Annotated in this window: 57 protein-coding genes and 1 pseudogene (2 of these 58 cut by a window edge); 25 read left to right on the top strand and 33 right to left on the bottom strand. The window is 61.1% G+C overall.

The annotated features are described in order from the left end of the window. Window positions 1–226 carry the 3' end of an ABC transporter substrate-binding protein gene (locus CCGE531_RS02500; protein WP_120662767.1) on the top strand. The gene continues 800 nt to the left of window position 1, outside the view, so only the last 226 of its 1,026 coding nucleotides appear in the window; the start codon falls outside the window, past its left edge; it ends in the stop codon at window positions 224–226. Window positions 227–249: 23 nt separating this feature from the next. After that, window positions 250–780: a tRNA (N6-threonylcarbamoyladenosine(37)-N6)-methyltransferase TrmO gene (gene tsaA, locus CCGE531_RS02505; RefSeq protein WP_120662768.1), complete on the top strand. Its 531-nt coding sequence runs from the start codon at window positions 250–252 to the stop codon at window positions 778–780. Window positions 781–786: 6 nt separating this feature from the next. On the opposite strand, the gene CCGE531_RS02510 is transcribed toward tsaA, so the two are convergent. The 5 genes from CCGE531_RS02510 to betC form a co-directional block, all read right to left on the bottom strand. Beyond that, the gene (locus CCGE531_RS02510) at window positions 787–2,247 is read right to left on the bottom strand and encodes an oligosaccharide flippase family protein (protein ID WP_120662769.1); all 1,461 of its coding nucleotides are present in this window, start codon (window positions 2,245–2,247) and stop codon (window positions 787–789) included. Between the two features lie 91 nt (window positions 2,248–2,338). Beyond that, window positions 2,339–3,292, bottom strand: coding sequence for a CheR family methyltransferase (locus tag CCGE531_RS02515; protein WP_245458960.1), 954 nt, complete (start codon window positions 3,290–3,292; stop codon window positions 2,339–2,341). 229 nt (window positions 3,293–3,521) lie between these two features. Next, window positions 3,522–3,905, bottom strand: coding sequence for a hypothetical protein (locus CCGE531_RS02520; RefSeq protein ID WP_120662770.1), 384 nt, complete (start codon window positions 3,903–3,905; stop codon window positions 3,522–3,524). Between the two features lie 221 nt (window positions 3,906–4,126). Then, window positions 4,127–4,336, bottom strand: a complete 210-nt coding sequence (locus CCGE531_RS02525; RefSeq protein WP_120662771.1) for a molybdopterin-binding protein — start codon at window positions 4,334–4,336, stop codon at window positions 4,127–4,129. A gap of 63 nt (window positions 4,337–4,399) precedes the next feature. Continuing rightward, a complete protein-coding gene (gene betC / locus CCGE531_RS02530; protein WP_120662772.1) occupies window positions 4,400–5,914 on the bottom strand; it encodes a choline-sulfatase in 1,515 nt (504 codons plus the stop codon). 162 nt (window positions 5,915–6,076) lie between these two features. On the opposite strand from betC, the gene CCGE531_RS02535 reads away from it, so the two are divergent. Continuing rightward, a complete protein-coding gene (locus CCGE531_RS02535) occupies window positions 6,077–6,979 on the top strand; it encodes a LysR family transcriptional regulator (RefSeq protein ID WP_120662773.1) in 903 nt (300 codons plus the stop codon). 7 nt (window positions 6,980–6,986) lie between these two features. Here the strand turns inward: CCGE531_RS02535 and otsA are convergent, their stop codons facing one another. Both otsA and otsB read right to left on the bottom strand, forming a co-directional pair. Further along, the gene (gene otsA / locus CCGE531_RS02540; protein WP_120662774.1) at window positions 6,987–8,363 is read right to left on the bottom strand and encodes an alpha,alpha-trehalose-phosphate synthase (UDP-forming); all 1,377 of its coding nucleotides are present in this window, start codon (window positions 8,361–8,363) and stop codon (window positions 6,987–6,989) included. 110 nt (window positions 8,364–8,473) lie between these two features. After that, window positions 8,474–9,268 carry a trehalose-phosphatase gene (gene otsB, locus CCGE531_RS02545; protein ID WP_120662775.1) on the bottom strand — a complete coding sequence of 265 codons (795 nt, stop codon included), beginning with the start codon at window positions 9,266–9,268 and terminating at the stop codon, window positions 8,474–8,476. A gap of 550 nt (window positions 9,269–9,818) precedes the next feature. On the opposite strand from otsB, the gene CCGE531_RS02550 reads away from it, so the two are divergent. After that, the gene (locus CCGE531_RS02550; RefSeq protein ID WP_120662776.1) at window positions 9,819–10,634 is read left to right on the top strand and encodes a class II glutamine amidotransferase; all 816 of its coding nucleotides are present in this window, start codon (window positions 9,819–9,821) and stop codon (window positions 10,632–10,634) included. Here the strand turns inward: CCGE531_RS02550 and coaBC are convergent. Beyond that, window positions 10,621–11,832 carry a bifunctional phosphopantothenoylcysteine decarboxylase/phosphopantothenate--cysteine ligase CoaBC gene (gene coaBC / locus CCGE531_RS02555; RefSeq protein WP_120662777.1) on the bottom strand — a complete coding sequence of 404 codons (1,212 nt, stop codon included), beginning with the start codon at window positions 11,830–11,832 and terminating at the stop codon, window positions 10,621–10,623. The two genes, CCGE531_RS02550 and coaBC, sit on opposite strands and share 14 nt — an antisense overlap. 213 nt (window positions 11,833–12,045) lie before the next feature. Between coaBC and CCGE531_RS02560 the strand changes: the two genes are divergently transcribed. Further along, window positions 12,046–12,492: a nuclear transport factor 2 family protein gene (locus CCGE531_RS02560; RefSeq protein WP_205586488.1), complete on the top strand. Its 447-nt coding sequence runs from the start codon at window positions 12,046–12,048 to the stop codon at window positions 12,490–12,492. 134 nt (window positions 12,493–12,626) lie between these two features. On the opposite strand, the gene CCGE531_RS02565 is transcribed toward CCGE531_RS02560, so the two are convergent. Continuing rightward, entirely contained in the window at window positions 12,627–13,391 is a 765-nt protein-coding gene (locus CCGE531_RS02565; protein ID WP_120662779.1) for an SDR family oxidoreductase, read from the bottom strand. Window positions 13,392–13,510: 119 nt separating this feature from the next. Between CCGE531_RS02565 and CCGE531_RS02570 the strand changes: the two genes are divergently transcribed. Next, the gene (locus CCGE531_RS02570; protein ID WP_120662780.1) at window positions 13,511–14,467 is read left to right on the top strand and encodes a LysR family transcriptional regulator; all 957 of its coding nucleotides are present in this window, start codon (window positions 13,511–13,513) and stop codon (window positions 14,465–14,467) included. An 8-nt stretch (window positions 14,468–14,475) separates the two neighbouring features. Here CCGE531_RS02570 and CCGE531_RS02575 read toward each other — a convergent pair whose 3' ends face one another. Further along, on the bottom strand, window positions 14,476–15,351 hold the full coding sequence (locus CCGE531_RS02575) for a LysR family transcriptional regulator (RefSeq protein ID WP_120662781.1): 876 nt from the start codon (window positions 15,349–15,351) through the stop codon (window positions 14,476–14,478). Window positions 15,352–15,448: 97 nt separating this feature from the next. Here CCGE531_RS02575 and CCGE531_RS02580 point away from each other — a divergent pair, with 97 nt between their 5' ends. From CCGE531_RS02580 to CCGE531_RS02600, 5 genes are all read left to right on the top strand, one after another. Beyond that, complete coding sequence (locus tag CCGE531_RS02580; protein WP_120662782.1) at window positions 15,449–16,732, top strand: MFS transporter; 1,284 nt, start codon at window positions 15,449–15,451, stop codon at window positions 16,730–16,732. A gap of 14 nt (window positions 16,733–16,746) precedes the next feature. Then, window positions 16,747–17,133: a VOC family protein gene (locus CCGE531_RS02585; RefSeq protein ID WP_120662783.1), complete on the top strand. Its 387-nt coding sequence runs from the start codon at window positions 16,747–16,749 to the stop codon at window positions 17,131–17,133. Window positions 17,134–17,259: 126 nt separating this feature from the next. After that, a complete protein-coding gene (locus tag CCGE531_RS02590; RefSeq protein WP_120662784.1) occupies window positions 17,260–17,601 on the top strand; it encodes a metalloregulator ArsR/SmtB family transcription factor in 342 nt (113 codons plus the stop codon). After that, window positions 17,585–18,067, top strand: a complete 483-nt coding sequence (locus tag CCGE531_RS02595; protein ID WP_120662785.1) for an SRPBCC domain-containing protein — start codon at window positions 17,585–17,587, stop codon at window positions 18,065–18,067. The genes CCGE531_RS02590 and CCGE531_RS02595 overlap by 17 nt, the downstream gene beginning before the upstream one ends. Before the next feature lie 5 nt (window positions 18,068–18,072). Next, window positions 18,073–18,477, top strand: a complete 405-nt coding sequence (locus CCGE531_RS02600) for a GFA family protein (RefSeq protein WP_120662786.1) — start codon at window positions 18,073–18,075, stop codon at window positions 18,475–18,477. Window positions 18,478–18,486: 9 nt separating this feature from the next. Here the strand turns inward: CCGE531_RS02600 and CCGE531_RS02605 are convergent, their stop codons facing one another. The 9 genes and pseudogenes from CCGE531_RS02605 to ubiE all read right to left on the bottom strand — a co-directional run bounded on the left by CCGE531_RS02605 (window position 18,487) and on the right by ubiE (window position 29,488). Next, window positions 18,487–19,155 carry a hypothetical protein gene (locus CCGE531_RS02605; protein WP_120662787.1) on the bottom strand — a complete coding sequence of 223 codons (669 nt, stop codon included), beginning with the start codon at window positions 19,153–19,155 and terminating at the stop codon, window positions 18,487–18,489. A 71-nt stretch (window positions 19,156–19,226) separates the two neighbouring features. Then, window positions 19,227–20,888, bottom strand: a complete 1,662-nt coding sequence (locus CCGE531_RS02610) for a urocanate hydratase (RefSeq protein ID WP_120662788.1) — start codon at window positions 20,886–20,888, stop codon at window positions 19,227–19,229. Between the two features lie 230 nt (window positions 20,889–21,118). Beyond that, a complete protein-coding gene (locus tag CCGE531_RS02615; RefSeq protein WP_120662789.1) occupies window positions 21,119–21,448 on the bottom strand; it encodes a TfoX/Sxy family protein in 330 nt (109 codons plus the stop codon). Between the two features lie 18 nt (window positions 21,449–21,466). Beyond that, window positions 21,467–22,567 carry a DUF917 domain-containing protein gene (locus CCGE531_RS02620; protein WP_120662790.1) on the bottom strand — a complete coding sequence of 367 codons (1,101 nt, stop codon included), beginning with the start codon at window positions 22,565–22,567 and terminating at the stop codon, window positions 21,467–21,469. Then, window positions 22,551–23,845, bottom strand: a pseudogene (locus CCGE531_RS02625) (Zn-dependent hydrolase); the annotation flags it as partial. The pseudogene CCGE531_RS02625 and the gene CCGE531_RS02620, both read right to left, overlap by 17 nt. Then, window positions 23,845–25,227 carry an amidohydrolase family protein gene (locus CCGE531_RS02630; protein ID WP_120662792.1) on the bottom strand — a complete coding sequence of 461 codons (1,383 nt, stop codon included), beginning with the start codon at window positions 25,225–25,227 and terminating at the stop codon, window positions 23,845–23,847. The gene CCGE531_RS02630 and the pseudogene CCGE531_RS02625, both read right to left, overlap by 1 nt. A 27-nt stretch (window positions 25,228–25,254) precedes the next feature. Further along, a complete protein-coding gene (locus CCGE531_RS02635; RefSeq protein ID WP_120662793.1) occupies window positions 25,255–26,838 on the bottom strand; it encodes an aromatic amino acid lyase in 1,584 nt (527 codons plus the stop codon). A 236-nt stretch (window positions 26,839–27,074) separates the two neighbouring features. Continuing rightward, on the bottom strand, window positions 27,075–28,649 hold the full coding sequence (gene ubiB / locus CCGE531_RS02640) for a 2-polyprenylphenol 6-hydroxylase (protein ID WP_120662794.1): 1,575 nt from the start codon (window positions 28,647–28,649) through the stop codon (window positions 27,075–27,077). Window positions 28,650–28,711: 62 nt separating this feature from the next. After that, complete coding sequence (gene ubiE, locus CCGE531_RS02645) at window positions 28,712–29,488, bottom strand: bifunctional demethylmenaquinone methyltransferase/2-methoxy-6-polyprenyl-1,4-benzoquinol methylase UbiE (protein ID WP_120662795.1); 777 nt, start codon at window positions 29,486–29,488, stop codon at window positions 28,712–28,714. 246 nt (window positions 29,489–29,734) lie between these two features. Between ubiE and mutM the strand changes: the two genes are divergently transcribed. The 4 genes from mutM to dnaA all read left to right on the top strand — a co-directional run bounded on the left by mutM (window position 29,735) and on the right by dnaA (window position 34,458). Continuing rightward, window positions 29,735–30,625 carry a bifunctional DNA-formamidopyrimidine glycosylase/DNA-(apurinic or apyrimidinic site) lyase gene (mutM, locus tag CCGE531_RS02650; protein WP_120662796.1) on the top strand — a complete coding sequence of 297 codons (891 nt, stop codon included), beginning with the start codon at window positions 29,735–29,737 and terminating at the stop codon, window positions 30,623–30,625. 51 nt (window positions 30,626–30,676) lie between these two features. After that, window positions 30,677–31,450, top strand: a complete 774-nt coding sequence (locus CCGE531_RS02655) for an enoyl-CoA hydratase (protein WP_120662797.1) — start codon at window positions 30,677–30,679, stop codon at window positions 31,448–31,450. Window positions 31,451–31,757: 307 nt separating this feature from the next. Beyond that, a complete protein-coding gene (gene rpsT / locus CCGE531_RS02660; RefSeq protein ID WP_120662798.1) occupies window positions 31,758–32,033 on the top strand; it encodes a 30S ribosomal protein S20 in 276 nt (91 codons plus the stop codon). Window positions 32,034–32,907: 874 nt separating this feature from the next. Then, window positions 32,908–34,458: a chromosomal replication initiator protein DnaA gene (gene dnaA / locus CCGE531_RS02665; protein WP_120662799.1), complete on the top strand. Its 1,551-nt coding sequence runs from the start codon at window positions 32,908–32,910 to the stop codon at window positions 34,456–34,458. A 162-nt stretch (window positions 34,459–34,620) separates the two neighbouring features. Here the strand turns inward: dnaA and hemW are convergent, their stop codons facing one another. The 4 genes from hemW to rph all read right to left on the bottom strand — a co-directional run bounded on the left by hemW (window position 34,621) and on the right by rph (window position 37,836). Further along, window positions 34,621–35,796 (bottom strand): radical SAM family heme chaperone HemW, encoded by a 1,176-nt coding sequence (hemW, locus tag CCGE531_RS02670; protein WP_120662800.1) that lies wholly within the window; start codon window positions 35,794–35,796, stop codon window positions 34,621–34,623. A 36-nt stretch (window positions 35,797–35,832) separates the two neighbouring features. Beyond that, window positions 35,833–36,477, bottom strand: coding sequence for an RdgB/HAM1 family non-canonical purine NTP pyrophosphatase (rdgB, locus tag CCGE531_RS02675; RefSeq protein WP_120666413.1), 645 nt, complete (start codon window positions 36,475–36,477; stop codon window positions 35,833–35,835). 11 nt (window positions 36,478–36,488) lie between these two features. Beyond that, a complete protein-coding gene (locus CCGE531_RS02680; protein WP_120662801.1) occupies window positions 36,489–36,905 on the bottom strand; it encodes a VOC family protein in 417 nt (138 codons plus the stop codon). Window positions 36,906–37,119: 214 nt separating this feature from the next. Beyond that, window positions 37,120–37,836 carry a ribonuclease PH gene (gene rph / locus CCGE531_RS02685; protein WP_120662802.1) on the bottom strand — a complete coding sequence of 239 codons (717 nt, stop codon included), beginning with the start codon at window positions 37,834–37,836 and terminating at the stop codon, window positions 37,120–37,122. Window positions 37,837–38,007: 171 nt separating this feature from the next. Between rph and hrcA the strand changes: the two genes are divergently transcribed. Continuing rightward, window positions 38,008–39,096: a heat-inducible transcriptional repressor HrcA gene (gene hrcA / locus CCGE531_RS02690; RefSeq protein WP_120662803.1), complete on the top strand. Its 1,089-nt coding sequence runs from the start codon at window positions 38,008–38,010 to the stop codon at window positions 39,094–39,096. 24 nt (window positions 39,097–39,120) lie between these two features. On the opposite strand, the gene CCGE531_RS02695 is transcribed toward hrcA, so the two are convergent. Beyond that, a complete protein-coding gene (locus CCGE531_RS02695) occupies window positions 39,121–39,555 on the bottom strand; it encodes a GFA family protein (protein WP_120662804.1) in 435 nt (144 codons plus the stop codon). A gap of 214 nt (window positions 39,556–39,769) precedes the next feature. Between CCGE531_RS02695 and grpE the strand changes: the two genes are divergently transcribed. Next, window positions 39,770–40,411, top strand: a complete 642-nt coding sequence (gene grpE, locus CCGE531_RS02700; RefSeq protein WP_120662805.1) for a nucleotide exchange factor GrpE — start codon at window positions 39,770–39,772, stop codon at window positions 40,409–40,411. Window positions 40,412–40,505: 94 nt separating this feature from the next. Here grpE and ptsN read toward each other — a convergent pair whose 3' ends face one another. From ptsN to lptC, 6 genes are all read right to left on the bottom strand, one after another. After that, complete coding sequence (gene ptsN, locus CCGE531_RS02705) at window positions 40,506–40,970, bottom strand: PTS IIA-like nitrogen regulatory protein PtsN (RefSeq protein ID WP_120662806.1); 465 nt, start codon at window positions 40,968–40,970, stop codon at window positions 40,506–40,508. 88 nt (window positions 40,971–41,058) lie between these two features. After that, window positions 41,059–41,634 (bottom strand): ribosome-associated translation inhibitor RaiA, encoded by a 576-nt coding sequence (gene raiA / locus CCGE531_RS02710; RefSeq protein ID WP_120662807.1) that lies wholly within the window; start codon window positions 41,632–41,634, stop codon window positions 41,059–41,061. 250 nt (window positions 41,635–41,884) lie between these two features. Beyond that, on the bottom strand, window positions 41,885–43,444 hold the full coding sequence (gene rpoN, locus CCGE531_RS02715; RefSeq protein WP_120662808.1) for an RNA polymerase factor sigma-54: 1,560 nt from the start codon (window positions 43,442–43,444) through the stop codon (window positions 41,885–41,887). A gap of 195 nt (window positions 43,445–43,639) precedes the next feature. Then, complete coding sequence (gene lptB / locus CCGE531_RS02720) at window positions 43,640–44,419, bottom strand: LPS export ABC transporter ATP-binding protein (RefSeq protein ID WP_162943941.1); 780 nt, start codon at window positions 44,417–44,419, stop codon at window positions 43,640–43,642. 46 nt (window positions 44,420–44,465) lie between these two features. Further along, window positions 44,466–45,119: an LptA/OstA family protein gene (locus CCGE531_RS02725; protein WP_120662810.1), complete on the bottom strand. Its 654-nt coding sequence runs from the start codon at window positions 45,117–45,119 to the stop codon at window positions 44,466–44,468. Continuing rightward, on the bottom strand, window positions 45,116–45,802 hold the full coding sequence (gene lptC / locus CCGE531_RS02730; RefSeq protein WP_120662811.1) for an LPS export ABC transporter periplasmic protein LptC: 687 nt from the start codon (window positions 45,800–45,802) through the stop codon (window positions 45,116–45,118). Before lptC ends, CCGE531_RS02725 begins: the two co-directional genes overlap by 4 nt. A 322-nt stretch (window positions 45,803–46,124) precedes the next feature. Between lptC and sppA the strand changes: the two genes are divergently transcribed. The 3 genes from sppA to CCGE531_RS02745 all read left to right on the top strand — a co-directional run bounded on the left by sppA (window position 46,125) and on the right by CCGE531_RS02745 (window position 47,926). After that, window positions 46,125–47,081, top strand: coding sequence for a signal peptide peptidase SppA (gene sppA / locus CCGE531_RS02735; protein ID WP_120662812.1), 957 nt, complete (start codon window positions 46,125–46,127; stop codon window positions 47,079–47,081). 26 nt (window positions 47,082–47,107) lie between these two features. Next, complete coding sequence (locus CCGE531_RS02740) at window positions 47,108–47,413, top strand: integration host factor subunit beta (RefSeq protein ID WP_004120746.1); 306 nt, start codon at window positions 47,108–47,110, stop codon at window positions 47,411–47,413. A gap of 180 nt (window positions 47,414–47,593) precedes the next feature. Beyond that, window positions 47,594–47,926, top strand: coding sequence for a LapA family protein (locus tag CCGE531_RS02745; RefSeq protein WP_120662813.1), 333 nt, complete (start codon window positions 47,594–47,596; stop codon window positions 47,924–47,926). Here CCGE531_RS02745 and CCGE531_RS02750 read toward each other — a convergent pair. Both CCGE531_RS02750 and CCGE531_RS02755 read right to left on the bottom strand, forming a co-directional pair. Then, complete coding sequence (locus CCGE531_RS02750) at window positions 47,918–48,376, bottom strand: GNAT family N-acetyltransferase (protein WP_120662814.1); 459 nt, start codon at window positions 48,374–48,376, stop codon at window positions 47,918–47,920. The genes CCGE531_RS02745 and CCGE531_RS02750 overlap by 9 nt on opposite strands. Window positions 48,377–48,412: 36 nt before the next feature. Beyond that, a complete protein-coding gene (locus CCGE531_RS02755; protein ID WP_120662815.1) occupies window positions 48,413–48,865 on the bottom strand; it encodes a carbon monoxide dehydrogenase subunit G in 453 nt (150 codons plus the stop codon). Between the two features lie 184 nt (window positions 48,866–49,049). Between CCGE531_RS02755 and CCGE531_RS02760 the strand changes: the two genes are divergently transcribed. The 4 genes from CCGE531_RS02760 to CCGE531_RS02775 are packed head-to-tail and all read left to right on the top strand — an operon-like array spanning window position 49,050 to window position 53,860. Next, window positions 49,050–50,144, top strand: coding sequence for a class I SAM-dependent methyltransferase (locus CCGE531_RS02760; RefSeq protein WP_245459050.1), 1,095 nt, complete (start codon window positions 49,050–49,052; stop codon window positions 50,142–50,144). Further along, on the top strand, window positions 50,141–51,001 hold the full coding sequence (locus tag CCGE531_RS02765; protein ID WP_120662817.1) for an RNA methyltransferase: 861 nt from the start codon (window positions 50,141–50,143) through the stop codon (window positions 50,999–51,001). The genes CCGE531_RS02760 and CCGE531_RS02765 overlap by 4 nt, the downstream gene beginning before the upstream one ends. Next, entirely contained in the window at window positions 50,998–51,516 is a 519-nt protein-coding gene (gene lspA / locus CCGE531_RS02770; protein ID WP_120662818.1) for a signal peptidase II, read from the top strand. Before CCGE531_RS02765 ends, lspA begins: the two co-directional genes overlap by 4 nt. Before the next feature lie 55 nt (window positions 51,517–51,571). Continuing rightward, window positions 51,572–53,860, top strand: a complete 2,289-nt coding sequence (locus tag CCGE531_RS02775) for a PAS domain-containing hybrid sensor histidine kinase/response regulator (RefSeq protein WP_120662819.1) — start codon at window positions 51,572–51,574, stop codon at window positions 53,858–53,860. A 14-nt stretch (window positions 53,861–53,874) separates the two neighbouring features. Here the strand turns inward: CCGE531_RS02775 and CCGE531_RS02780 are convergent, their stop codons facing one another. Beyond that, a complete protein-coding gene (locus CCGE531_RS02780) occupies window positions 53,875–54,822 on the bottom strand; it encodes a transposase (RefSeq protein WP_120662404.1) in 948 nt (315 codons plus the stop codon). A gap of 577 nt (window positions 54,823–55,399) precedes the next feature. Here CCGE531_RS02780 and CCGE531_RS02785 point away from each other — a divergent pair. Next, a protein-coding gene (locus tag CCGE531_RS02785) for a GNAT family N-acetyltransferase (RefSeq protein WP_245459053.1) crosses the window boundary here: on the top strand, window positions 55,400–55,406 show its beginning. Its footprint extends 833 nt past the window's final position; 7 of the gene's 840 nt are visible here — the first part of the coding sequence; its start codon is at window positions 55,400–55,402; the stop codon falls past the right edge of the window.

Raw genomic sequence — 55,406 nt, forward strand, 5'->3', positions numbered from 1 at the left:
CGTCAAGGACGGCAAGATCTTCGTGCCACCGTCATTGCCCTTCGGCTGGTTCGATTCGCCGCCCGGCGTCAACCGGCTGCTCGGCATGCGCTGGCTGGAGAAACTGGTTTATCCGAAGCTCTTCCGCAGCGATTTTTCCGACGATGTGAAGCACTTCTACAAGCTGTTCTATCAGGTCGATTTGACCAACGATCAACTGGCGGCATTGCTGAAGGGCGTGAAGTAACCGCTGGGGTCGGGGAGGCATTCATGGTTCGGGAAAACGAAATTCGCCAAAACGAAGTGGCCGTCGAGCCGCCTGCAGCCTCTGACGCCGGCCTCATCTTCATCGGCCGCATTTCCACGCCCTGGACATCGCGCATGGAAACGCCGCGCCAGGGCCGGCATGACGGACCGATTTGCCGGATCGAGATCTTCGAGCCCTGGGTGGCGGCACTGCAGGGCGTGGAAGCCTTCGAGCGGCTGGAAGTTCTCTATTGGCTCGATCGTTCGCGTCGGGACCTCGTGCTGCAGAGCCCGGCCAGCAGCGGCAAGGTGCATGGCACCTTCTCGCTGCGCTCACCCGTTCGGCCCAATCCCATCGGCACATCCATCGTCAAGTTGGAGGCCGTCGAGGGGGCCGTACTGCTGGTGCGTGGCCTCGATTGCCTTGACGGCACTCCCTTGCTCGACCTGAAGCCGGATCGCACACTGTTCAAGCCGATCGCGCCGCCGCAGCCCGGAGATTTCCAGACCGGCGACGGCGAGATGGGGCGGTTCAGAAACTCCGTAAAAAACTGAACCGCTTTAAGCGGGCGTCGGAAACCGTCTCGTCCAAAACGTGACAATCAGGAACAGCGAGACATATGCTGCGGTGCCGACGGCGATCTTCAGAAGAAGCACCAATATCGTCGGCATTGCTGCGAACTGAACCACGTATTGAAGACTTAGAACCGCTGCGATCATCAACCCGACAGAAGGGCCGATCATATGGATGGAATCCATGATGACCTTTCGCCAATTCACTCCGACGTAACGGATCTGAATTCTGGCGGAGGTTGTGAGTGAAAAGGATGCGCTCACACATTGGCTCGCCGCCAAGGCCAAAAGCCCCATCGGTGCAAAGATGATGATGAAAAGGACAGAGACAGCCGCATTGACCATGGTGACCGCCATTCTGCGATGAATGTTGCCACTCAGCGTCAAAAGCGGTTCGGAGATATATCCTGGTGAAAGCAACAGCAGCTTCACGCACAATATGGAAACAATGATCGCGGAGGGCATCCATTTTTCGCCAAGCACGATATGGATCAGCTCTGGCGAGACCAGCATAAGCCCGAGGTAGACCGGGCTCGCGACGACAAAAAGCCAAACCAGGAATTGGCTGGCGGCGCCGGCAAGAGCATTCGTCCCGTTCAATTCACCCAGGTCTCGTGCCCGCCTGAACCCTACCCAGGCAAGCGCCCTTACGGGCTCACCCATAAGCTCCGAGATAGCCGCAACAATCCGTTCCGCGGCGCGGTAGTATCCCGCTTCCGTAACACCAAGGAAACCACCGACGGCGAGTGTTCCCGAATAGGAACCAAGGAAAATGATCATTCGGGTTGCGACGATATATTTGGAGAATGCCGCGACTTCCACCACCGTAGCCCAGGTTAGATGCAATCGTGGTTTTCGGCGGACGAAACAGATTGATCCAACCAAAATTACGAGCTGCGATACGATCCGGCCGACGACCAGCGCAATGGCATGCCCTCCCATGAATAGACCCGTAGCTGTCACCGAGAACCCTACCACTTCGCTGACGATACGAACGACTGCCTGCGCGCGGAGCCTTCCGCAGGCGACGAGTGTGCCGTCATAGACGGTGGCGATTGCCGCCGGCAGTATCCAGCAGCTGAATATAGCCACCAACACGCCTTCCGTCTGTCGCCCGAATGCCGAGTAGAGGACGAAGGCACCGCCCAAGCCAACCGATGTGACTAGCACGCCGCTCAGGAGCGATATGCTCACGAGCTGTTCGAAGCGGTCGCGGTCGTCGCCCGATTTCATGATGAATTCTGCCCATCCCCCCTCTGCAAGGACGACGAGCAGAACCATGAGGGCTGACAGGAAAGCATAGAAACCAAATTCTTCCGGCATCAAGATACGAGCAGCCAGGAAGAAGGTCCCAATTTGGCTCACTTGGGACGTGATCTTTGCTGTGGCGACCCAAGATCCGTCAGCCACGACCTTCCGAAGGACTGATAGGGATTTCCCTCCTTTCATTTCCGCCCCTCTCCACCGGCAAGCAGCCAGGCCGCAATCGACCAGGACTGTTGCCGGCGACGCCCTTCGCACGACTTTTTCCAAATGCTAGTCATGGATTTGAAGGCTGGTTTGGCTGGCCTGCCAGACGAAAAATAACCGAATACCTGATCTCCCAGCCTCGTTCTTTTCGGTTGAGCGGTTCTCGGCTCCACCGAAGCCATGGCCATCCTTTTTTTGATTCCTCTGCTAGCCAGATATCATCCTGTCGAATAAGGACAGGTTTGAAGCGAGAGCCCTTCAGCACCTTCATTTTGACATCGAGATCGATACCATCGACCAAGAGATAGCCGCCCGGTGTAACGAGCCTCATCAGATTGCGAAGGCATTTTTCCGCGAGACCATCATCCATCGGTCCCATGAAATTATTCGCAATCAGAATGTCCTGTTCGCCAATCAGTTTTGCGACCATTGGATCGGTTGCGTCGGCCGTTAGCCAAGTAATGTTTTCGCGAAGTGAGTCCCAGACGCGGACTGATCCATCCGGCAAGGCTTCGACAATGCCACTGAGTTTCTCAACATCGTCGCTTGAGACTTCAGCCCGCCCGGCCGTGTAAAGACCGGCCACCGCGGCGGCCTGGTCGGGACGATAAACGCCTCGTGCGGCGACCTCGACGACGCCGCTTGATATATCGAGCCCATGCGAGATGAAATTCAGGTCTGGCCGCTTAGCCTTAAGCACGTATAAAGTCGAGTAAAGCTCCGCCCCGGTGCTGCATCCAATCGACGCTACTCGCAGCGTCGATTCATTTGCATGATCAGATAGCGTCCCGGCGAGAACCTCCAGCAGCGGTGGATTTCGCATGAAATGCGTGTAGTGGCTTTGAACTTTCGCGGCTTCGCGGCTGTATCGATGATAAATATATCGGCCGCTACGATACACGAGCGTGGTCTTCATCATACCGGGCGGCATCCCGGCCCACAGAGTGCGCAGGACCTGACGCGGCATTCGACGCATCACAACGCTTATTCCCATTACCTGATTGAGCATGGCAAAATCCTTCATGGATGCTCGTCCGGCAACGATCCTGCGGTCAGAGCATCATTGGTGACATGATTAAAGTTCGACGAGGCCTCGGAATTCAGCTTGGCTGTTGCGATCCAATGAAGATGTTTGGCAAACTACGGCGAATTGACCGAGCCGGCAGCGGCTGGCGTTCCATCTTCAAATCACAATAGTGATTGGGTCGCGGTCCGACGCATCGAGCGCAGCACTGGCTGCGCGGCGTCACAGATCATCCTATAGGGGGACGAAGAATATTGGGAGGAATGACGGACATTAACTTCGGCCAGCCTTGGATAAAACGAACGGCTGTGAAGCGTGGGCCATGCAGGGTTGTCACAGCCGTCAGGAGGCCAAAAACCAGGTGCGCGACGCCATAACATTTCCGTCCGTGACTATGTTTGTGATCTTGCGTCGCATCAAAATCTTCTGCGCTCCGGCAGGTAACGTCACGCTCGGCCGAAATGGAAGCGATCTGCGCGTTTGACAGCAGCGGAAAACCCTGGACCGTGGAGACCAACCGCAGCTCCGGCACGATCAACATCGTCGCGATCAGGATAAACCTAATCGCCAGCTTGATCGGTTCGACACCGAATGTGATCCGAAAAATCCCCATGCTGCATTTTTATCTTTGCCCCAAAACCGGGTCAATTTATCACGCCAGCCGATCACAATCAGCTAAATGGGGTAGGCACCCCTTTGTCGCTTCTCCTGTCGAAAAACCGGCAACTATTCCGGCGCCCATCTTGTACAATGGAGGTAAGAAAGAACAAGTCGACCGTATACAACATGTCTCGCCTACTCTGGACATTCACTATCGCCTCTGACCCCCGATACTTAGTCGACGGCGACCATGACATCGGATGCCTTGATGACGGCGTAGGCGGCGGAGCCGACCGTCAGGCCCAGTTCATCGACGGCCTCGTTGGTGATCGAGGACGTGACAATCGAGCCATTGCCGATATCGATGCGGACATGCGCCGTCGTCGCACCCTTGGTGATTTCGACGACCTTGCCCTTGAGGCGGTTTCTTGCGCTGATTTTCATGGATGATCTCCCTTGTGACCGGCGCGACCCTATCGCCCTCTCCGGCGACGAGCCACCGAATTCCTATTCTCCTCGCGGATAGCGCTGGTTTTCCTCCAGCACGTTGAGATCCATGTGGTTGCGCATGTAGCGCTCCGATGCCTTCTGCAGCGGCTGATAATCCCAGGGATAATAGGCGCCGTTGCGTAGCGCCGCGTAGACCACCCAACGCCGCGCCTGGCTTTCGCGCACGGCGGCGTCGAAGTTTGCCAGGTTCCAGCGCGCCATGGCCTGCGCCGTCAGCCGGCTCAGCGTTTCCGCGTAGGCGGGATCGTGAGCCAGATTGGTCAGCTCCTTCGGGTCCGCCTCGATGTCGAAGAGCATGGGCGGATCCTTCTCGCAAAGGGTCAGCTTGTAGCGGCCGTCACGCAGGCCCACGAGCGGCGCCTCGGAGCCTTCCGCCGCATATTCCATCGGCACGGGGCTGCGGCTTCCGGTGTTGAGAGCCAAGGGGGTCAGGTCTTCGCCATCGGTCCAGCGGCGCAGCGATGCGATGTCGATCCCGGCAAGGGCTGCCAGCGTCGGCGTCACGTCGAGCGTCGAAACCGGCTGGTCGATAAGCTTCGGCTGCCAGCCGGGCGCTGATATCATCAACGGCACGCGGGCGGAGCCCTCGAAGAAGTTCATCTTGAACCAGAGCCCGCGCTCGCCGAGCATGTCGCCATGATCCGAGACGAACAGGATGATCGTGTTGTCGGCCATGCGGCCGCGCTCGAGCGTTTCGAGGATCTCGCCGATCTTTTCGTCGACATAGGAAATATTGGCGAAATAGCCGCGCCGAGCCCGGCGGATCTGCTCCGGCGTGATGTCGAAGGCGGTGTGATCGCACGCCTTCATCAGCCGCTGCGAATGCGGGTCCTGCTGTTCGAAAGGGATTTCGCCGACTTCGGGGTCGAGCGCCGGGCAATCCTCATAAAGATCCCAGAAACGGCGCCGCGCGACGTAAGGATCATGCGGATGCGTGAAGCTGACGGTCAGGCACCAGGGCCGCTCGTCATGCCGGCGCGAGAGATCGTAGAGCTTGCGGTTGGCATGATAGGCAACCTCGTCGTCATACTCCATCTGGTTGGTAATCTCGGCCGTGCCGGCGCCGGTCACCGAACCGAGATTGTGATACCACCAGTCGATGCGCTCGCCGGGCTTGGTATAATCAGGTGTCCAGCCGAAATCGGCGGGGTAGATGTCCGTCGTCAGACGCTCCTCGAAGCCGTGCATCTGGTCCGGGCCGACGAAATGCATCTTGCCCGATAGCGCCGTTTGATAGCCGGCGGCGCGCAGGTGATGGGCAAAGGTCGGAATATCCGAGCAGAATTCGGCGGCATTGTCATAAACGCGGGTACGGCTCGGCAGCTGCCCGGACATGAAGGAGGCCCGCGCCGGTGCGCAGAGCGGGCTTGCCGTATAGCTGTTGGCAAAGCGCACGGAGCGCTTTGCGAGGGCCTTCAGGACCGGCGCATGCAGGAAATCGGCCGGGCCGTCGGGAAACAATGTCCCGTTGAACTGATCGACCATGAAGATGAGGATATTCGGGCGGGACATTCGCGTGTTTTCCTTGGAAATCAGAGGCCGGCGGCGAGCCAACCCATTGTGGAAATGCGCATGACGATAGCTCACTCTTTGTTATTCGATTATTTTATTGAACATCACTAGTGTTCCCGCTGTGAAGCAGGCATTTTTCGATAGATACCAAAAGGAAATTTTATGGCTGAACGTTTGATCGATCTCGGCTGGCTGCGGATTTTCCTGGAGGTGGGGCGCTCCGGCAGCCTGTCCGCCGCCGCTTCGGTGCTAGGCCTGACGCAACCGGCCGTCAGCTACCAGATCCGTCGTATCGAAGAGCAGATGGGCGTCGCCCTGTTTCGCCGCCAGCATCGCGGCGTCGAACTTTCGGCCGAGGGCCGGCGCCTGTTCGAGATCGTCGAAAAGGCTGTTGGCGGCGTCGACAATCTGGTGCGCAGTTTCCGCGCCGAGGCGGAGCGGCCATCGGTGCGCCTGCGCACGGACTATGCCTTCTCCGCCCTCTGGCTGATACCCCGCATGCATGCGTTCCGGCTGCTCCATCCCGAGGTGGATATCCAGATCGTCGCCACGCAGCGGCTGGATCGCGGCGCGCCGGAGAGTGGTGATATCGCCATCTTCTTCGGCACGCGCAGCGAATTCGGTCCGGCAACCAGTTTGCTTTTGCCGGAAAAGGTCGTGCCGATCTGCACCAGAGGCTTTGCGGAACGTCATGGCCCGTTCACCGATCCCTCGCAGCTCGCCGGCACCACGCTCGTCCATCTCGATTCGGAGATGCCGTCGCCCTGGTTCGATTGGGAGAGCTATCTCGCGGCCTTCGGCATTGCCCGGGATACCTATGCCGGTCGCGGCGATCTGCGCTTCAACACCTATTCGCTTGTCGTACAGGCCGCCCTCAGCGAGCAGGGCGTTGCCATCGGCTGGATCGGTCTTGTCGATTCCCTGCTTGCCGCCCGGACATTGGTGACGGCCGGCCCCATGCTCGAAGCGCCTGCTCGAGGCTATTGGCTGCTGCCGCCATCGACGCCGAACCCGCATGCCGAGCAGTTGGCGCAATGGCTGCTCGCCGAAGCAGCCGCCGTGTAGTCGTGATCTATTCCGAGGTGAGATCCGCGAGAAAGGTCTCGCACCAATGCGATACGTCGTTCTCGAGCAGGTGATCCATCATGCCGCGCCAACGCTCCTGCCGTTCCTGCAGCGGCATGTTGACGGCCCGCGCAAGGGCGTTCGCCGTGCCGTCGACATCATAGGGATTGACCAGCAGGGCGCTCTTCAGCTCGCGCGCCGCACCCGCAAAGCGTGAGAGCACCAATACTCCCGGGTTTTCCGGATCCTGCGCGGCGACATATTCCTTGGCGACCAGGTTCATGCCATCACGCAGCGGCGTCACCAGCCCGACCTTGGCGAGCCGGTAGAGGCCCGCCAGTATCGGGCGGCTGATCGAGCGGTTGATGTAGCGGATGGGCACCCAGTCGACCGTGCCGATCGCACCGTTGACCCGGCCGGCCTGTTCGGCAACCGCATGCTGCATCGCCTCATATTCCGGCACTTCGGAGCGCGATTTCGGCGTGATCTGCAGATATGTGACGCTGCGCTGGTGGGCGGGGTTGTTGGTGATGAAGCGTTCGAAGGCGTCGATGCGCTGCGTGATGCCCTTGGAATAATCAAGCCGGTCGACACCGAGGATCAGGTCGCGGCCTTCGATGCTTTTGCGCACCCTGTGCACCATGCTGTGCGATGCGGCCCTGCGGGCGAATTCGGCAAAGCCCGCCGTCTCTATGCCGATCGAATAGGCGCCGCCGCGAAAATCATGGCCGTGAGCGTTGAAATGGCCGGGGCTTTTCTCGATGCCCATGCCTTCGCGTTTCAGGCAGCCGGCGAAGTTTTCAAGATCGTATTTGGTTTGGAAGCCGAGGAGATCATAGGAAGAAAGGCCGCGCATGATCTCCTCATGCACCGGCATGGCGAGCACGACGTCTGCCGGCGGCCAGGGAATGTGCAGAAAGAAACCGATGCGGTTCTTCAGCCCCATCTGCCGCAGCTCCGCCGCCAGCGGGATGAGATGGTAATCATGCACCCAGATAATATCGTCCGGCTCCACCAGCGGAGCAAGGCGATGGGCGAAGAAGCGGTTGACGCGGAAATAACCGGTCATTTCCTTGCGGGCGTATTCGGCAAGGTCGAGCCGGTAGTGGCAGATAGGCCAGAGCACGCGATTGGCAAAGCCCTGATAATATTCCTCGACGTCGGTCTGGGTCAGATCGCTCAGCGCATAGGTGATATTGCCGTCCTGCGTCATCTGCAGCGGTTCTGGCTCGATGTCGCCGCTCGATTTGCCGGACCAGCCCATCCAGATGCCGCCGCGCTCGGCAAGGGCAGCCTGCAGCGCCACGGCAAGACCGCCCGCGGCTGCCGCGCCCTTGTGATCGGGTACGGAAACGCGGTTGGAAACGATGATGAGACGACTCAAGGTTACTTCCTTTCGAGAAGGCCAAAGCAATTCCAGGAAAAGTGCGCAGCGGTTTTCCGCTCGGAATTGCGGGAAATAAGAAGCTGGAGGGCGCCGTAGTGATCGACGGATTACTTGACGAGCGTTGCCAGCACGTCCCTTAAACGCGCAGGCGAGCCAATGGATGCACGCGCCAATGTTTTTCCACTGCCTTCGCCGACGCGGACGGATTGGCCGCCGAGACGGTTGGCAGCGGCAAACATCGTCTCGTCGGTCACGTCGTCGCCGATCGCGACCGGACGGCGTCCTTCGAAGGGAGCTTCGGCAAGAAATGCCTCGACGGCATGTCCCTTGCTGGCATGGGCAGGGCAGATTTCGATCACCATCTTGCCGCGTTGAAGGTTCCAGTCGGGACCGGCCTCCTCCAGATGGCGTTGCATGGCCTCGCCGATCTTCACCTCGTATGCAGGTGCATGCCGGAAGTGAACTGCGACTGCTGCCCCCTTATCCTCGACGATAGCGCCGGGCCAGGCCATGGCTTCATGCTGGATGACCTGCTTCATCTCCTGGAAGGCTGGCGGAATATGCGCGCGCCGCAGCCGTCCGCCTGCATCGCGCCGCTCCGCGCCATGCAGGCCGGCAATAGGGAAGTGGAAGGGCGCAAAGAGCGGATCGACGAATTCGATGGCGCGACCCGTCACCAATGCCAGCGCGCCGCCGAGCTGGCGGGAAAGCGCATGAAGGGTTCCGGGGAGATAATCCGGGACGACGATCGCCTCCGGCCTTTCGGCAAGATCGAGCAAGGTTCCGTCTATATCGAGGAACAGCGCCCAGTCCTGCGGATACAATGAGAGCGCGGTAAGGGCCGGCTCGTTCAGCGGCCTCGGCTTGGCGTCACCCTGTTCGGGCTGTTCCTGAGAAGACATGCTGGGTTAGCTAAGGCGCTCTTCTCGTTTGGCAAGGAAAAAAACGAACGGCTGAAAATCAAAAGGGGCCGCCTTAAGCGACCCCCCATGAGCTTTGGCCCGTAACTGGCCTGAAGCGGCAAACGCTTCGGGAAGGTGTTGATCAGCGCGAGGGCTGCCTCGCAACGTTCACAACCATTTCCATGCCGTATACAAAGACCGAAATCTCACTAGACATTGGATCACCTTCCTTTCGTTACGTTTCAGACGAGACAAACGTAGCTCAAATTTGAGCCGATGCAAGAGGCGCGGCCTTGGAGAGCTTCACACTTATTGTCGCACTGAAATGTCTTGGCCGGCCACGTCCTGGGCCAAAACCCTGTCGCGGCGGGGTTCACGATGAAAATGTTGCGATGCAGAATGTGATCGGACGAAGCGTCAAATATCTGTCATCTTGCGCGTCACGGAATGGAAAATTAAGACTTTATTACCCATTCCGCATAAACAATCGTCCAAGATTTGCCATTCTCCCGCGGGACAGGAACACAGCGGGAATCGGAGTGAGAGACGCATGTGTCGCTGGGCAGCTTATCGTGGAGACCCCCTCTATCTGGAGGAGCTGGTGTCTTCGCCCGCCCACTCCCTGATCGAACAATCCCATTGCGCCACGCGCGCCAAGACGGCGACCAATGGTGATGGTTTCGGCATCGCCTGGTACGGCGATCGGCCGGAACCGGGCCGCTACCGCGATATCCTGCCGGCCTGGTCCGATTGCAATCTGAAGAGCCTGGCGCGGCAGATCCGCTCGCCGCTCTTCCTCGCCCATGTCCGCGCGGCCACCGGCGGCGGCACGCGGCGCGACAATTGCCATCCCTTCGTCTTCGAGAACTGGTCGTTCCAGCACAATGGCCAGATTTCCAATTTCGACCGTTTGCGCCGGCCGATGGAAGCGATGCTCGACGACCGGCTGTTCCATGCGCGCAGCGGCACGACCGATTCCGAGCTTCTGTTCCTGCTGGCGATGCAGTTCGGCCTGATGACGAACCCGACCGCGGCGATAGCTCAGACCATCGGCTTCGTCGAAGGGCTGTCGCTGCATTTGATCGGCTCGGTGCTGGTGCGCTTCACCGCAGCCTTTTCCGATGGCAAGTCGCTTTATGCCATCCGCTATGCGACCGACCGCAAGGCGCCGACGCTCTATGCCTCGCCGGTCGGCTTAGGGTATTGCCTCGTGTCCGAGCCCTTGAACGACGATGTCGATGCCTGGCGCGAAATTCCCGATGGCAGTGCCGTCTTGATCGACGATAGCGGCGTTCATGTCACGCCCTTCCAGCCGGAAGAGCGTGCGCCCGCCGAGCGATTGCCGGTAGCCGCTATCCCTGCCTGAATTGTGCTGATATCAGCGCCGCGAGCCGTGCCGCCACCTCATCCTTGTCGAGATCGGGCCACTGTTCGACGCCGTGGTGACTGACGATCTTCACGCGGTTCCGCGTGCCGCCCATGATGCCGGTCGCGGGTGAGACGTCGTTGGCGACGATGAAGTCCGCACCCTTGCGCTCCAGCTTCGCGCGGGCATTGCTCTCGATATCTTGCGTTTCGGCGGCAAAGCCGATGACGAGCTTCGGCCGCTGCGTATGATGACCGACGGTCTTCAGAATGTCGGGGTTTTCGGTGAGAGCCAATGTCGGGATCGATTCGCCCGGATGCTTCTTGATTTTCTGGTCGGAGGCAGAGGCGACGCGCCAGTCCGCGACCGCGGCCACCATCACGGCAATATCGACGGGCAGGGCGGCAAGCACGGCGTCGCGCATTTCGTCCGCCCGCTCGACATGGATGACATTAAGACCGACCGGGTCGGGTATGGTCACCGGGCCGGACACGAGGGTGACGTCGGCGCCGAGTGCCGCAAGGGCCGCCGCGATGGCATGGCCCTGCCGGCCGGACGAGCGGTTGGCGATGTAGCGCACCGGATCGATCGGCTCATGCGTTGGGCCGGAGGTGACGACCGCCTTCTTGCCGGCGAGCGGCTTGGCACCGTCATCCAGCCGTCTCTCGGCCGCCGCGACGATATCGAGCGGTTCCGCCATCCGGCCTGCGCCGTTCTCGCCGCTCTCGGCCATTTCGCCGGTCATCGGACCGACAAAGGCAACGCCGTCACCGCGTAGCATCTCGACATTCCGCCTGGTCGCCGGATGCGCCCACATCTTCGGGTTCATGGCGGGTGCGGCGAGCACAGGCCGGTCCGTGGCAAGCAATATGGTCGAGGCAAGATCGTCCGCCAGCCCGTTTGCCATCTTGGCAAGCAGATCGGCTGTCGCCGGCGCGATCAGCACGAGATCGCAATCGCGCGCCAGCCTGATGTGGCCGACATCCTGCTCGTCCTGACGCGAAAACAGATCGGTAAAGACATGGTCGGTGGCAAGCGCGCCGACGGCAAGCGGCGTGATGAACTCCTGCGCGCCCGATGTCATGACGGGCCGCACACTCGCGCCGCGCTCGCGCAGCCGGCGAATGAGATCGAGGCTCTTATAGGCCGCGATGCCGCCGGAGATGATGAGAAGGATGCGCTTTCCTGCGAGAACCATGCCTGAACCCGTCGCCTGTTCTTTTGCCCATAAGCCTAAGCCTTTGGCGTGTCATAGGCAATCGCGGCATTGCGCTGTCATGGTTGTAATCGTCCGGCCGCCCCATTTCCCGCGGGCGATCACGGAAACCTCACGCCCTTGTCATTTGCGGGCGCCTTCCATCTCGACAAATCTGAACACGTTAACGTTCGAAGGAGTAACGCCTTGAAACTGATGAAAGTCGCGATGATCGCCCTGCCAATCATGGCTGCCGCCATGCCGGCCCTTGCCGAGCGTGCCTATTCGCCGCAGGAGCTGAAGAACAAGGAGATCGTTCTGGATTTCTACCAGAAGGCGCTGAACGACAAGGACTTCGACGCGGCCTCCAAATATCTTGGCAAATACATCCAGCACAATCCTCTTGCCGCCGATGGTCCCGAAGGCCTGCGCGGTTTCCTTGACTATCTGAAGAAAAACTATCCGCAGTCGAAGAGCGAGATCAAGCGCGTGATGGTCGATGGCGATTACGTGATCCTGCGCGTCCACGCCGTTCGCCAGCCGGGTGATCGCGGCAGCGCTATCGTCGATATCTTCCGCGTCGAGGACAACAAGATTCAGGAACATTGGGACTCGGTGCAGCCGATCCCCGAGAAATCAATGAACAATAATACGATGTTCTGAGTGGAAGGGCCGCTGGGGAAATAGGATCCGCGGCCCGTCCTAATTCATTCAAAGCATTCCAGCGACATGATCCCGCAACCAACTCATGTTTTGCGGGATCATTTCGGCGACGATAATTGCGCCGTGAAGGGCCATCAGGTACGCGTGATCGACAGGCCGCCGTCGACGAGCGAAGCCGTGCCGGTGACGAAGCTTGCGTCATCGGAGGCGAGGTAGAGGACCGAGCGAGCAATCTCTTCGGGGCCAGCGACGCGCTTCAGTGCATGCAGATTGGTTACGAAGGCCTGCTTGTCGGCCGTGTCGTTCATTTCGCGATACATATCGGTATCAACAGCGCCTGGCAGTATGGCATTGACGCGCACATTCTGCGGGCCAAACTCGGCGGCGAGTGTTTGCGTCAAGCCGATCAGGCCGGATTTGCTGGCGGCATAGGCGGCAACGCCCGGGAAGCCGACGGTATGGCCGACAAAGGTCGACGTGAAAATCACAGAACCGCCGCCATGCTTGATCATTTCGCCGATCTGGTGTTTTGCAGCCAGGAACGATGCGGTGAGGTTGATCGCCAGCGCTTCGGCAAAGCCTGCCTCTGAAACCTCGGTGCTGGGACCGGCCTCGCCGAGCGTGCCGGCATTGTTGAAGGCAATATCGAGCTTGCCGTAGCGCTCGATCGCAAGGGCGACCAGCGCCTTGTGGTAGTCTTCCGAGCGTACGTCGCCAGCCAACACGGCTGCTTCACCGCCGGCGGCTTTGATCTCAGCGGCAAGGCTTTCCAGTTCTGCGGTGCGGCGCGCGCCGACGACAACCTTGGCGCCTTCGGCGGCGAAGAGTTTTGCTGTGGCGCGGCCGATGCCGGAGCTTGCGCCGGTGACGATTGCGACTTTTCCATTCAAGCGGTTCATTGTTCCATCTCCTGTGTGGGAACGTGTCTTTCGGGGTGTCCGATACGTGGAAGATGGCCTTTTCCGATCGTTCGGATTAGTCTGCAAATGGTGGAATTCGAATTCGGAGTTTCCGAACGATGCTGAAGATCGACGGGATCGTGACATTCGTGACTGTAGCCGAGGCCGGCTCGATCAGCGAGGCGGCGCGACGCCTGCGCCTGTCGAAATCCGTCGTCAGCGAGCGCCTGTCGGAAATGGAGAAAGCACTGGGGGCAACCCTGCTTCACCGCACGACCCGCAAGCTGACCTTGACGGAGGACGGCACCGCTTTTCTGCAGCGCGCCACCCGTATCGCGCAGGAGGTGCGCGAGGCCGCAGCCGATCTCGCCGAGCGGCGCGGCATGCTGATGGGACCGTTGCGCATTGCCGCACCCGTCACCTTCGGCCGCATGCATCTGGGGCCTGCCCTCTATCCGTTTCTCGCTGAGCATCCGGAAATCGAACTGACGCTCGATCTCGACGACCGCCGGGTCGATGCGGCCTCGGATGGCTATGACGCGATCATTCGCCACGGCTTGATTGCGGACTCGCGCCTTGTCGCATGGAAGCTTGCCCGCAGCCGCCGTCTTCTCGTGGCCTCGCCGGATTATCTGATGCGTCACGGCAAGCCCTCCTCTCTGGCCAACCTCGAGAATCATCGTGGTATTTTCTACACGAATCGCGGCGTGGCTGACTGGCGTTTTCAGGGGCCGGAAGGCGCCATCGTCATTAAGGGAACGCTGGCATTGGGCGTGAACAATGGCGATGTCCTCCACGATGCAGCCATTGCCGGCCTTGGCATTGCCTTGCTGCCGACTTTCATTGCGGGGCCTTCGGTGAGGGAGGGGCGCCTTGTCGAAATCGATGTCGGCTATCGGCCGGAGCCGGAGTTCATTTTCATGGCCCATCCGGAGGGGCGCAACCCCTCGGCCAAGCTCCGCGCGATGGCCGATCACCTGAAGAAGGCCTTTGGCGATCCGCCTTATTGGGAGCGGGAGCAATTCCAGCAAAAGTGTGAAACGGTTTTGCGTCCGGAATTGCGTGAAAACAAATAGCTACCTGACTAGGCAATCAGACTCATGAGATTGGCGATAACAGGCGAACGCTGTGCCTTGAGGCTGGCAAGACCCAGCCGTGCCACGACCGGCGGCCCGTCGATCTGCCTATAGGCAACGCCATCGAGCTTGATCTGCGCGATCGACGCCGGAACGATGGAAACACCCAGATTGGCGGCAACGAGATTGACGACGGATGGGATCTGCGGCGCTTCCTGCGTCACCACGAGCTCGAAGCCTGCCTCGCGACAAGCGGCGACGATATCGTCATAGAGACTGAGCCCCACCATGCGCGGAAAGAGGATGAAGGGCTCGCCGGCCAAGGCCGCGATCGGCACGCGCTCTTTCTTCGCCAGCGGATGATGTGCCGGCAGCGCGATCAGCATCTGTTCGTCGGCAAAGCGCTTCAGGCGCACATCCCGCGGATCTTCCAGGCCGGGGCGAATGAAGGCCGCGTCGATCTCGCCGCGCATCAGCCCCTCCATCAGCGCATTGGTGTTCATTTCGGTCAACGACAGCCGCACCTCAGGCCATTGCCCCCGAAACTCGCGGATCGTTGCCGTGACGATGGTGTTGAAGGCGGAAGAGGCGGTAAAGCCGAGCGAGAGGCGGCCGATTTCGCCGCGATTGGCGCGCTGGGCGGCGAGCTTTGCCTTTTCCGCCGCATCGATCGCCATTCTTGCTTCAGTGAGAAAGGCCTCGCCGGCGGCCGTCAGCTCCGCGCCATGCGGCACGCGGTGGAACAGTTGCGCGCCCACCTCGTTTTCCAGGTCCCGGATCTGCTGGCTGAGCGGCGGCTGGCCGATCCCGAGGTTGGCGGCCGCACGGGTGAAGTTTCCCGCTTCCGCGAGCGCCAGAAAATAGCGGATATGACGCAGCTCCATCGCTATCTCCAAAAGCTATTGAGATCGCCTGTTCCATATATTGGACTAATGAAGCGGACCTGACTAGATTCCAGGGCAAGAAAGGTTGGGTGCCCTCATGTTTCGCGCCGCCAGAAAGCAGGAAGCCACTGCTTCCGAAGTTCAGTCCCGTCCCGAATTGATGCTCGTCAAGAACGAGCCGCAGGCCGAGCCTCGCCAATTCCTTACGCGCGGAACGCCCGCTTTCCGCCGCGCGACCATCGCACTGTTTCTCTCGGGCTTTGCCACCTTCTCGCTGCTCTATTGCGTGCAGCCGCTGATGCCGATCTTCTCCGAGGATTTCGGTGTCACGCCCGCCGCAAGCTCATTGTCGCTATCGCTTTCGACCGGCTTCCTGGCCTTTGCGATCTTCGGCGCCGCTGCCGTTTCCGAAAGCCTCGGCCGCCGCAGCCTGATGTTCATATCGTTGCTCGGCGCGGCAATCTGCACGATCGTCTGCGCGGTGTCGCCGAGTTGGCATATGCTGCTCGTCGTCCGCGCGCTTGAAGGCTTTCTTCTGGGCGGCGTACCTGCTGTCGCCATGACTTATCTCGCCGAGGAGATCGAGCCGCGCGGTCTTGGCGGCGCGATGGGCCTCTATATCGCCGGCAACGCCTTCGGCGGCATGGCCGGCCGCGTGGTCACGGGCACGATCGCCGAATCCTTCAGCTGGCGGCCGGCGCTCGCTGCCGTCGGCATTCTCGGCCTGATTGCCGCCGTCGGCTTCCTCTATCTGCTGCCGCCGTCGCGCAATTTTACCCCGCGCAAGGGCTTCGATGCCGGCTTTCATGTAAAGGCCTGGGGCGGCCATTTCGGCAATGCGGCGCTGCCGCTGCTGTTTGCTATCGGCTTTCTCGTCATGGGCTCCTTCGTCACGGTCTATAACTATGCCGGCTTTCGTCTCGTCGTCGATCCCTATGACCTCAGCCAGACCGAGCTCGGCCTGATCTTCACCGCCTATCTTTTCGGCATCGCCGCCTCTTGGGCCGCAGGCCTGCTCGGCGATCGCATCGGCCATTTCATCGTGCTGCCGATTGGCGTGCTGATCGCGGCGCTCGGTGCGGCGGTCACGCTGTCCAGTTCCCTGCCGCTTATTGTCCTCGGCATCGTTCTGGTGACGATCGGCTTCTTCATGACCCATTCCGTCGCCAGCGCACTGGTGGGACGGCTGGCCCATGGCTTCAAGGGGCACGCCTCCTCGCTCTACCTGCTTGCCTACTATCTTGGTTCCAGCATTGCGGGCTCGGTCGGCGGCTATTTCTGGCTTGCCGATGGCTGGAATGCCGTGGTTGCCTTCATCCTCGTCATGCTGACACTATGTCTCGTCAGCGCGCTTGCCGTTGCCAGGCTGGCGCGCCGTTGAGGCAGGAGGCCGCCATGATCCGCATCGACCATCTCGATCATCTGGTGCTTACGGTTGCGAGCATCGATGAGAGCTGCGATTTCTATGCCCGCGTCCTCGGCATGGGCATCGAAACCTTCGGAGAAGGCCGCAAGGCTCTGACCTTCGGCAACCAGAAGATCAATCTGCATCGCGCCGGCCGTGAGTTCGAGCCCAAGGCCGAACGGCCGACGCCGGGCTCGGCCGACCTTTGCTTCATCAGCACGACGCCCCCGGATGACATCATCGCTCACCTCACGGCCGAGGGCGTTGCGATCGAAGAGGGTCCCGTGCGCCGGACCGGCGCGACCGGCCCCATTCTCTCGGTCTATTTCCGCGATCCGGACAACAATCTGATCGAGGTGTCCAATACACTCTCCTAAGATTGTCCATCCGGCTAACGAATCGCTTTCTGTCCTAGCATGCCCATGAATGCGTCTGCTTGACTCCCGGAATTTCAACCTATATTAAACCAATAAGTTAATTAACTTTCTGGTTTATCAAGCGGCATGGACACATTGAGCATCACCCTTTCGGCCCTCGCCGATCCGACCCGTCGGGCGATCCTGGCGCGTCTGGCGACTGGCGAGGCATCCGTCTCCGAACTTGCCGAACCTTTCGACATGTCGCTGGTCGCCGTCTCCAAGCATCTGAAGGTGCTGGAAAGAGCAGGCCTGATCTCGAAGGGTAGGGAGGCGCAGTGGCGACCCTGCCGGCTGGAGCCCAAGCCGCTCCGGCAGGTGGATGACTGGCTGGAAAGCTACCGGCAATTCTGGAACGACAATCTCGATCGCCTGGAAGCCTATGCGGCGCTATTGCAAAAAGGAGGAAAGAATGATCCCAGCAACTGAGGGCGGCAGTATGCGCCCGACGCGCGAGATCGTGCTGACCCGCGACATTGCCGCGCCGCGCGTATTGCTGTTTCGCCTCTGGACCGAGCCGGAGCATCTGATGCGCTGGTGGGGGCCACAAACCACGACTGCTTCATCCGTCTCCATCGATCTGCGCGAGGGCGGTGCCTGGCGGCACTGCATTCTCACGACAGAGGGCAGGGAATATTGGAGCCATGGACGCTATCTGGAGATCGTCCCGCCCCAGCGCCTCGTCTTCACCTTTGCCTGGGAAAACCAGGATGGAAAACCTGGCCATCCCATGCAGGTGACCGTGGAATTCCATGAGCTTGGCGAGAAGACGCGCCTCGTCTTCCGCAAGGCCGAGCTGCCCGACGATACCGAACTGAGATTGCAGACCGGCGGCTGGGAACAGGCCCTCGACAAATACGTCGCCTACGCAGAAGCCACCTCAAGGGAAGGATGAGAGTGATGAAGAAGACCTATCACGGAAGCTGCCATTGCGGCGCCGTCAGCTACGAGGCCGATCTCGATCTGCAGGGTGGCACCTTCAAATGCAATTGCTCGATCTGCAAGAAGAAGCGCAATTGGCTGGCAGTGGCAACACCAGCCGATTTCCACCTGATCTCGGGCGAAGACAGCATCGGCGAATATCAATTCGGCCCGCGCATCCTGCATCATCTCTTCTGCAAGACTTGCGGCATCAGCTCGTTCAACTGGGGTGAAAACCCGGCGCTCGGCGGCAAGTTCTATGCGATCAGCATCAGCTGCCTGGACGATGCCACCGATGAGGAATTAGCTGCCCTTCCTGTGGGATATTTCGACGGCCGCGACGATCGTTTCGATCGCGCGCCTGAGGAAACGCGTTATCTCTAAAGTACTGGCTTAGCTCTTTGTCGCCAGCCAGATGACGTGACGCGCGCCTGTCTTGCCATTGGCGCGCGTGTTGACCACCTCGACGGCAAAGCCGCTGTCGCGCAGACGTTTCGTGAAACGGTCATCGGGTCCCGAAGACCAGACGGCGAGGATACCGCCAGGGCGCAGCGCATCGCGCGCTGCCTTGAGGCCCTGGTAGTCGTAAAGGCCGTCATTCGCCTCCGACGTGATGCCATCGGGGCCGTTGTCGACATCGAGCAGGATGGCGTCGTAGGTTGCCTTGCGGGCGCGGATGAGTGGACGCACGTCGTCTTCATGAACGGCAACGCGCGGATCGTCGAGGCAGCCGTCGAAGACCGTTGCCATCGGTCCGCGTGCCCAGGTCACCACGGCCGGAACCAGCTCCGCAACCGTAACCTTGGCATCCGCACGGAGTTCGCCGAGGGCCGCGCGCAAGGTAAAGCCCATGCCGAGGCCGCCGATCAATATATGCGGTGCCTTCCGGCCCTTGATCTTCTCGCAGGAAAGCGTGGCAAGCGCGCGCTCCGAGCCGCTCAACCGGCTGTTCATCAGCTCGTTGGTGCCGAGCATGATGGAAAATTCCTGGCCGCGCTGTTTCAAGCGCAGCTCTCCGCCGCCGGGGATTTTCGCAGTGTCGAGTAGGGTCCAGGGGATCACGGGCAACTCTCAAAACTTGTCAATAATTGCCCGGGACCATAGTCGTTCGTACTCAGTAAGAACAGACGCGCCTATCCCAAACGGATGTATGGCACATCCTTTTTCGCCACTTCGTCCAGCGCTTCCTCGTAGCCGGCATCGGCATAGCGCATGACGCCGAGCGCCGTGTCGTTGGTCAGCGCATGATCTAGCCGTTCGTCGGCGGCGGGCGTGCCGTCGGCGACTACGGTGACGCCGCAGCTCGTCATATAGCCGGCATAGCCACCGCCGCCGGAATGGACGACGACGAGATCGGCCATGGATGAGCAAAGCATCATGGCATCGATCAAGGGCCAGTCGGCGATGGCGTCGGAACCATCCTTCATGCCTTCCGTCATGATGTTCGGATGCGCCATGGCGCCGGCGTCGAGATGGTCGCGCGAAAAGGCGATCGGACCTTTCAGCTCGCCGCTTGCCACAAGTTCGTTGACGCGACGGGCAAGCGCGGTGCGCTCGCCATGGCCAAGCCAGGCGATACGCGCCGGCAGCCCTTCGAAGGGTACATGCTGACGGGCAAGGCGGATCCAGTTGGTGATGATCTTGTTGTCGGGAAACATTTCCAAGAGCAGATCGTCGATGCGGGCGATATCGCTTTCCTCGCCCGAAAGTGCCATCCAGCGGAACGGGCCGATGGCGCGGCAGAAGAGCGGCCTGAGATAGGCTTCGGTGAAGATCGGGATATCGAAGGCGTTGGCGACGCCGCCTTCCTTCGCCTGGGTGCGGATCAGATTGCCGTTGTCGAAGACTTCCGCGCCTTGTCTCTGGAAATCCAGCATGGCCTTCACATGCTCGACGATCGACGCGCGGCTTGCCGCCATCAACTGGCCCTGGCCGTCGTCGCGCAGATCCCGAACCTGCTGCAGGTTCATACCCTTCGGCACGTAGCCATAGACGAGATCATGCGCCGAGGTCTGGTCGGTGACGATGTCGGGCACGATGCCGCGCCGGGCGATCTCGGGATAGATCTCGGCCGCATTGCCGACGAGGCCGACGGAAAGCGCCCGCTTCTCCTTGACCGCAGCGTCGATCATCGCCAGCGCCGAATCGAGATCGGGCGCGATTTCCTGCAGATAGCCGATTTCCTGGCGCTTCCTGGCGCGCTCCGCATCGATGTCGACGCAGAGGATCGCGGCACCCGCCATGCGGCCGGCGAGTGGCTGCGCGCCGCCCATGCCGCCGAGACCGGCTGTCAGTACGAAACGGCCGAAGAGATCGCCGCCGAAACGGCGCTCGGCAATGCGCATGAAGATTTCGTAGGTGCCCTGGATCACGCCCTGGCTGCCGATATATTGCCAGGCGCCGGCGGTGAGCCCGCCCCAGCAGATCAGGCCCTTGCGCTGCAGCTCGTAGAAGACTTCGGCTTTTGCCCACTGCCCCACGATATTGCAGTTCGCCATGATGACGAGCGGCGCCTTGTCATGCGTGCGAATGAGGCCGATCGGCTTGCCGGATTGAATGAGCAGGGTCTGGTTCTCATCCATTTCGGTCAGCGCCTTCACGATGCCCTTATGCGCCGCCCAGTTGCGGGCCGCCTTGCCGAGGGCCGCGTAGACGACGAGATTATCCGGATCTTCGCCGACCGAGAGCACGTTTTCGAGCAGGCGCAGCAGGGCCTCCTGTCGCCAGCCCTTGGCACGCAGCTCCGGGCCGCCCGGTATAGGGAATTTCGGGTGACGTGGATTGGCTTTCGGCATGATCCTCTTACCTCTTGGTTAGTGGTGGTCTCCCTTCTCCCCACCGGGGGTCCGAAGGGCGGGTCGAGACCCGTGGCTCGACCCCGGTTGGTGGCCCGAAGGGTCGGATGAGGGGGCGGCTCGGCATATACCATCTTCGCTTGCCGCTCAGACGTTCGCTCCTTCGTCGCTCACCCCCTCATCTGTCCTTCGGACATCTTCTCCCCGCTGGGGAGAAGAGGAATACTCATTCATTTCGGCGGCAGGCCTTCGACGAAGTCGAGCGCTGCCAGAAGCAGCCGCCTGCGCAGCATGTCGTTGCCATAGGCTTCCGGGCCGGCACGCAGCCACCCCTTCATCTCGCGGCCGCCCATCAACATGGTTTTGACGTCATGCTGCTCCAGCGCCCAGGCATCGTTACCTTTGCCAAGGCGGATCAGCATCCCGTCTTCCCGGGCGCCGCACATGAGATGACCGTTGAGCAGGAAGGCCCAGCCGCCGAACATCGCTTTTTCGCTGAGCCCGGCTCGTTGCCCAAGCTCTTCTCTCAGCAATTCCTCGAGGCCCGCGTCACGCGCCATCTGCGCCTCTCGCGCTTTTCAACCCTTCTTGCCGGCCAAAGCGTATTTCGCGATCTCGATCCCCATGGCCTTTTCGACAGAGGGATAGACCGTCGGGTCGAGCACGCTGGCGGAAAGCGGAATGATATCCATCGGCACATGCAGGATGAAAACCTTCATGCCCTCATGCAGCTGGCCGACGCTCAAGGGCTCGCCTTCCGGCGACAGCGTGGTGATGACGGAGGGGAAGGTCGCAAGGCGCTTGCCGCCAGTATCCTCGACGGCCATGTATTCGTTCATCACATGCATGACGACGGCCCTGTCGCCGCTGCCGACCGTGACGGTGCCGATATCGAAGGCTTCCTTCGTGTAGACGACATCCTTCCTGGTGATGGTGCCTTCGGCCAGGATATGGCCGCCGGTGGTCTTGCAGATGGCGTCGATGACGGCGCTGCCGCCCTTCTTTTCCGCCTCGATGATCGCCTCGCCGAGCGAGAGCGCCATGGAGATGCCGCCAAGTGCTGCATGCGTGCGGACATAGGAGGCGCGCAGGGGATTGCGGCAGGACGCGATGAAGCCGCCGGACTGATCGGATGCCGCGCGCAGGATCGGCGAAATCTTCGCCGTCGCGCCCTTCACGACCAGCTCGATGTAGCGGTTCTCGGCGCGGTTGCCGCCGACGGCGGTCTGGATCATCTGCTCGGGCGAACCCGCCATGCCGATCGAGCCCATATCGCCGGTGGGATGGGCGCGGATGTCGCCGACCGCGTCCACAACCTTCGTTCCGAGGATGGCCGACGGTAGCCAGCCGTTCAGCGTCGAGGACTTGCCGTTCTGGCCGATGATCAGGCCGGAAAGCTTCTCGCCGAGTTCGTCCTGCAGCAGCTGCGCGGCTTTCACGTAGTCGATGCCCTGCATTTCCCAGGCGGTCGTGGAGGCCGGCGCGCCGATGGCGGCGGCCGTGGCGATCCAGTCATTGTCGTCAAGCTCGTCGATCGACACCAGCTCCGGCTTGCCGACATTGACGGCCGCATAGCCGAGCATGCGGCCGTGATCGGCCCAGCCGCCGCCGCCGGCGGCATAAACGGAGCCACCCTTGACGGCCGCTTCCACATCCTTGGCAACGAGTATGCGTCCCATCGGCTACTCCCGGTTCTGTTTGAGGTTCTTGTCCATGTCGCGCACCGCCTCGAAAAGAACGGCGGCGCCCATGGCGATGTCGTCATTCTCGGCCCATTCCTCGGCGCAATGGCTGCGGCCTTCCTTGCAGGGCACGAAGATCATGGCGGCAGGCGCGACCTTGGCGATCCAGGCCGTATCGTGGCCGGCACCGGAGGCCATGCGGCGATGCTTGGCGCCGACCGTGTCGCAGGCGCGCTCGAGCGTTTCGAGCAGGACCGGCGCACCCGGCGTCGGCATGTTGTCGGAGACACGCACCGGCGGGTTGATCGTCACGCCAAAATCGGCGGCAATAGTCTTCACCTCGCCATCGATCCAGGCGAGGAAATCTTCCATGTCACTGCGGATTTCGGCGCGGCCATCGATCAACAGCACGACCTTGGAGGGCACGACATTGGCGGCATTCGGTTCGATGCGGAATTCGCCGACGGTTGCGGCGAAGTGGCCGGGCGTTTTCGCCTGCTCCAACGCCCGCTGCCTGATATCGAGCACGAGCTGCGAGGCCGCCACCAGCGCATCCGCACGTCGGTCCATCGGCGTCGTGCCGGCATGGTCGGCGCGGCCTTCAACGGTGATTTCGATGCGGGTGATGCCGGCGATCGCGGTGACAATGCCGATATCCTTGTTCTCGGCCTCGAGCACAGGCCCCTGCTCGATATGCAGTTCGAGGAAGCCAGCGAGATCCGGGCGCTTCTGGGCAAGCAGCACAGAGGGATCGCCACCGACCTCGGCAATCCCTTGAGAAAGCGTGCGGTCGCCGCTTGTGCGGGTAAGCCATGCCTCGGGAATCTGCCCGGTCATGCCCCGGCTACCGATGCAGGAGACGCCGAAGATGCTGACTTCCTCGGCCAGGAAATCGACGATCTCCAGATCATGATCAAGCTCGATGCTGCGATCCTTCAAGGAGCGCGCCACTTCGAGCGCCGCGATCGTGCCGGCGATGCCGTCGAAGCGGCCGCCATCAGGAACGGTATCGGAATGCGAGCCCACAAGGATGGTGCCGAGGCTGGGCTTTGCGCCCGCGCGCCGGCCGATCAGATTGCCGGCGGCATCCATGCGCGTCGTGAGCCCCGCCGCCTTCATACGGGCCTCGATATAGGCTCGGCCTTCCAGAAAGAGCGGCGAGAAGGCACGGCGCGTCCAGGGATGGCCCGGTTCGGTAATGCCGGCCAGCGCATCGATGTCTTCGGCGATGCGGTCGGCGTTGACGGGCAGGTTGCGGCGTTTGGTGTCGGTCATCAGGCAGCATCTCCGGCAATGATTTGGCGAGGCAAGGGGCGCACGAAGCTGCCGGAACCGGGTTCGGCCAGCACCTTCTGTCCCTCGGTGATCTGCTTGCCTCTAAGATAGGCGGCGGACACCGTCCAGGGCAGGCGGATACCATTATAGGGACTCCAGCCGACGACATTGTTGCCGCTGGCGGCTGCGTCATAGACCATTTCGCGCGGCTCCAGCACGACGATGTCGGCATCCTTGCCAGGGGTCAACGCACCTTTGATATGGTCGAGACGGAAATGCTTAGCCGGGTTTTCCGCCATCAGCTTTGCGGCCCAGGTCAGCGGCACGCCGCGCTCCAGGGCACCCTTGACGAAGAGCGGCACCATGACCTCCAGTCCCGGCACGCCGGAAGCGTTCGCCAGCATGTCCGGATTGGTCTTGCGGTTTTCCGACCAGCTGACATGGTCGGTCGAGACCAGCCAGACATTGCCTTCCGCCACCTTGCGCCACAAGGTTTCCACTTCGGCGCGCGGGCGGATCGGCGGATTAATTTTCGCCTTGCCGCCGAGACGCCGCACATCGTTTTCCTCGTCGAGCGTCAGATAGTGGATGCAGCACTCGACCGTCGCCTCGAAGCCGTCGCGGCGATAGGCGCGGGCGATGTCGTATCCACGGCCGAGCGAGCAATGGACGACATGGGCCGGGCAGCCGGTATCTGCGCCTGTCTCGAAGATCGTGTGCATGGCGAGAAGTTCTGATATCGGCGGCCGGGAAAGGCCGTGGGCGCGGTAGTCGGTAACGCCGCCTGCCTTCACCTGCTCAATATAGGCGCGGACTGCTTCGTCATCCTCGTTGTGGACGCCTGCGGTCAGGCCCGTCGGGGCGATCGCGGCAAAGCAGGCATCGAGGAGAGCAGGCGGGATGCGCGGAAAGCGTTTCGGATCGGTGCCGAAGGTGGAGAATTTAAAGGCGGAAACGCCGGCCTCGACCATTTCGGCGATGCGCGCCGGACCTTCTTCCGGATCGACGGTACCATAGAGGGCAAAGTCGACGCGAGCTTGCGGCGCGGCATGGTCGATCTTCTTCTTCACCGCCGCCGCCGAGCAGACGAGATTGCCTTCGTCATAGGGCATGTCGACGATGGTGGTGACGCCGCCGGCGGCTGCCGAGCGGGTCGACCAGATGAAGTCTTCCTGATCCTTCTGGGAGAGGGAATGGACCTGTGCATCGATCGCGCCGGGCAGGATCAGCGCCTTCCCGAGCAGATGCCGCTCGCGTGCCGCCGGCGGCACGCCGATGCCGATCTCGGCGATCTTGCCGTCGCGAACGGCGACATAGCCGGCTTCCACGATGCGTTCCGGCAAAACCACGGTGCCTTGCAGAACAAGATCGAAATCGGCCATGTGTATTCTCCCCGCTCGTCGGTTGGTTCAGATGGCAACGGTATCGTGATAAAGCCGCTCTTCGACCCGCTCCAGCGAGCCGAGTGCGAAGAAGTCATCATAGGCGAGGATCGGCTTGTGGGCGATCATTTCCGAAATGAAGGCTTCGGAGGCCAGTTCCTCCTCGATCGCCTCGACCTCGGCCGAAAGGGGACGGTCGACCACGTAGAAATCAGCATGCTTGCGCACGACCTCGTAGAGCATGCGCGCCACGCCTTCCGGCTTGTCGCCGAGAATGTCCATCGCCTGGGCCGAGAGCAACGCTTCCAGAGCCGCCAGGCGCTTCAGCGCCCGCATCTGCCGTTCGAAGCGCTCGATGACGAGCGGCAGGAAGGCAGCCTCGTCCTCCATGCCGGCCGCCACGACGAGCGACTGCGCGGAGACCGGATTGGACATGGAAAGAACGCGCGAGAAGATCTCGCCGGCGAGCTTGATGATCGGACCGAAGCCGGTGGCGATCTTGCCTTCGGGCACGAGATTGACGGGCAGGCCGCGTCGCTGGCCGTTGCCGAGCAGCACGCAGCGATTGAAGGCATTGCGGGCCGCATGGGCCATGCAGATGACGGCCGCCTCGAGCAGAATGGTGACATCGAGCGGCAGCGAGCCGCCCGAGGTCATGACGCGACCGTCGACGATGACGGGATTGTCGTCGGAGCGGCCGGTGGCGGCAAGGATCTTGTGACCGGCGGTCAAAAGGTTTTCGATGACGGCGCCGAAGACCTGGGCGATCATGCGCAGGCTCAGCGGATCCTGCACGTGGGTGGCGACCGGCCAAGGCCATTCGTCCGAGGCATTGCAGAGCCATGCGCCGATCAGGGCCTCGCGGGCAGTGCCGACATGGCGCACGGAAATCCAGGGATCGCGCGAGGCGCCGAGCGCACCGGCCGCCATCATGCCGGTCGCAAGCAGGACGCGGATCGAGGCGGCGGCATTGCGGGTTGTCTCGGCAGCCGCGGCGAAGCTGACGGCATTGACGCTGAGCGAGGCCAGGCTGTCGCGCGGCATCATCCTGACGGGAGCGATGCCGGCGGCATCGAAGGCATCGGCGGCCTGCATGCGGCGGCCGCGATAGACGGCCTCGCCAACGCCGGTCAGTACCGCGCCGATCTGGCCCATCAGGCCGATATCCGCGCAGCCGATCGAGCCGGTGCGCCTGACGACCGGAATGACGTCGGCACCAAGCAGTTGCAGATAGGCTTCGATCAGCTCCTGTGAGCACCCGACCTTGCCGGTGAGCGCGGTGTTGACCCGGATCGCCATCGCATTGCGGACGACCGACATGGAGAAGGGTGCACCCGTACCGAAATGATGGGCGCGCACGAGGCCGAGATTGAAGGTGTCGAGATCTTCCGGCGACCATTCGACGTCCTTCATGGCGCCGACGCCGGTGGTGGAACCGTAGACCGGCATGCCGGATTGGATCGTGCTTTCAAGAACGCCGCGCGCGAGCCGCACCCGGGCCATGCCGCTTTCCGATGCCGAGGGCAGGGCAACTCCCGCCCCGATCCGCACCAGGTCGCTGAACCCCAGGGGTTGGCCGCTGAGTTCGATGCCGGCTCTCTGACGCTCCATGTCCGTTGTTCTCCTTTTCCGCAAGGCTATGCGAGCCTTAACGCCAATGGGATATCCCAAATAGCGAACACCTCGATCGGTGGCATGCGGCCGAATTCTGGGGCGAGTCCGGCCGTCGCGCAACTCTGTGTTTGCTCGTGTATGTAGTTTCAGTGAGACGAAAGGCAGGCAAAGGCAAACGCCGTTCCTGCATCAGCCCATATTATTTCAACTGATGCAGGGGCAGGTCTTGCGGGTCAGCTCAGATGCCAGGCGATGTAGAGAAGCGCCAGCGCGATTATCCACAGCGCGAAACGGCCGGAGCGGCTGTGCTTGGCCTCGGCCTTGCCGATCGCCTCGGCCGTCTGCGGGTCGAAACGCAAGCCGTTTTCGCTCATGTGCAGCAACTCATGGTGGAATTTCTCAGTCTTGGCGGCGATCTCGGGCGCGGCTTCGGCGAGCTTCACGGCTGCCTTCAGGCCATCCCGCAGATCGGTCATGATCCGCTTCGGGCCGAGATTGGTGCGGATCCAGTCGCCGACGACCGGTTCCGAAGCCTTCCACATGTTGAAGCGTGGATTGAGCATGCGCGACACGCCCTCGACCACGACCATGGTCTTCTGCAGCATGACGAGCTCCGGCCGTGTTTCCATATCGAAGAGCTCGGTCACTTCGAAGAGCAGCGTCAGAAGCTTGCCCATGGAGATCGTTTCGGCCGGTTGGCCGTGGATCGGCTCGCCGATGGCACGGATGGCCTGGGCAAAACTCTCCGTATTGTGATGGGCGGGCACGTAGCCGGCCTCGAAATGCACTTCGGCAACCCGGATATAATCGCGGGTGATGAAGCCGTAGAGGATTTCGGCGAGGAAGCGGCGTTCCTTCCTGCCCAGCCGCCCGACGATCCCCATGTCGACGGCGACGATCATGCCTGTGGCATCGACGAAAAGATTGCCGGGATGCATGTCGGCGTGGAAGAAACCGTCGCGCAGCGTGTGGCGAAGGAAGGACTGGATCAGCGTGTCGGCAAGCACGTTAAGATCGTGGCCGGCGGCCGTCAGCCCCTCGACGTCGGACATTTTCACGCCGTCGATCCACTCCATGGTGATGACGTCGCGCCCGGTGCGTTCCCAGTCGACCTTCGGAACACGGAAACCCGGATCCTTCTCGGTGTTCTCGGCGATTTCCGAGAGGGCTGCCGCCTCCAGCCGCAGATCCATCTCGACCTTCGTGGTCTGTTCGAGCGTCTTCGTCACTTCCACCGGTCGAAGGCGCCGGCTGGAGGGCATGAAACGCTCCTGCAGCCGCGAGACGAGATACATCGCCTTGATATCGTTTGAAAACCGCTGACGAACGCCTGGGCGGACCACCTTGACGGCGACGCGCTTGCGGCCCTCGGCCGTGTCGATTTCGGCCGGATGCACCTGCGCTATGGATGCGGCGGCGATCGGTTCGCCGAATTTGACATAGAGATCGTCGATCCGCCGGCCAAGCGAGGCCTCGATGGCCGCCGTTGCCGTATTATGCGGAAAGAAGGCCATGCGATCCTGGAGCTGCGACAGGTCGTTGGCCATGTCGACGCCGACGACATCGGGGCGTGTTGCGAGGAACTGGCCGATCTTCACATAGGACGGGCCGAGCCGTTCGACCGCCTTGGCAAGCCGGTCGCTGCGGGCCTGGCTCTTCGCCTTCCTGCGGGCGAAGATGCTGACGAAGGATTTGGCAAGGCTGACGGAGGGCGGCAATCCCTCCGATGGCAGCGCCATGACCACGCCTTCGCGCACGAGCACCCAGCCGACCCGGACAAGGCCGAAATATGCGCTGAAAGCACTCATAGCGTCTCAAGGTCTCGAAGAGTGGAGGCCGTCGGCCGCATGACATGGCTCGACATCATGCTTCAGAGCTTCCAGCCGGAGTGTAGCGCGGCGATGCCGCCGGTGTAATTGGTGAAGCTCACGCGGGAGAAGCCGGCCTCGCGGATCATCGTTGCGAAGTCCTGCTGGTTCGGGAACTTGCGGATCGATTCCACCAGATACTGATAGGGCTCGGCTTCGCCTGTGATCGCCTTGCCGAAGCGCGGGATGGCATTGAAGGACCAGGCGTCGTAGACGCGGTCGAGCAGCGGCAGATCGACTTCGGAGAATTCGAGCACGAGCAGGCGGCCGCCGCGCTTCAGCACGCGATAGGCCTCCTTCAGCGCGACATCGATATGCGGCACGTTGCGGATGCCGAAAGCGATCGTATAGGCGTCGAAGGAGTTCGGCTCGAAGGGAAGCTCTTCGGCATTCGCCTCGACGAAAGTGAGATTATCTGAAAGCTTCTTCTTTTCTGCACGCTCGGCGCCGACGCCGAGCATCGAGCCGTTGATGTCGAGCACGGTTGCATGCGCCAGCCGGTTCGAAGCCTCGACGATGCGGAAGGCGATGTCGCCCGTGCCGCCGGCAACATCGAGGGTCTTGTAGGCAGGATCCTTGCGCGGGTTGAGCGCCGCGATCATCGCATCCTTCCAGGCGCGATGCATCCCCATGGACATGACATCGTTCATGACGTCGTAGCGCTTGGCGACCTTGTGGAACACTTCGTTGACGAGGCCCTGCTTTTCGCCATCGGCCACTTCGCGGAAGCCATAGGATGTTTCCATGCCGCCATCGGCGGAGGTGCGGCTGTCTGCCATCGGCTCAACTCCGTTACACGACAGCGCCGCGCGTCATATGTGACGCGCAAAGGTCGCTGCAGCACTTTAAATTTGCTGCATAATTTTATCCCCAAATCGATTCCGATTTAAGGAGTTACGCAGTATTCAGCGGCGGACCATAGCGAAATCGCGTTTGCCACGCTATCTCATCAGCTTGATCGCCAGCCGCAATGCCTTGGGCTATAGCTCAGATCATAAGCGGTTGAAACATAAAGATGGATAGCCATGCCGGAATTACCAGAGGTCGAAACCGTCAGGCGGGGGCTGGCGCCTTCCATGGAGGGCGCCGTTCTGAAGGAGCTGGAGCTGCGCCGCAGCGATCTGCGCTTTCCATTCCCGGCAGATTTCGCTCGGCATGTCTCGGGGCGCGGCATCACGTCGCTGTCGCGCCGTGCGAAATACCTGCTGATCGATCTCGACGACGGCATGACGATCATCGCGCATCTCGGCATGTCCGGTTCGTTCCGGGTCGAGGCGGGCGCTGTGGCCGAGGCGCCTGGGGGCTTCCATCATCCCCGTTCTAAGGACGAGAAGCACGATCATGTCGTCTTCCATCTGGCAGGCGCCGGCGGCGATACACGTGTCATCTATAACGACCCGCGCCGCTTCGGCTTCATGGACATCGTCAGGCGGGCCGATATGGTCAGCCATCCTTTCTTCCGCGATCTCGGCCCGGAACCGACGGGCAATGAACTCGATGCTGATTACCTGGCCAGGCGCTTTGCCGGCAAGGCGCAGCCGCTGAAGAGCGCGCTGCTGGATCAGAAGAATATCGCCGGTCTCGGCAATATATATGTATGCGAGGCGCTTTGGCGTTCGCATCTGTCGCCGCTGCGCGCCGCCGGCACGCTGGTCGCCGATAGCGGCGGGCCGACGGAGGTGCTGCTGACGCTGGTCGACGCCATCCGCGAGGTCATTGCCGATGCGATCGCCGCGGGCGGCTCGTCGCTGCGCGATCATATCCAGACGGACGGCTCGCTCGGTTACTTCCAGCATTCCTTTTCCGTCTACGATCGTGAAGCCCAGCCTTGCGGTACGCCCGGCTGCGGCGGTACGGTCAGTCGCATCGTCCAGGCAGGACGCTCTTCTTTCTATTGCGCTTCCTGTCAACGCTGATCGAAGGACCAAGGCGATTAATAGGCCTAAGCTGATCAAAGGGAGAGACAGGTGACTTACGAAACCCTCATTGTCGAAACTCATGGGGCTGTCGGCCTTGTCAGGCTCAACCGGCCACAGGCGCTGAATGCGCTGAATTCCACCGTGCTCTCCGAGCTGAAACAGGCCTATGCCGCCTTTCACCAGGATGATGCCATCGGTGCGATCGTGCTGACCGGTTCGGAAAAGGCCTTTGCCGCCGGCGCCGATATCAAGGAAATGCAGTCGCTCGATTTCGTCGACGCCTACAAGAATGATTTCTTCAGCGGCTGGGCTGATATCGCCAACGCCCGCAAGCCTGTCATCGCGGCGGTCGGGGGCTTTGCGCTCGGCGGCGGTTGTGAGCTGGCCATGATGTGCGATTTCATCATTGCCGCCGAGACGGCCAAGTTCGGCCAGCCGGAAATCACCCTCGGCGTCATCCCGGGCATGGGCGGCTCACAGCGCCTGACCCGCGCCGTCGGCAGGGCAAAGGCAATGGATCTGGTGCTGACCGGCCGGATGATGGATGCGGCCGAGGCCGAGCGTTCGGGCCTGGTGGCGCGCGTCGTGCCGGCCGACAAGCTCCTGGACGAGGCAATGGCGGCGGCCGCCAAGATTGCCTCTCATTCCCGTCCTTCCGTGCTCATGGCCAAGGAGGCGGTCAACCGCGCCCTGGAGACCACCCTCGAGGAGGGGTTGCGCTTCGAGCGCCGCCTGTTCCACAGCCTGTTCGCCACGGAGGACCAGAAGGAAGGCATGGCCGCCTTCATCGGGAAGCGCAAGCCGGAGTTCAAGAACCGCTAGAGCATGATGCCGAAAAGTGTTAGCGGATTTCGGGCGATATCATGCTCTATTTCTTTGATGTTAGAGCAGATTCGGATTTTAGGTCGTTTCGACCTGAAATCATCCGGCTCCAGAGACCAGGATTCGGGAATTACGCGAGTTTGAAGAGAATCCGCGTTGACGCCGTGGCTCAATCCGGTTATATGCCCGCCACAGTTTGGAAAGCCGCTCTGGTTTTCCGCAATTGCTCCCGCATTGCTGGATGAAGTTGGCCGCAAGGCCCGCGCCGCAACGATGGAGTTTTGTTCGAATTCTAAGAGAGGCATACATGGCCAATACTACCTCGGCGAAAAAAGCGACCCGCAAGATCGCCCGCCGCACCGATGTCAACAAGGCTCGTCGCTCGCGCGTTCGCACGTTCGTTCGCCAGGTCGAAGAAGCCATCGCATCGGGTGATGCGGATCGCGCAAAGGCAGCCTTCATTGCTGCCCAGCCGGAACTGGCTCGCGCAGCCACCAAGGGCGTGCTTCACGCCAACACCGCTTCCCGCAAGGTTTCGCGTCTTGCCAAGCGTGTGAAGGCCCTTTCGGCCCCTACCGCATAACTTTCCATTAACGATTCCATCGTTAGACTTAAGCCCGGCCCTTGCGCCGGGCTTTTTGGATTCAGCCAAAAAATTGCCGCATTGCCGAAAATGACCGGCCGATCATGTCATTGCCGTGACAGAAATATACGTTTTAAAACAATGGCTTACAGCAGGATATCTCAGCGCTGGGTGATCTGCATGACGCATTGCCGGCTCACAAGTGAGTCAAGGGATTTTTTATTTTTTTGTTTTGAAATCTGTGGGAATCGCATTTGTCGGGAATCTCTTTGATTCAACAGCGATTCTTTTTTGAAGGGCTTGTGACAGTCAAAAATGGCCTCCGGAGTCAATGGCTGCCTCTTAATTTTGTGTAAAATTCATCGTTGATATCTGCCCTCGATCCTGCCTAAATGCATTTCAACAAGGGGCGCGGATTTCACCTTAAACGGCTTCGGCAGACACCGTCATCTACGGCGGCGCGGGTGGTTTTGTCTCTTGTGACGGAGCAGTTCAGCTCCGTTTTTTCAAACAGTTGACGAGTTAAAGCTGGAAGCGGCAACGCTTGCGGAACGAGGAAGCTTGTCTGTCCTTTGCGGCCGGAGTCAATCGCGTGGCTGCGGGGAGGGGAGAAAAATTGACAGCCAGCGGGGCATCCGGTCGGAATACGAGGGCCGATCGATGCTCCAGTTGCAGGCGCCGAGACGAAGCTGCTTTAAGAGCGGTTTTCGCGACGGTGTTTCTGTAGTGCCCGTTGGCCGGGCATGGCTGATGAACCGGTATGCGGCGCGGCTTGGGACAACGAAGCGCGATTGTCATGCTATGGCGAAGAACCTAGGGGCGGCGGGTGCATTGCTCTCCCGCCCTAATAAGAGACTGTGGAAGGCGGCATTATATGCAGATACATACGAGGACGACGGGTGCGTTGGAGAATGGGGACAATGCGCAGGCGTTCGGTGCTGTTTGCGTAGAGCCGGCGGGGGCAAAGGGTGACGTGGCGCAAAATAATTTGTTCGAGCGCGTTAGCGCGCGCTTGAAAGCGCAGGTCGGACCCGATGTCTACGCTAGCTGGTTCGCGCGGCTCAAGCTCCATTCGGTATCGAAGAGCGTCGTTCGTCTCACAGTTCCGACGACCTTTCTGAAGTCGTGGATCAACAATCGTTATCTCGATTTGATCACCAGCCTTTTCAAGGCGGAAGATGCCGAGATTCTGAAGGTTGAAATCCTGGTGCGCACCGCGACCCGGCCGGGCGCGAAGCCCAGCACCGACGAGCAGCCGGCATTGCCGGATCAGGCTGCAGTTGCGCCGATCCGCCGTTCTGTCGCGCAGCCGGCAGGCCATGCGGTGGCGCAGGCAGTGAATGCGGCGGCTTCCGCGCGGCCCGCAATGGCCGGCGCGCCTTTGTTCGGCTCTCCGCTCGATTCCCGCTTCACCTTCGATACCTTCGTCGAGGGCAGCTCGAACCGCGTCGGCCTTGCTGCCGCAAAGACCATCGCCGAAGCCGGTACGGGCGCCGTGCGCTTCAATCCGCTCTTCGTCCATGCGACGGTCGGTCTCGGCAAGACGCACCTTCTGCAGGCGATCGCCAATGCCGCCGTGCAGAACCCGCGTGGCCTGCGTGTCGTCTATCTGACGGCGGAATATTTCATGTGGCGCTTCGCAACCGCGATCCGCGACAATGATGCGCTGACGCTGAAGGATTCGCTGCGCAATATCGATCTGCTTATCATTGATGACATGCAGTTCCTGCAGGGTAAGATGATCCAGCACGAATTCTGCCACCTGCTGAACATGCTGCTCGACAGCGCCAAGCAGGTCGTCGTTGCCGCCGACCGCGCGCCCTGGGAGCTGGAATCGCTCGACCCGCGCGTGCGTTCGCGCCTGCAGGGCGGTGTTGCCATCGAGGTTGAGGCGCCGGACTATGAAATGCGCCTTGAGATCCTCAAGCGCCGCCTCGACGCTGCCCGTCAGGACGATCCGTCGCTGGAAATCCCGGCGGAGCTTCTCTCGCATGTCGCTCGCAACGTCACGGCAAGTGGTCGCGAGCTGGAAGGAGCCTTCAACCAGCTCATCTTCCGTCGCTCGTTCGAGCCGAACCTGACGGTCGAGCGCGTCGACGAACTGCTGGCCCATCTGGTCGGCTCCGGCGAGCCGCGCCGCGTCCGTATCGAGGACATCCAGCGCATCGTGGCACGCCACTACAATGTCTCGCGCCAGGAACTGGTCTCGAACCGCCGCACGCGCGTCATCGTCAAGCCGCGCCAGATCGCCATGTATCTATCGAAGACCCTGACGCCGCGTTCCTTCCCGGAAATCGGCCGACGTTTCGGCGGTCGCGATCATACGACCGTTCTGCATGCAGTGCGCAAGATCGAGGAACTGATCTCCGGCGACAGCAAGCTGTCGCATGAAATCGAGCTGCTGAAGCGCCTCATCAACGAGTAGGCGCGCGGACAGCATTCACTCCGTGTTTCACGGCCGGCCTAACCGCCGGCCGTTTCTTTTGTGAGGCGTGTCGGCGTTGCAAGCCCGTCTCCCGAGGGGAGAAGAGGGACGCCAGCAATGACTTCATTTCATGTGCAATTGCCTTGCCCAAAGGGGAGGCGACTAACAGGCGAGATCGGCAACCACAGAGTCGAGGACCAGCATTCCCGCCGGCGTGCAGCGCAGGCGGGAATTGCCGATCCGCTCTATGAAGCCGTGTTCCAGTAAAAACGCCTCGCGCTGCGGATCGGGATCGCGGCCGGAAAGCTGCTGCCAGCGGGCGAGATCGACGCCTTCCCGGAGCCGCAGGCCCATCAGCAGCAATTCGTCGGCCTGTTCGTCGAACCCGAGCATTTCCTGGTCGACCATGCCGTGGCCATCGCGCTCGACCATCTCAAGCCAGCTTTCTGGCTTTCGCTCGGTGGCTGTCGCAAGCTTCTGCGGCCCGCGGGTCAGGCGGCCATGGGCGCCGGGGCCGATCCCGGCATAGTCGCCATAGCGCCAATAGGTGAGATTATGCCGGCTCTCGGCGCCGGGACGGGCGTGATTGGAGACCTCGTAGGCCGGCATGCCCTCGCGCTCGGTAATCTCCTGCGTCGCCTCGTAGAGCAGCGCGGATTGGTCACCATCGGGCACGATCAGCTTGCCGGCCTTATGCAGGCCATAGAAGGGCGTGCCTTCCTCGATCGTCAGCTGATAGAGCGAGAGGTGATCGACCGCATAGGACATCGCCTCCTTCAGCTCGCGCTCCCATTCCTCGACCGTCTGGTTCGGGCGGGCATAGATAAGATCGAAGGACATGCGCGGAAAAATCTCGCGCGCCAGCCTGATCGCCTTCAGCGCGTCGGCGACATTGTGCAGGCGGCCCAGGAATTTCAGGTCGCGGTCGTTCAGCGCCTGCACGCCCATCGACACGCGATTGACCCCGGCGGCGCGATAGCCGCGAAAGCGCTCGGCCTCGACACTCGATGGATTGGCTTCCATGGTGATCTCGATGCCATCAGGCACATGCCAGGTCTTAGCGATGCCGTCCAGGACTGCGCCGACCGTCTCGGGCTTCATCAGCGAAGGCGTGCCGCCGCCGAGGAAGACACTGGTCACCGTCTTCGGGCCGCTGATCATCCGCATCGTCGCCATTTCCTTTAGGAAGGCGGCAGCGAAGCGCTCCTGGTCCACAGGCTGATGACGGACATGGCTGTTGAAATCGCAATAGGGACACTTCGCCGCGCAGAAGGGCCAATGCACATAGATGCCGAAACCGGGTTCGCCGGTATCCGGTAGCAATTGCGCCCCGCGCATCAGGTCCTGTGTGTCCACGATTTCCACGGGGTTAGCTTATGCCTCCAGGCAGGTTTCGACAAAGGTCTTGAAGGCGCGGGCGCGATGCGACAGTGCATGTTGATCTCCGTGCTTCCAGCCATGTTTCTGGTCGCCGCTCATCTCGCCGAATGTGGTCTCATACCCCTGCGGCTGGAAAATCGGATCGTAGCCGAAGCCTTGCGTCCCGCGCGGCGGCCAGACGACGGTGCCTTCGACTTCGCCGCGGAAAAGCTCGGTATGCCCGTCCGGCCAGGCTAGGCAAAGTACGCTGACGAAGCGTGCCGTGCGGCTCTCCGGCGAGTTCGCGCCGGCTTTCTCCAGGGCGGTCTCGACCTTCTGCATCGCCATGGCGAAGTCGCGCGTGCCGTCAGGCCTCTCCGCCCAATTGGCCGTATAGACGCCGGGGTCGCCGCCAAGCGCATCGATGACCAGGCCGGAATCGTCCGAGAGCGCGGGCAGACCGGAAGCGTGTGCCGAGGCAAGCGCCTTGATCGTCGCATTCTCCTCGAAGGTCGTGCCCGTCTCGTCCGGCTCGATGAAATTGAGATCGGCGGCGGACTTGGCGGTAAAGCCGAGCGGGCCGATGAGATCGCGAATTTCCTGGATCTTGCCGGCATTGTGGCTGGCAACGACGATGGTCTTGGTGTCGAGCTTGCGCATGTGCTGTCCTGTCATAGGCCCCAGATGCGGGGTTCGGCGCATTCCAGGCTGTTGCCGGCCGGATCGCGGAAATAGATCGAACGGCCGCCATTCGGCCAGTGAAAATCGGCTTCGATATCGACACCGGCTGCCTTCAGCTTCTGCGCCATCGCCTCGATCTCGTCGTTGTCGAGGCGGAAGCAGACGTGACCCTGCCCCTTCGTGCCATGCGGCGGCACGGGCAGGGCGCCCGGCTCATGCGGCTTGACGGTTTCCGCGCTGTTGAAGATCAACAGAACGCCCGGCCCGCAGCGGTAGAAGACGTGGCGGTTTCCGCCGCGCGAGATTTTCTGCAGTCCGAGAATGCCGCCATAGAAGGCCTCGGCCGCATCGAGATCGTCCGCATAGAGCGCGGTTTCAAGGACGCCTGAGAGTATCGCGTTGCTCAACGGATTAGCCCCTCACCCTAACCCTCTCCCCGCAGGCGGGGAGAGGGGACGACCTCAATCTCGATCGTCCTCCGATTCCCGCATGATGAAGAGAGATGACGGAAGGTGCGTCTTGCCCCTTCTCCCCGTCGAGACGGGGAGAAGGTGGCCGCCCTTCGATAAACTCAGGGCCCGGATGAGGGGCAGGCTGCACGCTCCACATTCGTTGATACCCTCAGGCAATCGCCTGCTTCTGCAGCTCCACCAGTTCGGCGATGCCGGTCTTGGCAAGATGCATCAGCGTGGCGAATTCCTCTTCGCTGAAGGGGGCGCCTTCAGCCGTTCCCTGGATTTCGACGATGCCGCCCTTGCCCGTCATGACGAAATTGGCGTCGGTCTCGGCCGAGGAATCCTCAAGATAGTCGAGGTCGATGACAGGCTGGCCGGCGAAGATGCCGCAGGAGATAGCGGCGATGTGATCTTTCAGCACACGCTCGACCTTGAGCATGTTGCGGCTTTCCATCCACTTCAGGCAGTCGTAAAGCGCGATCCAGCCGCCGGTGATCGAGGCCGTGCGCGTGCCGCCATCCGCCTGGATGACGTCGCAGTCGACGGTGATCTGACGTTCGCCCAGTTCCTTGAGGTCGACGACAGCGCGTAGCGACCGGCCGATGAGGCGCTGGATTTCCTGCGTGCGGCCGCCCTGCTTGCCGGCGGCGGCTTCGCGCTTCATGCGCTCGCCGGTCGCGCGCGGCAGCATGCCGTATTCAGCCGTGACCCAGCCCTTGCCGCTGTTGCGCAGCCATGGCGGCGTCTTGTCCTCCAGGCTCGCCGTGCAGAGCACATGCGTATCGCCGAACTTGACCAGGCACGAGCCTTCCGCATGCTTGGAAAAATTGCGCTCGAACGACACCTTGCGCATCTGGTCGGTTTTTCTGCCTGAAGGCCGCATTCCACTCTCCTGAATGTTCGTTGACCGCTTCTACGACCCACAGGCCGCTTTTGCAAAGGAAAAGCAGGCCGCGGAACCTCTCGGCGGCCCCAGTGTTATTTTCCCTTTTGCCATTGCTAACCGAATGATTATATTTTGCCTAAGGCTCAACGGAATGGATCTGACAGCGAAATGGTATTCACGACATCGTCGGTCCCGGATGTCATTGCCGCACTGGACGAACGCTCCAAGGAAATCTTCCGTCGCATCGTCGAAGGCTATCTGGAAAATGGCGAACCCCTTGGGTCGCGCAATCTGTCGCGCCTGTTGCCCATGTCCCTGTCGCCGGCCTCGGTGCGCAATGTCATGAGCGATCTGGAGGAGCTCGGGCTCATCTATTCACCGCATGTGAGCGCCGGCCGGTTGCCGACGCAGATGGGGCTGCGTTTCTTCGTCGATGCCTTCATGCAGGTCGGCGATCTCTCCGCCGAGGATCGGGCCAATATCGACCGACAGGTGCGCGGCAGCAATCGCGATCAGCCGATGGAATCGATGATGTCGGAGGCGAGCCGCGTGCTCTCGGGCATTTCGCGCGGCGCCGGCCTGGTGATCACCTCCAAGAGCGATCCGGTACTCAAGCATGTGGAATTCATTCGCCTAGAGCCGACCAAGGCGCTTGCCGTGCTCGTCGGCGATCACGACCAGGTCGAAAACCGCATTATCGAACTGCCGGCCGGCACGACGTCGTCGCAGCTGACGGAAGCCGCCAATTTCCTCAACGCCCATATGACCGGCCAGACGCTGCCGGAACTACGGCGGCAACTGCAGAGCCTCAAGCAGAGCGTTCGCCAGGAGCTGGACAGTCTGTCCCATCAGCTGGTCGAGCGCGGCATTGCCGTGTGGTCCGGCGGCGATGACGACGGCAAGCCGACGCAGCTCATCGTGCGAGGGCATTCCAACCTGCTCGCCGAGATCGGCGGCGCCGAGGATCTGGATCGCCTGCGCCTTCTTTTCGACGACCTCGAGAAGAAGGACAGCCTTATCGAGATCCTCAATCTCGCCGAAAGCGGGCCGGGCGTGCGCATCTTCATCGGTTCGGAAAATAAGCTCTTCTCGCTTTCCGGTTCCTCGCTCATCGTCGCGCCCTATCGCGACGACGACGATCGGATCGTCGGCGCGGTCGGCGTCATCGGTCCGACACGGCTGAACTATGCCCGCATCGTGCCCATGGTCGATTACACCGCCCAGCTGATTTCGCGGCTGACGCGGCCGGGGATCTGATAAGACGGGATCTGGCGGCGAAGATCAATCGGGAAGCAGCATCCCCGATCCGCCCATTTCCGCCGGCAAATCCTTCTGCTTCGGTAGCCCGTCGCTCAGGTGCAGCACCGTGGTTTCATAGTTGACGTGCAATGCCGGTTGAAAATCGAGACCGGGCAGCATGGCGGCATAGACATCGGTTACGCCCCATGGCGGATGCTCGGTCAAAAGATGACCGCCGCAGACCGTGCACCACTTGCGCACGCTCTTCTCGGTTTTCTGGTAGCTGCCGATCTTGTCCGCGCCCCTGGTGATGTGAACGGCCTGTGGCGGCCAGAGCGAAAAGGCATTGACTGGTCCCGCCGACCATTCCCGGCAGGAATCGCAATGACAATAGCCCATCGCCATTGGTTCGCCATCGACCGCAATTTCCACTGCGCCACAGAAACACTTGCCTGAAAGAGATTTGCCATTAGACATTGAGTCACCCCACGCTGTGCTGAGATGCATTTCAGCATACCACCGGGGAGGAGGGCTGAACACCCGGCGTCCCGAGCGGTATTCAAGAGCGCAGAGGCGTATTGCTGCCGCCGTAAAGCCGGGAATTGGCTGTTCTTCTCGACAAAGCCTTGATTTTTTCCGGCCAAACCTCGATATCGGGCACATCCAAAGACCAAGCAATTCGGAGACCGTCATGACCGACGAAACAACAAAAACCGGACCTGATGCCACGGCGGCCGACACGTCAGCGGATTTCGCGCAGGATGCAGCGGAAACCATTGATGCGGCCGAGCCGTCTCAGCCGGACCCGGTTGAGCTGCTGAAGGCCGAGAACGGCGAACTGCGCGATCGCTACCTGCGCCTCGCTGCCGAGATGGACAACCTCCGTCGCCGCACCGAGCGCGATGTGAAGGATGCAAAGTCCTATTCCGTGGCAAGCTTCGCCCGCGACATGCTTTCGGTGGCGGACAACCTGCGCCGTACGCTGGATGCCATCCCGGACGATGCGCGCGCCGGCGGCGATGCCGGCCTGAACACGCTGATCGAAGGCGTCGAGATGACCGAGCGTTCCATGCTTTCCGCTCTCGATCGCCACGGCGTGCGCCAGCTCGAGCCGGTCGGGCAGAAGTTCGATCCCAATTTCCATCAGGCAATGTTTGAAGTGCCCAATCCCGAGGTGCCGAACAACACGGTCGTGCAGGTCGTGCAGGCCGGCTTCGCCATCGGCGATCGCGTTCTGCGCCCGGCGATGGTCGGCGTCGCCAAGGGCGGTCCGAAGATCGTCGAGAATGCCGAGCAGGGCGCCAACAGCCCGCTGGATGAAAAAGACGCCTGATCCTTTTTCGGGCAGCAGCAACAAAAAATAAGAGCCGGATGATGTCAGATCATCCGGCTCTTATTTTTGCCTTGGTCCGGTGCGACGCGGGTCGTCACGCGGCGTTGGATGCCTGTTCCTCGTTGAGGAAGGCGTAGATGGCGGAGGCTGAATCGGTGGCGCGGAGCTTCGCGACGAGATCCTGGTCCCGCAGAACGCGGGCGATGCGCGACAGCGCCTTCAGGTGGTCAGCGCCCGCGCCTTCGGGCGCAAGCAGCAAGAAGACGAGATCGACGGGCTGATCGTCCAGGGCCTCGAAATCGACAGGCGCTTCAAGGCGCGCGAAAATGCCGGCGATGGACCTGATGCTGGCAAGCTTGCCGTGGGGAATGGCGATGCCGTTGCCGACGCCGGTGGAGCCGAGGCGCTCACGCTGCAGCACGACGTCGAAAATTTCGCGCTCCGGCAGTCCGGTCAGTTTGGAGGCTTTGGCGGCCAGCTCCTGAAGCAGTTGTTTTTTGGAATTTGCCTTCAAGGCGGGGATGATCGCATCTTGCTGTAGCAAATCTGCCAATGCCATTCTCTTTATCCTTCGTGTCGCCGAGAGCCGATGACGGGCAAGCGGCGGCCAGCTGCCATGGTGTGCAGCCGCCGCTTATCTTCTATTCTCAGCCTTTGATATTGGCGGCGTCGATCCAGCCAATGTTACCGTCCTGACGGCGGTAGACGATGTTCAGGTGTTTGTTGCCGGGGCTGCGGAAGAGCAGCAGCGGTTCGTCGGTCATGTCGAGTGCCATCACGGCAGTCGCCACCGACATGGTCTTCAATTGTTTCGAGCTTTCGGCGACGATCGCCGGCGCGAAATCGGCAGGAATTTCCTCGTCGTCGTCCGGTACGCCGTCCATCACGGTGTAGGCGACCTCGGCCTGCCCATTTATGTGATTGCCGGCCTGATGGTCCTTGAGTTTGCGCTTATAGCGGCGCAGGCGCTTCTCGATACGTTCGGACGCAGCGTCGAAAGCAAGCTGCGGGTCCATGGCTTCCCCCGCGGCATGCAGCACCACGCCGCTGTCGAGGTGAAGCTTGCAATCGGCCGCAAAGCGCGAACTGGACTTATGCACAGTCACCTGACCCGAATACCCCCCGTCGAAGTATTTCGTCACGGCCATGCCGATCTGGTCTTCAATCCGTTGGCGGAAGGAATCGCCAATTTCCATATGTTTACCGGAGACACGCACACTCATGGAGTTTCCCTTCTTGTAGTGGTTATTGCGCCTACCAGTTTACGCCAAGCCTCAAGCTCATCCAAGCACTTCACGCAGTCAAAGGCAAATTGCGTATATCGACCGCCTTTTGGATGGTGGGGATAAGTTTCATGGTCGTGCTGTCCTGCAGCGATTGCGGCGGGCTTCTAGCCCCGCCGCATGCGAAAGTCAACTGCATCTTAACGGACTGTTAGGAGATATGCATCCCATGGTTGACGATCAGCGATCGTCATAAGCCTGAAACTTTGGCCAGCGCCCGCTTCTCCCGGCGCCGCTGAACGGAGGAGGGGATGTTCATGGCTTCCCGGTACTTTGCAACCGTACGGCGAGCGAGTTCTATCCCGCCCTTCTTCAGCGTATCGACGATATCGTCGTCGGACAGCACCGCATCCGGGCTCTCGTTCGTGATCAGCAAGCGGATCTTGTGGCGCACGGCTTCGGCGGAATGGCCGTCGCCGCCCGCAACGGCGCTGATCGAAACCGTGAAGAAATATTTGAGCTCGAACAGCCCGCGCGGGGTCAGCATATATTTGTTCGAGGTCACGCGACTGACCGTGGACTCGTGCATCTTGATCGCCTCCGCCACGGTTTTCAGGTTGAGCGGCCGCAGATGGTCGACCCCATGCATGAGGAATGCGTCCTGCTGCCGCACGATCTCGCTTGCCACCTTCATGATCGTCTTGGCGCGCTGGTCCAGGCTGCGGGTCAGCCAGTTGGCATTCTGCAGGCATTCCGACAGGAAGGCGTGATCCTGCCCGGTTTTGGAAACGCAGGCGAAGTAGGATTGGTTCACCAGCACGCGCGGCAGCGCATCGGGATTGAGCTCCACCAGCCAGCTGCCGTCGGCGGACGAGCGCACGACGATATCGGGCATGATCGCCTCGGATATCTCGGTCTCGAAGCCGCTGCCGGGCTTGGGGTTCAGCTGGCGGATTTCCGCCATCATGTCGAGCAGGTCTTCCTCATCGACGCCGCAGAGCCGTTTCAGCGTCGCGAAGTCGCGCCGGGCGAGCAGTTCCAGGTTCTGGACGAGACGTTCCATCGCCGGGTCGAAGCGATCCTTCTGCCGCAGCTGAATTGCCAGGCATTCGCTGAGGCTGCGAGCAAAGACGCCAGGCGGATCGAGTTGCTGCAGGGCATCCAGCACCCGCTCCACTTCTTGCGGGGTGGTGCCGAGGCGCCCGGCCGTTTCATCAAGATCGGCGCGGAGATAGCCGGCATCGTCGAGCTGGTCGACGAGATGCTGGGCGATCAGCCGGTCGCCTATGGCGGGCAGCGAGAAGGGGATCTGTTCGTTGAGATGATCGCGCAACGACACCTGGCCGGCGACGAAGTCGTCGAGGTCGTAGCTTTCGCCAGCCTCGCCGCCAGGCATGGATTTCCACTGGCTCAGCAGTTCCGGCGCATCGGCGCGCTGCGGGGAGCCGTCGTCCGGAAAGACATCGTTGAAATTGGTGTCGAGCTCATCGCTCAGCTGCTTGGCGTTGCCGGTATTGTCGTTTTCGTACCAGTCGCTCGCAAGGTCGCCGGCACCGCGTTCGAAGCTATCGTCCCCGTGCGGTTCTTCCTGGGTCTCGAAATGATCGTCCTTGGCTTCGCGTTCGTCGTTGCTGCCTAGATCCTCGTCATTTGACGCAAATTCGAGCAGCGGATTTTTCTCGACTTCCAGCGCGATGAACTGGCTCAGCTCGAAATGGGTCATCTGCAGCAACTGAATGGATTGCATCAGTTGCGGAGTCATCACCAGGCTCTGGCTTTGGCGCAGGAAAAGATTGGCCGATAGTGCCATGGCGGACGCGGGACTCCCCTTGAACTCCTCGGGATTCCGCGCCTTCTATTAATAAAATCTTCGCGAAATTCCAACTGGCCCAAAAATTGCTTTTTTATGGGATTTGGTCAAGTGGAACTGTGCCGCGGAAGTAAATTTCCGGCACACGCCGGCGTCCGGTAATATTGGTGGATGAAGGGATGGAATTTCAGCCTATCAGAGGCTGAAATTATCACCGAGATAGAGCTTGCGTACTTCGGGATTGCTGACGATGTCGTTCGCCCTGCCATGGGTCAGCACCTCACCCGCATGGATGATATAGGCGCGATCGATCAGGCCGAGCGTCTCGCGGACATTGTGGTCGGTGATCAATACGCCGATGCCGCGTGCCGTCAGGTGATGCACGAGGTTCTGGATGTCGGCGACCGAGATGGGGTCGACGCCCGCGAAAGGCTCGTCGAGCAGCATGAAGGTCGGGTCGGTCGCCAGCGCGCGGGCGATTTCAAGACGCCGCCGCTCACCGCCCGAAAGCGCGATGGCCGGCACGGTGCGCAGATTGCGAATGTGGAATTCCTCCAGCAGTTCGTCGATCTTGCGCTCCCGCTTCGTCTTGTCCTTTTCATGGACTTCGAGCACGGCGCGAATGTTTTCTTCCACCGTCAGGCCACGAAAGATCGAGGCTTCCTGCGGAAGATAGCCGACGCCGAGCCGCGCGCGGCGATACATGGGCATCGACGTGACATTGTTGCCGTCGATCTCGATCGTGCCCTCATCGACCGGGACCAGCCCGGTGATCATGTAGAAACAGGTCGTCTTGCCGGCGCCGTTCGGCCCGAGCAGGCCGACAGCTTCGCCACGCCGCACCACCAGCGAAACGCCGTTGACGACGCGCCGTGTACGATAGGTCTTGGTTAGGCCGCGGGCAATAAGCGTGCCCTTATAGCGTGCCTTGTCCGCGGCCGGTGCGTCGGATGCCGCAGAAGACGGCCCGGGCACGCCGGGCAAAATGGAAGTTGTCGATGTCGTCACGAGAGGGCCGGGATCAATTTTTCTTTTGTTGCTGCTGCTGCACTTGCTGCGATTTCGGATCGAGCTGGATCTGAACGCGGCCTCCGCAGGAATCCAGCTGTGCTTCGCCCGTCGCCATGTGCACGGTGAGCTGGCAGCCGGTGAAAACGTTCGGTCCGTCGGTCAGAACCACTTTCTTGCCCTTGAGGATCGCAAGCTGGTTGGCCATGTCGAAGGAGCCGTCCTCCGCCGTTGCCGTCTGCGTGCCGGAAACGAGGTAAACCTTGTCGGTGACCAGAATATGGTCGATGTTGGCATCGCCTGATACCAGCGACTGGTTCTGCTCCTTGGCGGCCTTGGCGACAGGATTGTCGGCCTGCTTGGCATCCGCCGGCTGCTTCTTCTTGTAGAAGACCGTCATCCTGCCCGCCTGCATCGTCGTGGTGCCCTGGACGACCTTGACGTTGCCGGTGAACACGGCCTGGCTTTCCTGATCGTGGATTTCCAGCTTGTCGCTTTCGATCTGGATAGGCTGATCGCTCGAAAGGGCAAGGCCCGGCATGGAGCTGGTCGTCGACTGCGCGCCTGCCTCCGCGGCTGCGAAGAAGGCGAGCGCGCTGAAAGCGCCAAGAAGACCCGCCTTGCGCAGGCCGGAGTTGAAAATTGAGTTTGGCCAATACTTTATCATGAACCGCCCGGCTTCTGTTCGCTAGCTGAATTGTGGAGAGCGGACGGTTCGATATGCATTCGAACCTGCCCGTCGAATTCGATTACGCTCCCCTTATCCGTCATCTTGAGCGAACGCGCAACAACCGACATGCCGCCCCGGTTGATTGCAACCTCGTCCTGGCTGGTGAGATCGCCCTTCTTGACATCGAGGAACGCGGTCTTGAACTCCGCGCGCAGGCCATTGTCCATCTGGACGACGAAGGGCTCGGTCAGCTTCAGCGTGTCGGCCTGGCGATCGAAATCCGCGCTCTGGGCCGTCACATGGGCGATCACGTCGGTATTGACGGGCATGGATGCCTTGATGGTCTTGAGCGTGATCATGTTCGGGTTTCTGATATCCTGCAGCGCTTTCTCCGCCAGCAGGGAGTAATTGATGCCGTCCTTGTTGCGGCCTGCGATGGCGGGACGCTCCATGACCACCTTGCCGTCCTCGATCTTGGCACCCTCGATCTGTATGTCCGCCGGCAAATAGGCGCGGATCAGCGAGACGGTGATGAAGATGAGCGAGACGATGACGGCGGCAAGCGGCAGCAATACCCTCAGCCGCTTCACGCGCGCAGAGTGGAACATTGCGTCCTTATACACATTCCGTTCCTGCACCGAGCGAATTGCCTCGCCGGGGGTCTCGATCGTATTGAGCATGCAACAGGTCCGTCTTTTTTGATCCGGAGAGCCGCATTCACGCTATGCGAGGCTGCGCCAAAAAGCCCATCGGATCGTTTCGCATTATTGCACTGGCTTGCCAATATGGATTTTTTCCTGCAGCCGAGGAATTTCGGCAGAAAAATATGCCATTGGCCCGTTTCATCAGGTCGGGCAATGTCCTATCTGATGAACAGCAGAGCGACCTCCCGCCGACGACATCGAGTACGGGAAACGCTTTTCTCTGAGGATTGTGCCCGTTTCAAGGTGTCATATCCGGTTCGTAGCGCATTCGGTTTATTGCAGGGAGAAATAAGGCGTGATGGACAGTTCTGCAATCGCGGATCGGCGACAATTGCGTCGCAAGCTTGGTTTTTGGCGCATTGTTGCCGTTTTGCTCCTAGTGGCGCTCGGCTTTGCGCTTTATCGCTTCGTCGCCGGAGACCTCCCCGACACGCGCGGCCCACAGATTGCCCGTGTCGCGATTTCCGGGCTCATCCAGGACGATCCGGAACTTCTCGAACGTCTGAAGAAGATCCGCGACAATGACCAGGTCAAGGCGCTGATCGTCTCGATCTCGTCGACCGGCGGCACCACCTATGGCGGCGAGCGCATCTTCAAGGCGATCCGCGCCGTCGCCGCCAAAAAGCCCGTCGTGTCGGACATTCGCACGGTCGCCGCCTCGGCCGGCTATATGATCGCGACCGCCGGCGACAATATCGTTGCCGGCGATACCTCGATCACCGGGTCGATCGGCGTCATCTTCCAGTATCCGCAGCTCAAGGATCTGTTCGACAAGCTTGGCGTTTCCCTCGACGAGATCAAGTCGGCGCCGCTGAAGGCCGAGCCATCGCCCTTCCATCCGGCAAGCGAGGACGCCAAGAACATGATCCGCAACATGGTCATGGACAGCTATGGCTGGTTCGTGGATCTGGTAGCGGATCGCCGCAAGCTGCCGCGTGAAGACGTGTTGAAGCTTGCCGACGGCAGCATCTTCACCGGCCGTCAGGCGCTGCAGAACAAGCTGATCGATACGCTCGGCGGTGAGGACGAAATTCTGGCCTATCTCGAAACGCGCAAGGTCAAGAAGGACCTGCCGGTCGTCGATTGGAAGCGGGAAGACAAAACTTCGTCCTTCTTTTGGCCGGTTGCCGCTTCCTGGTTGCTAAATCGTCTTGGTTATGATGATTTTGTAAAAGGAGAATCTTTCCAGAAAATTATGACCGATAAGTTGTTTCTTGACGGCCTGCTTTCTGTTTGGCAGGGTGCAGCCAATTGATAAATCAATGATTTAAGGGGATAGCTGTGATCAAGTCGGAACTGGTGCAGATTGTTGCCGCCCGCAACCCGCATCTCTATCACCGCGACGTCGAAAATATCGTCAACGCTGTCCTCGATGAGATCACCGATGCGCTCGCCGCCGGAAACCGGGTTGAACTTCGCGGTTTCGGTGCCTTTTCCGTCAAGAACCGTCCTTCGCGCTCCGGTCGCAACCCGCGCACCGGCGATACCGTCTTCGTTGAGGAAAAATGGGTTCCCTTCTTCAAGACGGGCAAGGAACTGCGCGAGCGCCTGAATCCGGGCGCCGGCGACGAGGAAGACGACAACTGATCGGCCGATCGCGCCGAGCTTTCCCGAAAATGCCGCGCCCGAAAATCTCGCGATGGAATGCTGTCGGACATGTTTGTGCCGCGACGCGATGGCACTTGAATTCAGCCGCCTCTTTTCTATTCTGCGGCTGAAGGCGGCTTGGGTGCGGGCATCCATGGCTGCGGATAAAGGAGCTGCGCAATGGCCAAGAAGATCGTCAATCTGCTGATATTGCTGCCGCTCGGCATCATCCTCATCATATTCTGCGTTGCCAACAGACAATCCGTGACGCTGGCTTTCAACCCGTTCCGGCCGGACGATCAGGTCCTGTCGCTGAATGCGCCTCTGTTCGTACTGCTGTTTGTCGCTCTGATCCTCGGCATGGTCGTCGGAGCCGCGGTTACCTGGTTCAATCAGGGAAAGCACCGCAAGCGCGCCCGCAACCAGTCGCGGGAGGCGGTGCGCTGGCAGGCCGAGGCCGACAAGCATCGAACGCGAGCGGAAGAAATCGCCGGCCAGCTTCCGTCAAAATGACGGGCTGGCGTCAAGCCGCATCTCCTTGTAGTCGCCTTCGGGCGACGCGCCGTCGCCGATGATCTCGAAGCCGAGTTTTCGATAGAAGGTCATGGCGTTCGTGTTTTTGACCAGGCATTTCAGCCGATAGCGGCGCGCAGGCCAGTCCGGCAGGGCGGTGAGCAGGGCTTTGCCGGCGCCGCGCCCCTGGAAGGCCGGCAGGATATAGAGCATATGGATGAAGTCGTCCGGCTCCCACACTGCGGCAAAGCCTGCAACCACGCCGTCCTCGTCTTCGCAGACGAACAGGCGCTCGCCATTCGTATGAACGGCGAAATCATCAACGTTGAAGCGCCCGGGATCGACCCATCGGAATGTCTCGCGACGGACGCAGAGATAAATCTTCGCGAGGATCCGCATGTCTTGTTCGCGTACGGGCCGGACAGCCCAGCTCTCGGATTTCGATGCCATGATCGACTATATGGGCGCCAAATGTGCCCGCGGCAATCAGGCGTTGGCCTGACCGTTGATCGCCGCGGTGAAATCGGCAAAAAATTGCTGCGCCAGCTTCTTGGCGCTGGAATCGACCAGTCGTGAGCCGAGCTGCGCGATCTTGCCGCCGACCTGGGCCTTGGCCTCATACTGCAGGATCGTCTCGCTGCCGTCTTGCTTGAGGACGACGTCGGCGCCACCCTTGGCGAAACCGGCGATACCGCCCTTTCCCTCGCCCGATATCGTGTAGCTTTCCGGCGCGTTGATGTTGGAAAGCTTGACCTCGCCATTGAAGGAGGCGGAAACCGGGCCGATCTTCAGCTTCACGGTCGCTGTCAGTTCCGTCGGAGAAATCCTCTCTAGGCTTTGACAGCCGGGAATGCATTGCTTGAGGATTTCGGGATCGTTCAGTGCCGCCCACACCGCGTCCCTGGGTGCTGCGATCCGCTCCTCGCCGGTCATGTCCATGCGCAATCCTCCCAATGTGACATTTTGTGCATGGATCATCGCAGATCGGAAAGCGCTTTGCCAAGTGGCGGCCAGATGCTATTTGCACGCACATATCAATTTTGAGACAAGCATGGTGAAACACAGGGAAAACCGCCCCGGCCACAAGGCCGCCGGCGGTCTTGGGGCAAAGCCCCGGCGCGATATGCCCGGCAAGCCGCCGGCAAAACCCGCGCATGCTTCAAGGCCAGCCAAGCCTTCGCATGATGCCAGGCCTTCGCGTGATGCCAAGCCTTTGCGCGATCATGGCGAGCGGGTGGTCGAGCCGCGCGATGCGGCGACCGCGTCTGCGACGCCCGAGCGCCCGCTGATGACGCGAAGCGGCGAGCGGCCGGCCGAACGCGTGCCCGTTATTCTCGAATCGCTGGGTGCCGGGGATTTTCACCTCATCGACAGCGGCAATAGCCTGAAGCTCGAGCAGTACGGTCCCTATCGCATCGTCCGGCCCGAGGCGCAGGCGCTGTGGCCGCCGTCGCTCGCCTCCCATGTCTGGGACAATGCCGATGCCATCTTCACCGGCGATACGGATGAGGACGGCATGGGCCGGTGGCGTTTCCCGCGCGAGGCGCTGGGTGAGACCTGGCCGCTGCAATTGCTCGGCGTCGATTTTCTCGGCCGTTTCACCGCCTTTCGCCATGTCGGGGTCTTCCCGGAGCAGATCGTGCACTGGGCCTGGATGAAGGAGCAGGGCGAGGCGGCGAAAAGGCCGCTGAAGGTCCTGAACCTCTTCGGCTATACCGGCGTGGCGTCTCTGGTGGCGGCAGCCGCCGGCGCGGAAGTGACCCATGTCGACGCCTCGAAGAAGGCGATCGGCTGGGCGCGCGAAAACCAGGCTTTGGGCCGCATGGAAAAGCTGCCGATCCGCTGGATCTGCGAGGATGCGATGAAGTTCATCCTGCGCGAGGAGCGGCGCGGCAACAAATACGACATTATCCTCACCGACCCGCCGAAGTTCGGCCGCGGCCCGAATGGCGAGGTCTGGCATCTGTTCGAGCACCTGCCGCTGATGCTCGATATCTGCCGCGAGATCCTGTCGCCGAAGGCGCTCGGCCTCGTGCTGACGGCCTATTCCATCCGCGCCAGCTTCTATTCGATCCATGAGCTGATGCGCGAGACGATGCGCGGCGCCGGCGGCGTGGTCGAATCCGGCGAGCTCGTCATCCGCGAGGCAGGCCTCGACGGCCGCACGCCGGGCAGGGCGCTTTCCACCTCTCTCTTCAGCCGCTGGGTGCCGAAATGAACCAGGATTTCCGTAATGACGGCCCGCGCAAGGTCGGACAGGTCAAGGAAGTTACCTCGCTTGCCAATCCGATCGTCAAGGATATCAAGGCGCTGACGGTCAAGAAGTCCCGCGAGGAAAGCGGCGCCTTCCTGGCCGAGGGCTTGAAGCTCGTCATCGACGCGCTCGATCTCGGCTGGACGATCCGCACGCTGGTCTATGCCAAGGCCGCCAAGGGCAAGCCGCTTGTCGAGCAGGTTGCCGCCAAGACGGTCGCCGCCGGCGGACTGGTGCTGGAAGTAAGCGAAAAGGTCATCGGCTCGATCACCCGCCGCGACAATCCGCAGATGGTGGTCGGCGTGTTCGAGCAGCGCTGGCGACAGCTTCGGGACGTCAAGCCGAAGGCGGGCGAGACCTGGGTGGCGCTCGACCGAGTGCGGGATCCCGGCAATCTCGGCACCATCATTCGCACCGCCGATGCGGCCGGCGCTTCCGGCGTGATCCTCCTCGGCGAGACGACCGACCCGTTTTCGCTGGAAACCGTGCGCGCTACCATGGGCTCGGTCTTCGCCGTTCCCGTCGTCAAGGCGACGCCGGAGGAATTTCTTGCCTGGAAAAAGGCGGCCGGTGTTGCCGTCGTCGCCACCCATCTGGCCGGCGCGGTCGACTACCGCACCATCGATTACAAGAGGAAGCCCGTCGTCATCCTGATGGGCAACGAGCAGTCCGGCCTGCCGGATGCCCTGGCGAAAGAGGCCGACGCGCTTGCCCGCATTCCGCAGGCCGGCCGCGCCGACAGCCTCAATCTGGCGGTGGCGACGGCAGTCATGCTGTTCGAGGCCCGCCGCCATATCCTGACCCTGAGCGAGACCCGATGACCGAAAGCGAGACCAACGAACAGCCGACTGCGAAGCCGGCCCTGTTTTCACGGCCCCTGCCGATCCTGATCTTCATCGTGGTTGCGGTCATCCTCGACCAGGCCATCAAGATCACGGTCGATCACTGGCTGCCGCTGCAGGAGATGGTTCCGGTCATTCCGATGCTGGCGCTCTATCGCACCTATAATCTCGGCGTGGCCTTCTCCATGCTGTCGGGGATGGACGGCTGGTTCATCGTCGGCATGCGGCTCGTCATCGTCGCTTTCGTGCTGTGGCTCTGGCGGCGCACGCCCGATCATCGCTGGCTTGCCCATATGGGCTTTGCCCTGATCATTGCCGGGGCGCTCGGCAACCTGATCGACCGCTTTCTCTATGGCCATGTGATCGACTATATTCTCTTTCACACGCAGACATGGTCTTTCGCGGTGTTCAATCTCGCCGACAGTTTCATCACGATCGGGGCGGGTTGCGTCATTCTCGACGAGCTTCTGATGCCGAAAAAGGCAAAAGCTTAAAATTCTAGCGAATCCCTGAAGGCATCGGGAAGGTTGCATGTGTTAGCCAGATTGCATGAGCACTCTGGCAAATCTGCAGCAAAAGCTTGCCGCAGCCGAAATCCGCGGCCATACGGGACCGATCGAAGGACCGGCCGAAAACGACCCGTCCCTCGCAAAACCGATCGAGCCATCGCAGGATGAGCTCCGCCGGCCGGCATCGTCGGCGCGGGCCTGGTGGCTGCAAGGCCATTGGCTGAATGGCGGTGGTCTCGTGGCGGGCGCGGCCCTTCTTGCGATCGGCTTTGTCGGAGGTCCGCTGACGCTCGCGGCCGTTCTTGGCCTTGTTGCCCTTATCCTTGCCGCCGTCGGCATCTCCAATGCCCGCAACGCATCGCGCAAGCCCGCGGCCGTCGCAGCCGACTTCAGCGAGAGCGAGCACGACCGTCTTTGGGAACACAAGGAAAGCACCAGCCTGCTTGCCACCATCCACGATGCGCTTGGCGACATCGCGGTCACACGCAGCATCGATCGCCGGATTCTGCATGCCAATGCCACCTTCCGCAAGCTGACCGGCAAGTCGCATCCGGAAGGCCTGACGCTGGAAGAGGCCGGCCTGGTATTCCGTGCCGTCACCGACGCAAAACATCAGGACGCCGAAATCGCCACACCCGAGGGGCGGCGCATCTTTGCCTGGCACGATGTCATGTTCCGTGATCCGACGACGGGGCAATTGTGTTTACAGAGCATCGCGCGCGACGTCACGGAAGAGCGGCAGACCGCCCGCCTGCGCGAGGATGCGCGGCTGAAGGCCGAATATAACAGCGCGGCCAAGTCGCGGCTGCTCGCCACCGTCAGCCATGAGATCCGCACGCCGCTATCGGGCATTCTCGGCATGAACTATCTGCTTGCCCAGACGCCGTTGACTTTGGAGCAGGCAAATTACCTGACGGGTATTCGCCAGTCGGGTCACGCGCTGGTGCAGCTGGTCGAAGACCTGCTTGATTTCTCCACGATCGAGGTCGGCCGCTTCCAATTGCATCCACGTAAGGAGGCTTTGCGCCCCCTGCTGGAAGGCGTCATCGAGATGCTCGCCCATCGAGCCCATGAAAAAGGCATCGAAATCGCTGCAAGCGTTGCGGCCAAGGTCCCCGAGAGCATGGAATTCGATCCGGCCCGCCTGCGCCAGATCCTGTTCAACGTCATCGGCAACGCCGTGAAGTTCACCCAGACCGGCGGCGTGCTTGTCCGTGTCGATTTTCGGGGACGGGATTTGACGATATCGGTGCGGGATAGCGGCCCCGGCATGACCGAGGAAGAACAGGCGCGGGTCTTCGGCGAGTTCGAACAGGCCGGGACGATCGTGGAAAAAAGCGCCGGCACTGGCCTGGGGCTGGCCATTTCCGCCCGCATCCTGCGCGAATTCGGCGGCAGGCTCAGCGTCGTCAGCGAGCGCGGCAGGGGCAGCGAGTTCGTTATTTCCTTTCCGGTCGGCCTGGAGGCCGAGGAAGATGGATATGAGTGGCGCGATATCATGCTCAAGGGATCGCGCGTCCTGCTGCTGGCTCCTAAGGGGCCAGCGAGCGAGGCAATCATGCAAACCATCCAGACCCTTGGCGGCCATTGCAGGCTGATCGGCGCCGCCGACATGGATGATCTGCCGCGCTCGTTTCCGGTGGGCGAGGAGGGGACGTGGACGGATCTCATCGTCGACCACCGCATGGCGCCCTGGTACTTCAGTGAGGGAGCCGCGCTTGCCGTGCCCGGCCTGCGCAAGATCTTCCTGGTCAATCCGGAGGAGCGCAACACCCATCCGCTCGATCTCTTTGACGCCTGGCTCATTCGGCCGCTGCGCGAGCAGTCGCTGATCGATGTGCTGAGAGGCCGCATGCGTGGCATGGAAAAGCGTGATGCCTTTATCGAAGCGGTCTCCGAGATCGGCATAACAACGCCGGAGGCGGAAGATCGCACGCTGGATATCCTGCTTGGCGAGGATGATCCGGTCAATGCGATGCTGGTGCGGGCCATGCTCTCCAAGGCCGGTCACAGGGTTCGCCTCGTCGAGGATTTCGACGGACTTCGCGTTCGCATCGAAAACGCCGAAGCGCGGCCCGAGGTGCTGGTAACCGATTTCAATATGCCCGGCGGTTCGGGCGCGGTCGTGCTTGCGCAATTGCGGGCCCACGAGCGTCGGCACGGTTTGCCGCCGCTTCCGATCGTCGTGTTGACCGCGGACAGCCGTGATTCGGTCCGCCGTCAGGCTTTGCTGGCCGGGGCCGATGCCGTCATCGTCAAGCCGGTCGATCCTGAAAAGCTGTCTGCAACGCTGCAGGGCCTGTCGAGGTCGGTTTTCGAACGCGGCTAGAGTATCCGTGTTGGTCAAGTAGGGGTTGCCGTCCATTCTCGGCCGTCCCTGAGCAATGCGTTTGCGAGCACGATGAGCTTTCGCATGATGGCTGTGATGGCAACCTTCGGTGCTTTTCCGGCAGCTTTGAGCTGGTCGTATTTTGCCTTGAGGTCGGGATTGAAGCGCATAGCGACAAGCGCCGGCATGTAGAGTGCCTGTCGCAGCTTTGCCCGGCCGCCGCGGATGAAGGCACGGCCGGTCCATGTCCCGGACTGCCGTGCGACGGGAGCCAGGCCAGCAAGCGAGGCTGCTTGGCCGTGGGCGAGCGTGCCGAGTTCGGGCATGTCGATGAGAAGCGCGAAGGCGGTGGTTGCTGAGATGCCGGGGATCGAAATGAGGCTTTCGAAGCGTCTTGCGAGGACGAGATTGTCCTTGATGAGCATCATGATCTCCCTTTCGATCGCGGCCATCTGGCGTTCGATCTGCCTGAGTTGCTCGGCGTTGTGACGCTTGAGCACGGTCAAAGTCAGGTTCTTTGCCCTGTTCTTGGCGGCGGTGCGGTTCTTGACCAGCGCCTCGCGGGCCATGTGCAAGTCCTTGAGGTCGTTGAGGATCGGGCTGCGTGCCGGCCGTGCTTCGAGTTCAAGGAGTGCCCCCATGCGCGCCAGCATAGCGGCGTCCAGCCGATCGGTCTTGGCGAGCTTGCCCGTGGCTTCGGCAAAACGCCGTGCCTGGCGTGGATTAACCTTGACGAGGGCCGCGCCTGCCGCAGCCAGCCGACGCTCGAAGGCCCGGTGATAAGGGCCTGTCGGTTCATAGACGATGCGTGTGTCATGAATGGTCTCAAGCTGGCCGAGCCAGCTCATGAAAGCTCCGTGGCCGACACTGTCGTTGGCGAAGCGGCGGATCGCGCCGTCGCTCATCCGGTGGGCATCGAGATGATCTTTCGAGATATCGACGCCAATGGTATCCTTTGTCATCTTTCGCTTGTCCTCTGCTTGTCGTCCGGAGCCAAACTCCGGGTATCCGTTCAGGACCAAAGAGAAAGACGAGGGCGATCCGACTCTAGCTCGACCCGTCAAACGGTCTGCGTTTCAACGATCCGACCCTCGCCGCTGTGGGAGGGCGGCTACCCTCTCTCAGCGGCTCATTCTTCGCCTGTTCGGCAGCAAAAGTCATAAGACAAGCCCTTCAGCTTTTCACAGAAACTCTGAACCGCTCTATCTCTTTGTTATCTAGCAATTCCGGACGGAAAACCGCTGCGCACTTTTCCTGGAATTGCTCCAGACATCATCGCTGATCTTCGGATGAAGGTTAGGAAAGCCGGCTCATCAATGCTCGATAGCGGCCGGCAATATGGTTCAACCTGTGGCAATTGCCGTTGCTAAGTTGGGGATGGTGTGTCCATTCGAAAATTGGAATGGGCACACTTCTTGCTTTTAGCAGAGCTGCATGTCACTTTCCTGTCGCACGAATTTGGTTTATGGCGCTATATCGGCCCGTAGGGGGAGAATCGCCATGTCCATCGAAATCTTGAATCGCGAAGCTCAGGGCGAAATGGTTC

The organism is Rhizobium sp. CCGE531 (genome assembly GCF_003627795.1).
GTDB lineage: Bacteria > Pseudomonadota > Alphaproteobacteria > Rhizobiales > Rhizobiaceae > Rhizobium.

Bases quoted from the DNA above. Each gene is read 5' to 3' on its own strand.
- CCGE531_RS02590 (WP_120662784.1), top strand. From the start codon at position 17,260: ATGGACACATTGAGCATCACCCTTTCGGCCCTCGCCGATCCGACCCGT.
- rph (WP_120662802.1), bottom strand. From the start codon at position 37,836: ATGCGGCCTTCAGGCAGAAAAACCGACCAGATGCGCAAGGTGTCGTTC.
- grpE (WP_120662805.1), top strand. From the start codon at position 39,770: ATGACCGACGAAACAACAAAAACCGGACCTGATGCCACGGCGGCCGAC.
- ptsN (WP_120662806.1), bottom strand. From the start codon at position 40,970: ATGGCATTGGCAGATTTGCTACAGCAAGATGCGATCATCCCCGCCTTG.
- CCGE531_RS02610 (WP_120662788.1), bottom strand. From the start codon at position 20,888: ATGCCGAAAGCCAATCCACGTCACCCGAAATTCCCTATACCGGGCGGC.
- CCGE531_RS02695 (WP_120662804.1), bottom strand. From the start codon at position 39,555: ATGTCTAATGGCAAATCTCTTTCAGGCAAGTGTTTCTGTGGCGCAGTG.
- CCGE531_RS02750 (WP_120662814.1), bottom strand. From the start codon at position 48,376: ATGGCATCGAAATCCGAGAGCTGGGCTGTCCGGCCCGTACGCGAACAA.
- CCGE531_RS02585 (WP_120662783.1), top strand. From the start codon at position 16,747: ATGATCCGCATCGACCATCTCGATCATCTGGTGCTTACGGTTGCGAGC.
- CCGE531_RS02565 (WP_120662779.1), bottom strand. From the start codon at position 13,391: ATGAACCGCTTGAATGGAAAAGTCGCAATCGTCACCGGCGCAAGCTCC.
- CCGE531_RS02580 (WP_120662782.1), top strand. From the start codon at position 15,449: ATGTTTCGCGCCGCCAGAAAGCAGGAAGCCACTGCTTCCGAAGTTCAG.
- CCGE531_RS02630 (WP_120662792.1), bottom strand. From the start codon at position 25,227: ATGGCCGATTTCGATCTTGTTCTGCAAGGCACCGTGGTTTTGCCGGAA.
- CCGE531_RS02570 (WP_120662780.1), top strand. From the start codon at position 13,511: ATGCTGAAGATCGACGGGATCGTGACATTCGTGACTGTAGCCGAGGCC.
- CCGE531_RS02780 (WP_120662404.1), bottom strand. From the start codon at position 54,822: ATGACAAAGGATACCATTGGCGTCGATATCTCGAAAGATCATCTCGAT.
- rpoN (WP_120662808.1), bottom strand. From the start codon at position 43,444: ATGGCACTATCGGCCAATCTTTTCCTGCGCCAAAGCCAGAGCCTGGTG.
- CCGE531_RS02755 (WP_120662815.1), bottom strand. From the start codon at position 48,865: ATGGACATGACCGGCGAGGAGCGGATCGCAGCACCCAGGGACGCGGTG.
- CCGE531_RS02725 (WP_120662810.1), bottom strand. From the start codon at position 45,119: ATGATAAAGTATTGGCCAAACTCAATTTTCAACTCCGGCCTGCGCAAG.
- tsaA (WP_120662768.1), top strand. From the start codon at position 250: ATGGTTCGGGAAAACGAAATTCGCCAAAACGAAGTGGCCGTCGAGCCG.
- CCGE531_RS02510 (WP_120662769.1), bottom strand. From the start codon at position 2,247: ATGAAAGGAGGGAAATCCCTATCAGTCCTTCGGAAGGTCGTGGCTGAC.
- lspA (WP_120662818.1), top strand. From the start codon at position 50,998: ATGACCGAAAGCGAGACCAACGAACAGCCGACTGCGAAGCCGGCCCTG.
- CCGE531_RS02575 (WP_120662781.1), bottom strand. From the start codon at position 15,351: ATGGAGCTGCGTCATATCCGCTATTTTCTGGCGCTCGCGGAAGCGGGA.
- CCGE531_RS02745 (WP_120662813.1), top strand. From the start codon at position 47,594: ATGGCCAAGAAGATCGTCAATCTGCTGATATTGCTGCCGCTCGGCATC.
- rdgB (WP_120666413.1), bottom strand. From the start codon at position 36,477: ATGCGCAAGCTCGACACCAAGACCATCGTCGTTGCCAGCCACAATGCC.
- CCGE531_RS02620 (WP_120662790.1), bottom strand. From the start codon at position 22,567: ATGGGACGCATACTCGTTGCCAAGGATGTGGAAGCGGCCGTCAAGGGT.
- otsB (WP_120662775.1), bottom strand. From the start codon at position 9,268: ATGTCTTCTCAGGAACAGCCCGAACAGGGTGACGCCAAGCCGAGGCCG.
- CCGE531_RS02515 (WP_245458960.1), bottom strand. From the start codon at position 3,292: ATGAAGGATTTTGCCATGCTCAATCAGGTAATGGGAATAAGCGTTGTG.
- rpsT (WP_120662798.1), top strand. From the start codon at position 31,758: ATGGCCAATACTACCTCGGCGAAAAAAGCGACCCGCAAGATCGCCCGC.
- CCGE531_RS02760 (WP_245459050.1), top strand. From the start codon at position 49,050: ATGCCCGGCAAGCCGCCGGCAAAACCCGCGCATGCTTCAAGGCCAGCC.
- raiA (WP_120662807.1), bottom strand. From the start codon at position 41,634: ATGAGTGTGCGTGTCTCCGGTAAACATATGGAAATTGGCGATTCCTTC.
- hrcA (WP_120662803.1), top strand. From the start codon at position 38,008: ATGGTATTCACGACATCGTCGGTCCCGGATGTCATTGCCGCACTGGAC.
- CCGE531_RS02775 (WP_120662819.1), top strand. From the start codon at position 51,572: ATGAGCACTCTGGCAAATCTGCAGCAAAAGCTTGCCGCAGCCGAAATC.
- lptC (WP_120662811.1), bottom strand. From the start codon at position 45,802: ATGCTCAATACGATCGAGACCCCCGGCGAGGCAATTCGCTCGGTGCAG.
- CCGE531_RS02520 (WP_120662770.1), bottom strand. From the start codon at position 3,905: ATGGGGATTTTTCGGATCACATTCGGTGTCGAACCGATCAAGCTGGCG.
- dnaA (WP_120662799.1), top strand. From the start codon at position 32,908: ATGCAGATACATACGAGGACGACGGGTGCGTTGGAGAATGGGGACAAT.
- CCGE531_RS02550 (WP_120662776.1), top strand. From the start codon at position 9,819: ATGTGTCGCTGGGCAGCTTATCGTGGAGACCCCCTCTATCTGGAGGAG.
- ubiB (WP_120662794.1), bottom strand. From the start codon at position 28,649: ATGAGTGCTTTCAGCGCATATTTCGGCCTTGTCCGGGTCGGCTGGGTG.
- CCGE531_RS02615 (WP_120662789.1), bottom strand. From the start codon at position 21,448: ATGGCGCGTGACGCGGGCCTCGAGGAATTGCTGAGAGAAGAGCTTGGG.
- CCGE531_RS02525 (WP_120662771.1), bottom strand. From the start codon at position 4,336: ATGAAAATCAGCGCAAGAAACCGCCTCAAGGGCAAGGTCGTCGAAATC.
- CCGE531_RS02635 (WP_120662793.1), bottom strand. From the start codon at position 26,838: ATGGAGCGTCAGAGAGCCGGCATCGAACTCAGCGGCCAACCCCTGGGG.
- sppA (WP_120662812.1), top strand. From the start codon at position 46,125: ATGGACAGTTCTGCAATCGCGGATCGGCGACAATTGCGTCGCAAGCTT.
- CCGE531_RS02595 (WP_120662785.1), top strand. From the start codon at position 17,585: ATGATCCCAGCAACTGAGGGCGGCAGTATGCGCCCGACGCGCGAGATC.
- CCGE531_RS02600 (WP_120662786.1), top strand. From the start codon at position 18,073: ATGAAGAAGACCTATCACGGAAGCTGCCATTGCGGCGCCGTCAGCTAC.
- CCGE531_RS02765 (WP_120662817.1), top strand. From the start codon at position 50,141: ATGAACCAGGATTTCCGTAATGACGGCCCGCGCAAGGTCGGACAGGTC.
- CCGE531_RS02535 (WP_120662773.1), top strand. From the start codon at position 6,077: ATGGCTGAACGTTTGATCGATCTCGGCTGGCTGCGGATTTTCCTGGAG.
- ubiE (WP_120662795.1), bottom strand. From the start codon at position 29,488: ATGGCAGACAGCCGCACCTCCGCCGATGGCGGCATGGAAACATCCTAT.
- betC (WP_120662772.1), bottom strand. From the start codon at position 5,914: ATGTCCCGCCCGAATATCCTCATCTTCATGGTCGATCAGTTCAACGGG.
- CCGE531_RS02560 (WP_205586488.1), top strand. From the start codon at position 12,046: ATGAAAGTCGCGATGATCGCCCTGCCAATCATGGCTGCCGCCATGCCG.
- coaBC (WP_120662777.1), bottom strand. From the start codon at position 11,832: ATGGTTCTCGCAGGAAAGCGCATCCTTCTCATCATCTCCGGCGGCATC.
- mutM (WP_120662796.1), top strand. From the start codon at position 29,735: ATGCCGGAATTACCAGAGGTCGAAACCGTCAGGCGGGGGCTGGCGCCT.
- hemW (WP_120662800.1), bottom strand. From the start codon at position 35,796: ATGCGCGGGGCGCAATTGCTACCGGATACCGGCGAACCCGGTTTCGGC.